This window comes from Sphingomonas naasensis (assembly GCF_004792695.1).
GTDB lineage: Bacteria > Pseudomonadota > Alphaproteobacteria > Sphingomonadales > Sphingomonadaceae > Sphingomonas > Sphingomonas naasensis.
This window is the reverse complement of sequence record NZ_SRXU01000006.1, coordinates 224,159-280,235: the sequence shown is the minus strand read 5'-3', so window position 1 is coordinate 280,235 and position 56,077 is coordinate 224,159. Positions and strand designations below refer to the sequence as shown.

The window sequence follows — 56,077 nt, the reverse complement described above, 5'->3', positions numbered from 1 at the left end:
TCTTGTAAGGAAGACGGTTCGGCAGCGGGAAACCAAAGCAGGATCAACCACTTACACGGCTCTTTCGAGCGCAGGTGCCTTCGGGAAACCGCACTGGAACGAGACGGGGATGCGAAAGCATCGGTGGTTGTGGGATCAAGGCGATGCGCAAGCGTCGCGGCGATTTCGAGAGACGCCGAAGCCGGGCGGAACCCGATACCGAAACCGGCGCGCAAGCGCAGGTCGAGGCGAAGGATCCACCTGATGGACGAGACCGAAGCCGATGGGCCCGCGCAAGCGGCAGATCAGCCGAAGGATCGCCCCGAAGAGAGAAGCCCAGGATTCGGGGCGTCGCGCAAGCGAAAGCCGGAATCGATGGATCGCTCGGGAAATCGCAACCAGCAAGGCTTTATGGCTCCGCCTTCGGGCGAGGTCATGGAGCGGGCCACCGAAGGCCGGAAACGACGCCGCTTCTTCGGAAGCGTGCAGATCAGCCGGCCCCGGTGACCGACGCGAAGCTCGCATGCCCTTGCCGGCGCGAGTGGAGCATGCCGCCGAAACCAGGTCATGCATCCTTCGGGATCAGTGGCTGAAGTCCGGTGACACGGGGACTGGCAGCAATGCCGGTCCCCTTTTGCGTTTCGGCGCTTGGACTGCCTTGCATCAGTGACCCCGCCCCGATCTCCCGCTAGACAGGGTCAAAAGCGAGAGGATCGGCATGGGTAGTGTGTTCGAGCGCTTCGCGCAGGCAGTGGCCGGATGGGCCGGCAGGCCCGCGGCTTTCGCGATCGCGTTCCTCGTCGTTGTCGGCTGGGGACTGAGCGGGCCGATCTTCAAATGGTCGGATACGTGGCAGCTGGTGATCAATACCGGCACGACGATCGTGACCTTCCTGATGGTCTTCCTGATCCAGAACGCGCAGAATCGTGACGCCGCCGCGATCCAGGCCAAGCTCGACGAGCTGATCCGCGCGATCGATAACGGGCGCAACGAGTTCATCGGGATCGAGCATCTCGGCGAGAAGGAACTGGTCGCGATCCGCGACAGGCTCGAGCGCGAATGCGGACGCGAGATGCCCGAGCGGCATCAGGGTATCGGCCGGCTGCTCGGGCGGCGCTGACGCGATTGCCATAGCCGCAGGGCATTGGCGACGGCGCGCACGCTTCTTGTCTCCCCGGGGCCGCAGGGGCCAGGATCACGGGGTCCGGACGTGGAGGAAAATGGTGGGATTCGAACAGCCTGGGCTGCGTGATGGCGCCGAGGAGGCCGATTACGGCGCCAAGTTCCGCCGCGACGGCTATGCCGTGCTGCGCGGTTTCTTCAACGCAGACGAAGTCGCCGCGATCGGCGCGGCGATCGACCAGATCCATGCCGAGGGCGTCGCGCATGGACGCAGCTTCCGCCACGGCAATCTCTTCTACAACGTCGCGCCGCGCGCAGGCGCCGAGCCGCTGGTGCGGATGGTGCAATGGCCCTCCTATCACCAGCCGGTGCTCGATCGCGTGCGGCGCGATCCGCGGTTCGCGGCGATGCTCGCCCCGCTGATCGGCGGCGACGTCAAGCAGATCATCAACCAGCTCCACTGGAAGGCACCGGGCGGGATGGGCGATTTCGCGTGGCACCAGGATTCGCGCTTCCGCAAGCCTGACGCCTGCTATCGCAATCTCGGCACCGCCTATGTCCAGACCGGCCTCGCGATCGATCCGCACAATCCGCAATCGGGGGGCATGCGCTTCATCCCGCGCAGCCATCTCGCGGGCGATCTCGATCTCGACACCGATACCGAAGTGCTCGGCAACGCGATGGCCGACGACGTGCTGGAGAAGGTCGGGCTCTCGGTTGACGATGTGATCGACCTCGATCTAGCGCCGGGCGATCTCGCGCTGTGGAATCCGTATCTGGTCCATGGTTCGGGGACCAACCGCGCGGATCATCAGCGCCGGCTCTATATCAACGGCTATGTTCGCGCCGAGGATTGCGACCGCGGCGAATGGGCGTTCCGCGACGGCAAGCCGGTACCGCTCGGCCCTGAGCCGGCGCTGGTCCATTACGAGGATCTCCATGTGCGCGGCGAGCCGCACTATCTCTGATCGCGATGCGCGTCGCGGCTGTCGGCGGGTGCCTGATCGCGGTCGTTGAGCCCGTAATCGCGCAGCACCGCGGCGACGCGAAGCCGATAGTCCGAGAACACTCCGCCCCGCCCGCGCGCCTGGGTGGCGCGGTGCGCGGGCAGGTTGCGCCAGCGCGCCACCGCTTCCTCGTCGCGGAAGAAGGAGAGCGACAGCAGCTTGCCCGGTTCGGTGAGGCTCTCGAAACGCTCGATCGAGACGAAGCCGTCGACCGCGTCGAGCTGATCACGCAGCGCCGCCGCGAGATCGAGATAGTCCTGCGTGCGTCCCGAAGCGGGCCAGGCCTCGAACAGCACCGCGATCATGGCCGCACCAGCGGCGCATGCGGGGTCGAGGCGAGGCGCAGGAAGGTCCGGTCTTCGCGGCGGATGAAGCGCTCGCGCCGCGCGAACTCGTAATTGGCGCGGCCGGCGGGATCGTCGCGCAGCCGGGCGCGATACGCCTCATAGGCGGCGAGGCTGGCGATATTGTAGAGGCCATAGGCGGTCGTCGCCGAGCCCTCGTGCGGCGCAAAATAGCCGATCAGATCGGCGCCGCAGCGCGGGATCGCCTGCCCCCAGTTGCGGGCATATTCCGCGAACGCGGCGTGCCCGAACGGATCGATCTCGTAGCGGATGAAGCATGTCAGCATCGTGCGCCTCCTGTCTTGCGGTCGCCGGGCTAGCGCCGGGCGCGGCGCGATGTTTCGGCCGGGGACGAAGCGTCGGCGCCGGATTCGTGGCAGGATGCGCCGCGCGGCGCTCGTGCCGCCGGAGACTGCCATGCTGACCACCGCCAATGTCGCCGAGATCGCCGGACTTGTCGGCGAGCCCGCGCGCGCGGCGATGCTCCTCGCGCTGATGGAGGGGCGGGCGCTGTCGGCGGGCGAGCTGGCGCGGGCAGCGGGCGTGGCGGCGCCCACCGCGAGCGGGCATCTCGGCCGGATGGACGCGGCGGGGCTGCTCGCGATCGAGCGGCAGGGGCGGCATCGCTATCATCGCCTCGCCTCGCCCGCGGTGGCGGCGATGCTCGAGAGCATCATGGCGGTCGCCGGGCAGGCGGTGCGGCGCCCGGTGGTCCGCACCGGCCCGCGCGACGCGGCGCTGCGCCGCGCGCGAACCTGCTATGATCATCTCGCCGGGCGGATCGCAGTGGCGGTTGCCGATCGGATGATCGCACGCGGCGGGCTCGAGCTGTCGGCCGATGGCGGCGTGCTGACCGGGCGGGGCGAGGCGCTGCTGCGCGCGATCGGTGCCGATCCCGATGCGATTCGTGCGGCATCGCGCGGGCGCCGCACCTGGTGCCGGCCGTGCATGGACTGGAGCGAGCGCCGGCCGCATCTCGGCGGCGCGGTCGGGGCGGCGCTGCTCGACGCCTATCTCGGCAATGGCTGGATGCGGCGGGTGCAGGGCTCGCGCGCAGTGACGGTGACGCCCGCCGGGCGGCTCGCGCTCGATCGGGCGTTCGGCTTCGATCCAGTGGTGTGGGACGACTGACCGGCCTATTTGCCGGTGGTCACCTTGCTCGCCAGCGTCCGCGTCGTGAGGAAATGCGCGGTCTCGAGCGGGGCCGCGAAGGATGTGCCGGTGCCGGTGACCGGGCGGCCGTCGATCGCGGCGGTGGGCACCTTCACGCCGAGCTGCCACGTGTAATTATAACCTTCGGGAGTCGCATCGGGGCGGTTGGTGCCGCTCCACGGCTGGCCCGTCGAATCGATCGCGCCGACCAGCACCGCATTGGGATAGGCGGCGCGGGCGGGGTCGAGATTGCCGGGATGGTCATAGCCGTTGTTGCCCGCGGCCATCACCACGCGGATGCCCTTGGCGGCGGCCTCGGCGATCGCCGCGGTGATCATCGGATCCCTGTCGAGCGCCAGCGAGATGTTGATCGCGTCGACGCCGAGCTCGGTGGCGCGGCGGATCGCCTGCGCGACCGGCGCCGCCGAAGGCTGGCACGGCGGATTGGCGCCAGCGGGGCAGCCGGCGGGATCGTCGATCCGCAGCGAGATGATGTCGACCTGGCGATTCGCGGCGCGCGCGAGGATCGTCGCGACCATCGTGCCGTGATCGTAGCGCGGCTGGAATTCGGGCCGGCCCGGCGCCGAAGCCATGTCATATTCGGCGGAAACGAGCGGGGCGAGCTCGGCGGTCTTGGCCACGCCGCTGTCGATGATCGCGACGCGCGGGCGATCGGCCGAGAGCGCGGGCGGCGCCACCGGGATCGGCGGCACGACGACGGGCGTGGCGGTCTCGGCCAGCGCAAGCAACGACAGCAGAAGCGTTTTCACGAAACCCCGACCCCCCGGCCAAAGCGATTCACTTCGCGATTGCTATCCTACCGCGCATTGCGGCGGGATTGCGGTGATGTGCGGGGTATATGCTTAATAATTTGTGGAGAATTCAGCGCGGCGGCGCGGCAAGGGCTTCCTCGACCGGGGTGAAGGCCGAGCGCGTGCCGGTCGTATCGGGCACGTCGGTGGCGAAAAAGGCGACGCCGGTGCCGGCGGCGCGATCGAGCCACAGGCCCGAGCGCAGGCCATAGGCCTCGCCGCCATGGCCGAGGCGCGGACGCGAATCGCCGAACAGATTGTCGCTGCAGCCCGGGCGGGCAGTGGGGAGGAAGGTCACCGCGAGGCCGTAGCTGCAGTAGAAGCCGTCGCCGGTGTCGCCGTTGCTGCCGTCGAAGGTCCAGAGCGGGGTCTCGAGCAGCGTCACCGATTGCGCGCTGAGCAGGCGGACGCCGTCGACCCGGCCGCGGTTGAGCAGCAGCCGGCCGATCCTCGCGAGCCCGCGCGCCGAAATGCGCAGTCCGCCCTGCGGCGAGAAGATCGCGCCATTGGCGCCGTCGCGCCAGCGGCCGAGATCGCAGCTGCCGTCGCGCGCCGGGGTGACCGCGCAGGCAGGCGGGGCGCCCTTGTGGTCGTCCTTGGTCGGCTGTCTCGCCCGGTAGATCGCCACCGCGCGCGCCGCGGTCGCGGGGGCGCAGCTCGCCCAATTATAGCAGGCGTCGAGCTTGAGAGGGCGGAGCACCAGCCGGTCCATCAGCCGGTCGAAGCGCTCGCCGGTGGCGCGCTCCATCACCGCGGCGATCACCGGGAAGTTGAAATTGGTGTAGCGGAAGAAGCTGCCCGGGGCGTGCTCGGCATCCCAGGCCCTGGGATCGCGCAGCACCTCGGCCATGTCGGCGTCGAGCGGCAGGACATAGTCGACATTGTCGGTCAGGCTCGAACGGTGCGAGAGCAGCAGCCGGAGCGTGATCGGCGTATCGGGAAAGCCGGGGTTGCGAAGCGGCCAGCCCAGCGCCTTCGAGACATCGGCGTCGAGATCGAGCGTGCCCTGCTCGACCAGCCGCAGCACGCCGATCGCCACGACGAGCTTCGAGATCGAGGCGACCCGGACCGGATCGTCGGGGGTGACCGGGCGCTGCGCCGCGAGATCGGCATAGCCCGTAGCAGACACCGCGGTCTCGCGCTTGCGATCGAAGGCGATGCGCACCGTCGCGACGGGCTCGGGGGCAGTCTGCGGCAGGGCCGCGAGGAGCAGGGCCGGGAGCAACATCGCCCGAGCATGACCAGCGCTTTTACTTTTCGCAAATCGCTATAGTCTTCCGACCCATGAACTTGCGGCATATCGAGATCTTCCACGCCGTCTATGTGAACGGCTCGGTCAGCGGCGCGGCGCGCGCGCTCAACGTGTCGCAGCCTTCGGTCTCGAAGATGCTGCGCCACGCCGAGAGCCTGCTCGGCTTCCAGCTCTTCCAGCGCACCAATGGCCGGCTCGTCCCCACCGACGACGCGCACACCCTGTTCACCGAAGTCTCGGAGATCCAGGACCGCGTCTATGCGCTGCGCGAGGCGGGAAAGAATCTGCGCCGCGGCGCCGGCGGCATGCTGCGCGTCTCGGCGCTGCCCAGCCTCGCGCTGCAGGCGCTGCCCACCGCGGTCGCGCAATTCCTCAAGACCCGCGAGAATGTGAAGTTCGATCTGCAGACCGTCCATCACGACGATCTGCTGCGCAAATTGTTCGAGCGCGAGACCGATATAGCCATAGCCTATGAGGTGCCGCCCGCGGCGCCGGTCGACTGCAAGCCGCTCGGCGAGGGCGAGCTGGTGGTGCTCTATCGCGAGGAGGACATGCCCGACGCGCCGCCGCGTTGCGACCTCAGCTGCCTCGAGGGGCATCGCTTCATCAGCCTCGCGACGAGCGGGCCGATGGGGCAGCTGTTCACCCAGGAGGTCCAGCGCCAGGGCGTGGTGCTCGACGACGTGATCCTCGCCCGCACCTTCTACATCGCCGCGGCGCTGGTTCGGCAGGGCGTGGGGATGACCGTGGTCGACAGTTTCACCGCGCAGGCCTCGCTCGCGCCCGGGCTGGCGATGCGGCCGTTGAAACCGCCGATCACCTTCGGCGTTCATGCCATGTATCTGCACAATCGGCCGTTGACCGCGCTCGCGACCGATTTTCTCAAGACGTTGCGTAGCGTGATCGACGTCGCCTGACCGGCCATAACAAGGGGCTATGCCGCGCGCCCCAGACATTATGCGCAGACTATTGGGCGCGCGGATTACGGATGACTCGTGATGATCCCCGCTCCCTATTTGCTCTATCTCGGCCACAGCACCGATTCGGTCGGTATCAAGACCTCCAGAGGGCTGGCGACCTTCCGCCCCGAGGATTGCGTCGGCGAATTCCGCCACGATGATTGCCCGCTCACGCTCGGCTTGCCGCGCCTGACGATCGCCGAGGGCGCGGCCGCGGGCGCACGGACGCTGGTGCTCGGCATCGCCAATTCGGGCGGGATGCTCGGCCGCGATCTGGTCGATGACGCCGCGGCGGCGCTCGAGGCCGGGATGAACGTCGCCTCGGGGCTCCACCAGCGGCTGCGCGACGAGCCGCGGCTCGCCGCGCTGGCGCAGGAAAAGGGCTTGCAGCTGTTCGACGTGCGCGATCCGCCGGCCGATCTCAAGGTCGGCAACGGCTATGCGCGCGCCGGACATCGGCTGCTGACGGTCGGCACCGACTGCTCGGTGGGCAAGATGTACACCACGCTCGCGCTGGCGAGGGGCATGCAGGCGCGCGGGCTCAAGGCCGATTTCCGCGCCACCGGCCAGACCGGCATCCTGATCGCGGGCGGCGGGGTGCCGATCGATGCGGTGGTCGCCGATTTCATCTCGGGCGGGATCGAGCAGCTCGCGCCGGCGCGCGACGATGACGGCTGGGACCTGATCGAGGGCCAGGGCTCGCTGTTCCACCCGAGCTTCGCCGGCGTCTCGACCGGATTGCTCCACGGCGCGCAGGCCGAGGCGATCGTGATGTGCCACGATCCCAACCGGCTCCACATGCGCGGGATTCCCGGGCGCGCGCTGCCCGATCTCGGCGAGTGCATCGAGATGAACCTGCTCGTCGCGCGGCTGACCAGCCCCGACGTCCGCGCAGTGGGCATCTGCCTCAATACCTCGGCGATGGATGCGGCGGCGGCGCGGGCGGCCTGTGCCCGCACCGAGGACCGCTACGGCCTGCCGTGCACCGATCCGATCGCCTTTGGAGTCGAGGCGATCCTCGACGAACTGCTATGTTCCGAACCCTCCGCGCGCAGCACGATAGCTTCCCACTGAGCCAGCCCTTCCGGATCTCCCGCGGCGTCAAGACGCAGGCGGAGGTGGTCACGGTGGCGCTGGAGCAGGGGGGGATGATCGGGCGCGGCGAGGGCGTGCCCTATGCCCGCTATGGCGAGAGCATCGAGAGCGCGCTTGCCGGAATCGAGGAAGTGCGCGTCGCCGTCGAAGGCGGCGCGGACCGCGCGCAGCTGCTCGGGCTGCTCCCGCCCGGCGCTGCGCGCAACGCCCTCGACTGTGCTTTATGGGATCTCGAGGCGCGGCTCGGCGGCCGCAGCGTCGCCGACAAGATCGGCGCGCCCGAACCCGAGCGGCTGGTCAGCGCGCTCACCATCGGCATCGACACGCCGATGGCGATGGCTGTCGCCGCGAGCAAGATCGCCGATGCGCCGCTGATCAAGGTCAAGGTCGATGCGAGCATCCCCGACGCGCAGATCCGCGCGGTGCGCAATGCCGCGCCCGAGGCGAAGCTGATCGTCGATCCCAACGAGAGCTGGGACGAGCGGCTGGTCCGCGCGATGCAGCAGGTGCTGGTGGCGCTCCGCGTCGATCTGCTCGAGCAGCCCGTCCCCGCCGATGCCGATCAATGGCTCGAGAATTTCGCGCCCGACGTGCCGATCTGCGCCGATGAATCGGTGCATGTCGCCGCTGATCTCGACACGGTCGCGCGGCGCTATCAGGTGGTCAACGTCAAGCTCGACAAGTCGGGCGGGCTCACCGAGGCGCTGGCGCTCGCCGAGGCGGCGCGCGCGCGCGGGCTGGGGCTGATGACCGGCTGCATGATCAGCTCGTCGCTGTCGATCGCGCCGGCGCTCCACGTCGCGCGGATGAGCGACTTCGTCGACCTTGACGGTCCCATCTGGCTCAGGGAGGATCGTCCCGGCGGGGTGCGCGACGAGGCCGGCTATCTGTGGCCGCCGCAAAAGGGTTTCTGGGGAACGCTATGAAGGTCGCGCTGCTGCTCGGGATCGCGACCTTGTCGCTGGGGGCGGCATCGCCCGCGCCGCAGAAGGTCGATCTGCTGATCCGCGGGGGCACGATCTACACGGGCTCGGCAGAACCGTTCGTCGGCGACGTCGCGATCACCGGCGACCGGATCGTCGCGGTGCGCCGTCATGCCGATGTGGACGCCGCGCGGGTGATCGACGCCAGCGGCATGATCGTCGCGCCGGGCTTCATCGATCCGCATACCCATATGGGCGGCGATCTCGCTTCGGACGACGCGCAGAAGCGGCTGGTGCCGGCGTTCCTGATGCAGGGCGTGACGACGGCGTTCATCGGCAATGACGGCGGCGGCAGTCCCGATGTCGCGCATGTGTTGGGCAGCGCGGCGAGCAGGCCGGTGGGTATCAACTACGCCGCCTATGTCGGCTTCGGCGCGGTGCGCGAGAAAGTGGTGGGCGAGGCCGATCGCGCGCCGTCCGGCGCCGAGCTGGCGCAGATGAAGACGCTGGTCGCGAGCGCAATGTGCGAGGGCGCGCTCGGGCTCTCGACTGGCCTGTTCTACGCGCCGCAGAGCTTCGCGAAGACCGACGAAGTGGTGGCGCTCGCGCGCGAGGCGGGGAAGCGCGGCGGCGTGTACGACAGCCATATCCGCGACGAATCCTCCTACACCGTCGGGCTCGCCGCGGCGATCGACGAAGCGATCGCGATCGGCAGGCAGGGCGGCCTGCCGGCGCATATCAGCCATATCAAGGCGCTCGGCGTCGACGTGCAGGGTCAGGCCCCGGCGATCATCGCCAAGATCGAGGCCGCGCGGCGGGCAGGGCAGAACGTGACCGCCGATCAATATCCCTGGTCGGCTTCGGGGACGAGCCTCGTCGCCTCGCTGATGCCGCTCTGGGCGCAGGATGGCGGCCGCCCGGCGCTGCTCGGGCGCTTCGACGATCCGGCGCTCGCCGCGAAGCTCCGCGCCGGGATCACCGAGAATCTGCGCAAGCGCGGCGGCGCGGACAAGCTGCTGATCGTCGAGGGCAAATACGCCAATCGCACGCTTGCCGACGTCGCGAAGGAGCTGGGGCAGGATCCGGTGACCGCGGCGATCAGCGTGATCCGCATCGGCGATCCGGGCGTGGTGTCGTTCAATCAGAGCGAGGCCGATATCGCCAAATTCATGCGGCAGCCCTGGGTGATGACCAGCTCGGACGCCTCGGGCGGCCACCCCCGCGTCTATGGCAGCTTCGCGCGCAAGTACGACAAATACACCAGGATCGATCGCGTGATCACGCTGCGCCAGTTCATCGAACGCAGCTCGGCGCTGACCGCCGACACCTTCGGGCTCGCGGGGCGCGGGCATTTGCAGCGGGGGGCGTTCGCCGACGTCGTGGTGTTCGATCCCGCAAGCTATGCGGCGCGGGCCACGTACGAGCAGCCGACCCTGCTCGCGCAGGGTGTGCGGACGGTGGTGGTCAACGGCGTCGTCGCGCTCGATCACGGCGCGCTGACCGGCAAGGCCGCCGGGCGCGCGCTGGCGCACATGCCCACCGCGGGGACGTGCCGGTGATGGCTATCTGGCTCACGCGGAGACGCGGAGGTGCGGAGTTTTTTCGTTCGCGCAGAGACGCAGAGAGCGCAGAGACTGGGCCCTGCGGCGAAAGCAGCCTTCAATCGCTCAGAAGGAAAGCAAGACGCCTCGCGTCGGGCGAAACCCCTCCGCGTCCTCTGCGCCTCTGCGCGAACAATTCTTTTTTTCTCCGCGTCTCCGCGTCTCCGCGTGAACAAAAAATCCGGATCGCCGAATGCTGAAAGCCTGGTTCGCCATCGCGCTGTGGAAGCGCGTGCTCGGCGCGCTGGCGCTGGGCCTCGTCTTCGCGCTCGTCTGGCCGCAAGGCACGCCGTACGTCCAGTTCATGGGCGATCTCTTCGTCCGCGCGATCCGGATGCTGGTCGCGCCGATCGTGCTGGTGACGATCGCGGCGGGGATCACCGCGCTCGCCGATCCGAAGCGCCTCGGCGGGCTCGGCGGGCGGACGATCGGGCTGTTCGCGCTGACCACCGCGGTCGCCGTGTCGGTCGGGATGCTGGTCGCAGCGCTGGTCCAGCCCGGCATCGGCGCGCCGCTCGGCACCGCGACCGCGCATGCGCTAGGCGATCCGGTGACGCCCTATCAGCAGCTGATCGGGATCATCCCGCTCAACATCTTCGAAGCGCTCGCCAAGGGCGACATGCTCGCCCTGATCTTCGTCGCGATCCTCGTCGGGGTCGGCACGGTGGTGGCGGGCGAGCCCGGCAAGCCCTTCGCGGCGCTACTGCAATCGACGTCGGCGGTGCTGCTCAAGGTGGTCGGGATCGTGATGGAGGCGACGCCGTTTGGCGTGTTCGCGCTGATCGCCAACGCGGTGGCGGCGAACGGCGCGGCGGTGTTCGTCAATGTCGGCTGGCTGGCGCTGGCGGTGGTGCTCGGCTCGCTGATCCAGATCGTCGTGGTGCACAGCCTGATCCTCAGGCTGCTCGCCAAATTGCCGTTGCTGCCCTTCTTCCGCGGCATCGTCGACGCGCTGGTCGTCGCCTTCTCGACCGCTTCGAGCTCGGCGACGCTGCCGGTGGCGATGCGCGTGGCGGAAAAGAATCTCGGCATCGCGCGGCCGGTCTTCTCGACGGTGCTGCCGCTCGGCGCGAGCATCGGAAAGGACGGCACCGCGATGTATGTCGGGTTGCTCTCGATGTTCGCGCTGCAGGCGTTCGGCACGCCGCTGACGCCGCAAGTCTATGGCGTGGTGCTGCTGACCGGCGCGCTCGCCGCGTTCGGCACGGCGCCGGTGCCCTCGGCGTCGCTGTTCATGCTCGCCGCGGTGCTCTCGGCGGTCGGCGTCCCGCCCGAGCAGACGGCGCTGGTGGTCGGCTTCGTGCTGCCCTTCGACCGACTGCTCGACATGACCCGCACCGTGCCGAGCGCGAGCGCCAACCTGACCGTCGCCACCACGGTGGCGCGCTGGGAGGGCGAGCTCGACGAGGAAGTCTATCGCGCCAGCGACTACGCCTAGCTGATCCTCCCCCGCTTCGCGAGGGAGGATTTTTCAGAGCTTCTGGCACCACAAGGCGATCATTCCGGCGAACAGGAAGGGGTGTTCCGCCTCCAGCGCGGCCCAAAGCGCGAGATCGCGCACATCGGCCGCGGCGCCGTGCATCGCACCGAAGCGCGTTATCGCCTCGGGCGAAGCGTCGAGCCCGATCAGCCGCAGCCCCGCCCCCGCGATCAGCGCGGCGATCTCGGGCCAGCGATAGTGCCGCTCGTGCGCGTGGAAGACGAGGTCGCGGCAGCCGCTGAGGCTGTAGAAATCGTCGCTCTCGCGCAGCACCGCGAGCGGATCGTCGGCGGGTAGCGACAGGATGTGCGCGCGGAAGGCGCGGATGCCATCCGCGTCCGCCTGCCAGCCGCGTTCGGCGATCCGGGCATGCGCGGCGCGGACCGGGGCGCGGGCGCGGTGGCTGTAGAGCGCGAGGCGGACGACGCCGCCGCGCCGGAGCACGCCGACGATGCTGGCGAGGCCGGCATCGGGATCGGCCATGTGGTGGAGCACGCCGGTGCTGGTCGCGACGTCGAACGTCTCGCCGAGGCGATCGAGCGCGAGGATGTCGCCCTGCACGAAGCGGATATTGGCGATGCCCAGCGCATCGGCCTTGCGCTGCGCGAAGGCGAGGCTGGCACGGCTGAGATCGACTGCGGTGACCGAAAGGCTGGCGTCGATCCGCGCCATGTCGATCGCCTCGAAGCCGGTGCCGCAACCGGCGACGAGCAGCCGCAGCGGCGCGGGCGGCAGCGCGGCGCGATCGATCCCGGGCAAGGCGGCGAGATGCGCGGCGAAATCGGTGCGGCGCGATGCGGGCGGCGCCTGCCAGCGCGGATAGGGATGCGCCTCATATTGCCGACGAACCTTGATCGAGACGTCCGCGGCCGGGTCCGAGAAGCTCGGGATCGCGGCGGCGAGCCCAAGCTCGATCACGCTATCCTCCAAATGCCGGGCGAGCGGCTGCCAGGCGGGATCGTCGGGCAGTTCGGATGGCGGCGCGACGAGCGCGCGCAGCAGCCCGTCCGGCGCCGCTTCGGGCGCGGGCCAGACATATTGATTGGCATGGGCCTGGCACGCCAGCGCCGGCACCAGCGGATCATGGGCGTCGCCTGCGCCGATCCGCGCATCGCGCAGCACGACGAGCCGCGCCTCGATCGCGGGATCGGTGTTGATGCAGCGCGTCAGGAAGATCGGCCAGAGCGGGTCGGCGGCATCGGCATGACGCAACAGCGCCGCGGTGACTCCCGCGAGCGGCTGGGGGTCGAGCTGCTCGTCGGCGAGGCAGGCGCGCAGATCGGCGGCGAGGCGGGCATCCCATGCCGTTGGCCGCAGCGATGCGAGCAACCCGGCGAGCGGCCGCCGGATCGCGTGGCGCGCGGCGGCATTGCCCTCGGCGCGGGCGAGCGCGGCGCGCAACACCGCGATCGCGGCGGCGGCATCGCCCAGATGCGCGGCGAGTCCGCTCAGCGCGAGATAGCCGGGAAGGAAATCGGGATGCGCGTCGAGGCTGCGCGCATAGGCCGCGCGCGCCTCGTCAAGGCGGCCCGTGCGGGCGAGGTTTTGGGCGTGGAGGAAAAGCTCGGGGGCGGCGCGCATCGGGAACACCCTAGGGTCAGCGTCACCCGGGCGAAAGCCGCGATCTCGGCCCCGGCGCCGGCGCACGGCGCGGATGCGATACCCGCCGGTTATGCCCCGCCCCGCGCTGGGCGTTTGCGCGGCGGCGGTTTGGCTCTAGGCTTTCGGACATGCAACGATCGCTCCTGCTCCCGCTTCTCCTCGCCGCCGCCAGCCCCGCCGCCGCGCAGAGCCTGCAGCAAAAGGTCGAGACCACCCTCGCCGAGGCCGCGACCGGCACCCGCTTCGGGCTGGTCGTGACCGACGGGGAAGGCCGCGAGATCGTCGCGGTCAATCCCGACGGGCGCTTCATTCCGGCGTCGAACACCAAGATGTTCACCACCGCCGCGGCCTATGCCTCGCTGCCCGGGCTCGACCAGCCCGATGCCGCGGGCGGCGCGGCGGTGCGCCTCGAGGGGCAGGACCTGGTCCTCGAGGGCAATGGCGATGCGCGGCTGTCGAGCGCCGACGATTGCAAGGTCGATTGCCTCGCGATGCTCGCCGACGCCGTGGCGGCGAAGACGCGGCAGGTGCGCAACATTATCGGCGACGATACGCGCTTTCCCGATCAGCGCTGGAGCCCGGGGATGAGCTGGAACAACATTCCGAGCAGCTCCGGCACCGGCATCTCGGCGCTCACGCTCGACGACAACGAGCTGGTGGTCGAAGTCACCCCCGGCGCGGTCGGCGCGCCGGCGAAGGTGGCATTGCCGCTGCCCTATTTCACCGTCGACAATCGCACCGTCACCGTGCCCGGCGCCGAGCGCAAGATCGGCTATGACCGCGCGCCGAACAGCACATTGCTGCGGCTGACCGGCACGATCGGCGTCGACGCGAAGCCCGATCCGGAGAGCGTCGGGATCGACGACCCGGCGCATTATGCCGCGTGGCGGCTCAAGGGCCTGCTCGCGGCGCGGGGCGTCAAGGTGACCGGCGCGGTGTCGGCGCGGCACCGGCCGCTGATGCCGGAGGACGATCCGCGCAACCGCGCAGGCGCGCCCGCCGCGCGGCCCCCGGTGCAGCCGGCGCTCGCGAAGCTAACCCCGTCGCCGCTCGCCGAGGACGTGGTGATCATCAACAAGGTCAGCCAGAATCTCCACGCCGAGCTGCTGCTGCGCCGTACCGGGCTGCGCCGGGGCACGGGCTCGATCGCCGACGGCGTCGCCGAGGTCCGTACGATGCTCGAGACGGCGGGGGTGCCGCGCACCGCGTGGGACCTGTCCGACGGATCGGGCATGTCGAGCTACAACCGCGTCGCCCCGCGCGGCGCGGTCAAGATGCTGCGCTGGATCGCCGCCCAGCCTTGGGGCGCGGCATGGCGCGCCTCGCTGCCGGTGGCGGGAGTCGACGGCACGCTGAGGCGGCGCTTCAAGGGCACCGCGCTCGAGGGCAGGCTCTTCGCCAAGACCGGCACGCTCAACGCGACCAACGCGCTGTCGGGCTATCTGATCGCGAAAAGCGGCAAGACGCTGACCTTCTCGGCCTTCGCCAACGACGTGCCGGCGGACGCGGGTGCGACGAAGTTCATGGACGCGGCGCTGGTGCTGATCGCGGAGGCGAACTAGCATAGCTGCCATGTTCGTGCCGCTTCCCGTCCTGATCGCAGCCGCGCTGCTGATCCTCGTGCTCGCCGCGATGGCGCTGCGTTCGGGCCGCAAACGCGATCCGCTCATGGGCGGTGCGCCGGGCAGCTATCGCGCCAACCGTCCGATGCCGGCCGCGCGCTTCCCGCCCGCGACGCTGCCGGCCGGCACCTTGCCCGAAGACGTCGAGCAACAGGTCCGCGCGCTGCTGGCGGCGGGCCGCAAGATCGACGCGATCAAGCTGGCGCGCGACGCGACCCATCTCGGGCTCAAGGAAACCAAGGATCTGGTCGACGCGATCGAGCGTCAGGCGCCCTGATCCCACGCCGCGATCACGGCATCGCCCGTCTCCGGTCGCAGCTGGAAGATGCCGCTGTCGCGATGCCGGGTCGGATGGACGCGGTTGGTGAGCAAGGTCCAGGCGAGCCCGCGGTCGAAATCGATCCACAGCCCGGTGCCGGTGAAGCCGGTATGGCCGATCGTCGCGTCCGAGCAGGCCTGCCCGCCCGACCAGCCTGCGAACTTACGCTCCCAGCCGCAGGTGCGGTGGTCATATTGCGGGGTGCGGATCGCCTCCAGCATCGCCGGGCTCGCCCCGCTGCCGTCGAGCAGCCCCTGCGCGAAACCGAGCACGCCGGCGGCGGTGCCGAACAGCCCGGCATGGCCGGTTTGCCCGCCCATCGCGAAGCAATTCTCGTCGTGCACCTCGCCCTTGAGCACCCGCCCGCGCCAGCTGCACGCCTCGGTGGCGACCGCGGGGCCGGGGGGCGGGCCGAAGCTCAGGCCCTCGTCCAGGCTCCATGCGCCCAGCGGCTGCCCGGTGATCCGCTCGATCGCGATGCCGAGCAGCAGGAAGTTGATGTCCGAATAGGCCGGCGGACCGTGGCGCCATTCGCGCTGGAGCACGAAGGCGCGCAGCCGCGCCGGATCGTCGCCATAGGTGTAGATCGGCTCGACCGCGGGGAAGAAGGTCCGATGGGCAAGGCAGTCGCGGAACGTCAGCTTCCTCTCGGCGGCGTTGGCGACGTCGTATTGGCGCAGATCGGGGATCGCGCTGGTCAGCGGCGCGTCGAGATCGAGCTTTCCCAAATCGGCGAGCCGCAGGATCATCGTCGTGGTGGCGATCACCTTCGAGACCGAGGCGAGATCGAACCAATGGTCCTCGGTCAGATCCTCCGGCTCGGGCACGAGCGCGGCCTTGCCGGCATGATGCACCCAGCGGCGGCCGTCGGCGGCGACGATGCCGAGCGTCGCGCCGGGGATGCGCCCGTCGGCGACCGCGGCTGCGGCGGGCGCGAACGCCGCGATCATGCCCGGTCGTCCGCGCGCGGCTGCGCCCGTGCGAGCAGCGGCAGGAACAGCAGCGCCGCGAGGCTCACCACGCCCGAGCCGAGGAAGAACAGGTCGAAGCCGTTATAGCCGGCGGCATCGAGCCGCTCGACGAGCTGCCCGCCGGCCCCGGCGAGCAGCCGCGACAGCATGAACGCGAAGCCCGACAGGAACGCATATTGCGCGCCCGGGTAGCGCGGGTTGCACAGCATCGACAGGTAGACGACGAACACCGCCCCCGCCATGCCGTTGCCGAACTGGTCGGCCGCGGTGGCAAGATACAGCGTGTTCTGGTTCACCGGCTGGTGCGCCAGCCAGACGAAGCCGAAATTGCCGATCGCCGCGAAGATCGCGCCCGCGGTCAGCGTCACGCCCCAGCGCCACCGCGTCACCATCCAGCCGCCCAGCCCGACGCCGACGATGCTCGCGATCAGCGCCACCGCGCCGTCGGCCCAGCCGATCTGCGTCTTGGTATAGCCGAGGCTCAGGATCATCGGCTTGGACAGCACCAGCGCGAGGACGTCGCCCATCCGATAGACCGAGACGAAGGCGAGCACGGCGATCGCCATGAAACCGTAGCGCCAGAAGAAATCGATATAGGGCCCGATCGCCGCCGAGCTGCGCGGACCCGAATCGGGCGCGAGCTTGCGGATCCACGGCGTCAGCAGCGCCATGATCACGAAAGGGGCCATCGCGATCACCAGCACCGGGGTGGTCACATCGGTCTTCGAGTTGATCCCGCTGGCGGCCGCGGCGCTCAGCAGCAGCCAGCCGATCGCCGCGGTCGCCGCGGCGAAGGCGAGCAGGATCGCTGCGCTCGCGGCGAGCCCGGTGGCCAGCGCCACCGCGCGTTCGCCGCCGCAGCCGGGCTGGCGCGGCAGCAGCGCGAGGATCGGCAGCGGCACCGCGGCGCCGGCGGCGATCAGCAGGTACGAAGCCTGCCAGCCCGGCGCGATGCCGATGCTGCGCAGCATCGGCGCGACGCTGCCCGCGGCATCGGCGAAGAGCAGCGCGCCGCTGCCCGCCGCGACCATCGCGGTGCGATAGCCCCACAGGTTCGACGCCGCGATCGGCCCCTGCTCGCCGGGGGTCGGGGCGAGCTCGATGCGCCACGCATCGGCGGCGACCTCGAGCGTGGTGGTCCAGAAGGCGAGCAGCACCGCGAGCAGCGCGGTGAGCGGCAGGCTGGCGTCGCTATGGAACAGCGCCATCGCCAGCATCGAGGTGAAGATGCCGAGCTGCGACAGCAGGATCCAGCCACGCCGCTTGCCGAAGAAGCGCGCGAAGCCGGGCACGTCGTAGCGATCGAGCAACGGCGCCCAAAGGAATTTGAAGGTGGGCAGCAATTGCACCCAGGCGAAGAAGCCGATGATCGCGAGCGCGACGCCGTGATCGGCGAGCCGCACGCTGAGCACGGTCGAGAACATGTAGAAAGGCAGCCCGGCCGAGAAGCCGAGCAGCACGTACAGCGCCATGCGGGGGAAGCCGCCGGGAATGCCGCTCGCGCCGGCAGCCGTCGTCTCAGTCAAGCGCGGATGCCGACCGATGGTGCCGCCGATGCTGCGTCATGATGCGTTTCCCGCCGAACCGTGATCCAGCCGGCAGGCTCGCCCGGCGGCCCGCACCAGTCAATGCCGAAGGTGTTGCAACAACGACACAATTCTTCGGTGAAACATGCCGTTGGGCTATGACTTTCTGAACAGAAACTATGACGGGGCGAAACATTCCTGTTACTTAATGGTCAGGCTCGGCCGTGGGCAGGCGGGGCAACGGGGGCACATCACATGGCTGGATTCACGGCGTTCAGGACTTTGCTGGTCTCGGGGACGGCATTTGCCGCGCTGGCGGTGACGCCGGCTGCTGCGCAGACCTCCGACCAGTCGACCGCCGAGGCGGCGACGCCCACCGGCGCAGCGGTGCCGGTGTCCGATGCCGATCAGGAAGACGGCCGGGATCGCGGCGGGCGCGAGCAGGAAGTCCTCATCACCGGCTCGCGCATTCGCCAGAATCCGAACAATTCGGCGCTGCCGCTGCAGATCATCACCAACCAGGAAATCTCGCGCAACGGGATCAGCAGCCCCGAGCAGCTGATCATGTTCCTGAGCACGAACGGCACCGGCGCGGACAATCTCGCCTCGAACGCCGACGTCACCTCGGGCGCGCAGCGCGGCACCAACGGCCTCTCTGCGGCGAACCTGCGCGGCCAGGGCAGCGCCGCGACGCTGGTGCTGCTCAACGGCCGCCGCGTCGCCGCGCACGGCCTCACCGGCGGTGCGGTCGACGTCAACCAGATCCCGTTCGCGGCGATCGAGCGCGTCGAAGTGCTCAAGGACGGCGCCTCGGCGATTTACGGCACCGACGCGGTCGGCGGCGTGATCAACTTCATCACCCGCAAGGACTATCAGGGCCTCGGCCTGCAGGGCTTCACCGACGTCACCGAAGCCGGCGGCGGCAACATCTACCGGCTCTCGGGCATCGCCGGCTATGGCGATCTCGACAAGGACGGCTTCAACGTGATGGGCGCGGTCGCCTATAGCTGGAACCGGGCGCTGCGCGGCGAGGATCGCCCCTTCGTCAACGGCTATCAGCCCGAACGCGGCCTCACGATCGACACCCGCGGCACGCCGATTGCGACGGCGTTCAACATCGGCGCCAACACGCGGCCGAACAGCATCACGCAGAACGGGACGTTGCTCACCGGGCTGACGTTGACCGCGCCCAACAATGCCAACGCCGCGGCGGGCGGGATCAACATTCTCGATCTGCCCGGCGGCGCCGGCTGCGAATCGATGGACGGCGGGCTGCCGTATGACGAGGTCCTGTGGAACGCGCCGACGGCTTATTATGCCTGCGCGTGGGACACCGGCCGCGCCGCTGTGCTCCAGCAGCCGATCAACACGCTGACCTATTATGGCCGCGGCGTGGTCAATCTCGGCGAGGGGCATCAGATGTCGCTCGAGGTCACCGGATCGGACGCGACCTCGGCCAAGCGCTTCTCGAACGCGCAGCTCACTGCCAACACCACCAACCTCGCGATCGCCTATCCGCTCAACAGCATGACCGCGACGACGTACAACAGCGTGTTCAATGCGATCCGCGCGGCATTCCCGGCGCAGGCGGCCGCGCTCGACGGGCGCTATGGCCGGCCGATCGCCTATCGCTGGCGCTGCATCGCCTGCGGCACGCGCGAATATGTGACCGAGACCAAGACCTTCCGTGCCGCCTTCGGCGTCGAGGGCCCGATGTTCGGCGTGGGCGACTGGGATTATCGCGCTGGCGCATCCTATGCGAAGAGCGAGTCCGCATCGGTGCTCGGCACCGGCTATTATTATCGCGGCACGCTGGGCAATGGCGATTTCGATCCCAATGCCCCGGCGGTCGCCGGCGCGGCGCTGATCAACGGCCAGGTCCCGCGCGGTCTGGTCGGCTTGATGAACAGCGGCCTGATCAATCCGTTCAGCACCACCCAGACTGCCGAGGGCCTCGCCGCGCTCGAATCGGTCTCGGCCTATGGCGCCACGCTGTATGGGGGCCAGTATGAAGTGAAGCAGTTCGACGTCTCGATCTCGGGCTCGCTCTTCCCGGTCTGGGGCGGCGACGTCCAGATGGCGGCGGGCCTCGACGTGCGCAAGGAGACCTATTCGTTCAACGGATCCGACGCCGCGGCGGCGACTGCGCCGGTGATCTTCCTCGCGGCGTTCGACAACGTCAACGCGCTGACCCCAAAGAACCGCACGGTGAAGGCTGCCTATGCCGAAGTGCTGGTGCCGCTGTTCCCCGGCTTCGAGATCACCGGCGCGGTGCGTATCGACGATTATACGCTGTTTGGATCGACGACCAATCCGAAGGTGTCGGTCAAATATCGGCCGATCGAGCAGATAATGTTCCGCGGATCGTACAATACCGGCTTCCGCGTGCCCTCGTTCAACCAGATCTTCAACGGCGTGACGCTGTCGCCCTATTCGGGTAGCGATCTCGCCGATCCGGTCGCCTGTCCCGGCGGTGTGCCCAATCTGACCAATCCGGCCTGCGCGTTCATCCGCCCGGAAATCGCCACCGGCGGCAATCGCGAACTCGGGCCCGAGACCGCGAAGCAGTTCAGCGTCGGCGTCGTGATCCAGCCGGCGCGACTGTTCAGCGCCTCGGTCGATTTCTGGTCGATCGCGGTGGACAACACGATCCAGACGCTCACGCTGCGCCAGCTGATCGAGAATGCCGCGCTGTTCCCCGAGCGCTTCTTTCGGCCGGGCGGCGCGGGCACGCCAATCGAGATCATCGACCAGCGCTGGATAAACGCCGGCTCGCGCCGCACCCAGGGGCTTGAGGTTTCACTGCGCGGCGGCGTCGAATTCAGCGAGAACAGCCGGATCATGGCGGGCCTCGACGGCACGCTGCTGCTCAAGAAGCGCGAGAAGCTGACGCCGACCGCGCAATATGGCCCGAGCCTGATCGGCGTGTTCAGCTTTGCCGGCGATCTCGGCGTGCGCTGGAAGCACAACGCCTTCATCAGCTACTCGAACGACGATATCAGCCTGTCGCTGAGCCAGCTCTTCCGCAAGGGCTACAGGAACGGCGCGCTGCCCGGCATCGCCTCGGGCGCGATCACTCGCCCCGAATATAACGCGTTCGTGAAGGACTATATCATCTACAACCTGTCGGCGAGCTACACGGGCCTGTCGCCCAACTACAAGCTGACCATGGGCGTGCGGAACCTGTTCGATACCGATCCGCCCTTCGCGATCACCTATGACGGCAACACCGGCGCCGGTGGCTCGTGGGAGCCGCGTGTGGCGGATCCGCGCGGCCGCAGCTTCACGGTGGGCGTCGAAGTCAAATTCTGATCCGCTCCGGGGGGAGGCGAAGGGCCGCGGCGGAAATCCCGCCGCGGCCCTTTTTCGTTTTCGCCCCGCCCGGCAGGGAACTTGCCGAAACGGGCAGGGGTTGCTGAAATGCGCGCCGGTGCGTCGCGCGCCGGGGAGGTCCAGACCATTGGTGCAGACGCCGTGAACGAGATCGTCGCCGCCGGAGCGCTGGGCAGCCTGTGCGCGGGCATGGCCACCGGGCTGGGTGCCTTGCCCGCGCTGTTCCTGCGCCGACCGAGCGACGAGCAGCAGAATCTGCTGCTCGGCTTCGCCGCGGGGGTGATGCTCGCGGCGAGCTTCTTCTCGCTGATCCTGCCCGCGATCGACGTCGCCAAGCAGCAGGGCGCGAGCGCGGCCGGCGCGTCGATCACCGTCGTCGCCGCGGTGCTGCTCGGCGCCTTCATCATCGCACGGCTCAACGATTGGGTGCCGCCGCTCGACAAGCTCGGGCTCGGGCCGCCGGGGATCGCCGCGGCGAGCGTGTCGGTGCGGCGGATCTGGCTGTTCGTCGCGGCGATCACGCTGCACAATTTCCCCGAGGGCATGGCGGTGGGGGTGAGCTTCGGCGGCGGCGATTTCGATGCCGGCCGGGTCACCGCGCTGGGCATCGGGCTGCAGAACATCCCCGAAGGGCTCGCGGTCGCGGTCGCGCTGATCTCGATCGGCTATGCGCGCGGCCCGGCGGTGCTGATCGCCACCGCCTCTGGGCTGGTCGAACCGGTGGCGGGGCTGATCGGGGTGAGCATCGTCACGCTGGCGCAGGCGTTCCTGCCGTGGGGGCTGGGGCTCGCCGCGGGCGCGATGATCTATGTCGTCGCGTCGGACATCATCCCCGACGCGCATGCGCGGATCAACGGCGGGGGCAAGGTGAGCACCGGGCTGATGATCGGACTCGCCGCGATGATGTTCCTCGACACCACGTTCGGCTAGGCCGCGCAAACGCGGTTACCCAATCATTTGCCTCGATTGTTTCGTGGGCGTCGCGCCAAGTGTTTGATTTCATGGGCAACGCATCTTGCGCGCTCGTCGTGATTACCTCGTGACACGTCGGTTCTATCCTATCTTTGTCTTTTCGGCTGTGTGACATTCTCTCGCGACTCGCGGTTCGCCAGGGGCGGCGGCTGCGCGCGTAAGGGGGAGAGGCATGCGACAAACCACTTTGTCCGTGGCGCTCGAGGTAAAGCCGGAGAGCTACGATCACCTGTCGTCGCTGCTCGACCGGCTGCGCAACCGGCGCAGCACCGATCCGTCGGGAGGCGAGGGGCCGTTCGCCGACTTCCTGACCCGCGTGCCGGCGCTGCACTTCATGTCGCTGAGCGTGTTCCCGGGGTTCGACTATGATCCGCTGTTCGTGATCGAGGCGAATTTCGACGGCGCCCGCGGGCCGTTCTGGGCGCAGCTCGAATCGGCGATCGGGCCCGATCTGCGGCTGATGCTGCGCTGCTGCAAGCGACCGCTCGACAATGACGGGCCGCTGTTCGATTCGATCGTCGCGGCGAACGCGCGCGCGCCGATCGCGCCCTATCTCGAGCGGCGCGCGCTGACGCCGACCGTCTATCATCACGGCAATCGCGGGATGACGCGCGATCGCATCCTCGCCGAGCATGCATTGTTCGAGGCGACCCGCGTCGAGCTGCGCTGCGCCAATGTCGACGGGCCCAATCCGTATCGCGTGCTCAGCCCGAGCCAAATCCACGCCAAGCTGCGCGCCGCGCTGCTGCCCGGCTTCGGCTGGCTCGACCACTCCGCGCCGAAGCGTATCCCGCTGGCCGACAACATCGCCGATTGGGCGCGGCTGATCGGCTTCGTCATCGCGGCGGTGTTCGCGCTGTCGATCCCCGGGCTGATCCTCAGCCTGATCATGCCGACCGATCGCTATTTCATCCTGCTCGCCGTGGCCTTTCTCGGTTTCGCGGCGATGCTCGGCAAGATCGGCGTGGCGTTGCCCGGAACCGGGGTGGCGACGCGGTTCAGCTTCCTCAAATTGTTCTTCCAGCAATTGCTGCCGCTGGTGCTGTTCGTGCTCGGCTATCTGGTGATCGCGGTGGCGATCGGCACGCCGATCTCGATGCTGTTCACGGCGCGCAGCTTCGACGCGGCGTGGCACGGCATGATCACCTGGCTGCTCTGGGGGCTCGCCTGCGTGCCGGTGACGGTCGCCGGCATCGTGTTCTGGCTGCGCGTGCTCGAGCGCGGCGACGCCTCGCAGGATGCGCCGCCGGTCGATCCGAAGATGCTGCGCGAGATGGCGCGGCGCGAGGACTGGATCCCGCAGAACCACATGGGCTCGATCGTGCTGATCAAGCCGGGCATCCTGCGCATGATCCTGATCCGCGCGGGCCATCTCGGGCTCGGCCTGGTGCTGCGGATCGTCGCGCGTCAGGGCTATCTCGGCTCGATGCGCACGATCCATTTCGCCCATTGGGCGATGGTCAACAACAAGAGCCGGCTGATGTTCTTCTCGAACTTCGACCAGACCTGGGAGAGCTATCTCGATGATTTCATCGAGAAGGCGCATGCCGGGCTCACGCTGGCGTGGTGCTGCGGCGTCGGCTTCCCGCCCACCCGCTTCCTCGTCAAGGACGGCGCCAGCCATGGCCGCCAGTTCAAGGAATGGGCCCGGCATTCGATGTCGGTCAGCCGCTTCTGGTACTCGGCCTACAAGAATCTCACCGCCGAGCAGATCGAGCGGAATTTCCGCATCGCGATCGGGCTCCGCAAGCGAACCCTCTCGGACAAGGACGCCGCCTTGTGGATCAACGACCTGTGAGCGCCGCACCGCAAAAGGGCCCGCCGAGCTGGAAGCTTGCGCCGCCGCACGACACGCTGACCCAGGGCATGGTGGTGAGCGGCTTTGCGACGCTGCCCACCGGCCGCTCGCTGTTCCTGCAATTCTGCTGGGACAAGGCCCCCAAAAAGGGTGGCGGCGCGTGGCTCGCGGCGCTGCAGGCGATCGCGCCGATCAGCGATGCCGATGGCAGGGAGGCGCGGGCCGCGGGGCTCGGCTTCACCTGGGAGGGGCTGCGCAAAATGGGGCTCAACGCCAACACGCTCGCCTCGTTCGATCGCCCGTTCAAGGAAGGCATGTTCCAGGAGGACCGGCTGCGCCGGCTCGGCGATCGGCGCGAGGGCAAATGGCTCGGCACGGTGATCGAGGGCGGACCCAAATGGAGCGGCAACACCCCGCTCGACAATGCTGCGGTCGACAGCGAGGCGCGCGCCTTCGACGATGAGGAGAAGGTGGTCGAGGAGCATATCGTCACGCCGATCACCGTCCACGCGCTGCTGCTGCTCTACGAGAAGGACGAGGAATCGGCCGAGGCGTGGTGCCGCGCGGTGGGCGACGCGCTCGCGCCGCACAATGTGAAGATCGTCCATGATCTCCCGCTCGATCTGCGTCCCGACGAACGCGGCATCGCGCGCGAGCATTTCGGCTTTGCCGATGGCGTGTCGCAGCCGGCGCCGTTCGAGCCGGGCGTGGTCACCGTCAAGGGCGGCGCGGACTATCCGCAGGATCCGTGGAACGGGGTGCCGCTCGGCGAGGTGCTGATGGGGCATGTCAACGGCCATCACGAAGTCGCGCTCGGCCCGGTGGTGATCGACACGCCCGAGGGGCGCGCGGCGGGCCTTCCCGCGCATGCGCGCGGCGAGGGCTTTCTCGATCTCGGGCTCGACGGCAGCTACATGGTCGTGCGCGAATTGAAGCAGAACGTCGCCGCCTTCTGGAAATCGATGGGCGAGGCCGCCGAACGGATCAACAAGCGCGATCCCGAGCATTCGGGGCATATCGACGCGCACTGGCTCGCCACCCGGGTGATCGGGCGCGATCTCGACGGCAACCTGCTCTGCCCGGTCAACCCCACCGGGGTGCTGCCGGTCGACAAGTACAACCAGCCCGACAACGATTTCCTGTTCTATGATCGCGATCGGCTCGGGCTCGGCTGTCCGCTGGGAAGCCATGTCCGCCGCGGCAATCCGCGCGACGGGCTCGCGCCCAAGCCGAGCGACAAGCAGACGCTGCTCGATGCGGCGAACAACCACCGCATCCTGCGCCGCGGGCGCAAATATGGGCCGACGATCGCGGACCCGCAGACCGACGACGGCAAGGACCGCGGGCTGCTGTTCATCTGCCTCAACACCGACATCACGCGTCAGTTCGAGTTTGTCCAGCAGACGTGGATGCTCAACCCCAACTTCGCCTTCCTCTATGACGAGACCGATCCGTTGCTCGGGCCGCGGGGGATGCTGACCATCCCCGAGAAGCCGCTGCGCCGGATCATCGAGGTCGACACCTTCGTCCAGATGGCGGGCGGCGAATATTTCTTCCTCCCGAGCATGCCGGCGATCCGGTATCTGGCGTCGCTATGAGCGCGCTCACCTCCCGCGACGTGCTCCGCCCCGGCCCCACGGGATTCAAGGCCTGGGCGCAGCGCATGGTGTTCGCGCTGATGCCGTATTTCTTCGCCTTTCTCCGGCGCTGGAAGCCGGTGATGAAGATGGGCAAGACCAACTATCTCACCTCGCGCTACGACGATGTGCGCGAGGTGTTCGCCACCGATCCGGTGTTCGGGGTGGTCTACAAGCCGCATCTCGATGTGATCATGGGCGATCAGCCCTTCTTCCTCGGCATGGGCGACACCCCGGAATATCGCCACGACACCGATGCGATGCGCAAGGTGGTCCGCGCCGACGATCTGCCGCTGCTCGCCGCGCGGACCGAGGCGCAGGCCGAGAAGATCGTCGCCGAGGCCGGCGGCCGGATCGACGTGGTCGACACGTTGGTGCGACGCGTCACCTTCACCATGCTCGGCGATTATCTCGGCGTGCCCGATCCGCCCGGCGGCGATTTGCGCGTCTGGGGCACCCGGTTGTTCGAGTTCCAGTTCGTCGATCAGGGCAATGATCCGGCGCTGCGCAAGGAAGTCGACGAGATCGCGCCGGCGCTGCGCATGCACATCCAGAACGAGATCGCCCGTCGCCGCATTGATACCGGCAACGACGATGTGCTCGCGCGCTGCCTCGCGCTGCAAAAGGCCGGCGACGCCGCCTATAGCGACGATTTCATCCGCACCTCGCTGATGGGGTTCATCGTCGGCGGGCCGCCGCAGCCGCCGATGGTGGTGCCGCAGGCGATGGAGCAATTGCTCCGCCGGCCGCAGGTGCTCGCCGAGGCGCAGGCAGCGGCGCGCGCCGACGACGATGCCCGGCTGCGCGGCTATGTGTTCGAGGCGATGCGCTTCGATCCGCTCGCGCCGGGGCTACCGCGCGTCGCGCTGGCCGACTGGACGATCGGGCGCGGCACGTCGCATGCGACGGTGATTCCCGCCGGCGCGCAGGTGCTCGCCGCCTTCGCCTCGGCGATGATGGACCCGCGCCGCGTCGCCGATCCCAAGCGCTTCGATCCCGATCGCCCGGCGAGCGATTACATGCATTTCGGCTTCGGGCTGCACGAATGCTTCGGGCGGCACATCAACCACGCCACGCTCCACCTGATGCTCAAGCCGCTGCTCCGGCAACCCAATCTGCGCCGCGCCGCCGGCAAGGAAGGCAAGCTGCGCAAGAGCGGCCCGTTCGCCGAGCGGCTGGTGGTGACCTACGGCTAGGCCCGGGCTCCCGCTTGCGCAGGGCCACGGGCTGGCCGTGACTAGCGCCGCGGCGAAGGCGCGCCGCGATACCCGCCCTGCCGCTCGAGCATCCAGCCCGGATATTCCGCCGGCAGCTTGCTCGCATCGTCGAGCCGCGCCAGCTCGTCGGCGGTGAACGATACCGCGACCGCGCCGAGATTGTCGGCGAGCTGGTCGGGCCGCGTCGCGCCGACGATCACGCTCGACACCGCCGGCTGGTGGAGCAGCCAGCCCAGCGCGAGCTGCGCAACCGATTGGCCCCTCGCCGCGCCCAATTCGCGCAGCACGTCGATCACGCCATAGCCGCGGTCCTTGTCGACCGGCGGGAAGTCGAAATTGGCGCGCCGGCCCTCGCCTTCGCCCTCGCGGCTATATTTGCCCGACAGGAAGCCGCCGGCGAGCGGGCTCCACACCATCAGCCCAACGCCTTCGGAGCGGAGCATCGGGATCACCTCGCGCTCGAGATCGCGGCCGGCGAGCGTGTAATAGGCCTGGAGCGAGGCGATCGGGGCATAACGCCGCGCCTCGGCGATGCCTATCGCCTTCATCACTTGCCACGCCGCCCAGTTGGACAGCCCGATATAGCGGACCACCCCGCGCCGCACGAGGCTGTCGAGCGCGTAAAGCGTCTCCTCGATCGGCGTCGCCGGGTCGAAGCCGTGGATCTGATAGAGGTCGATATGATCGGTCTGCAGCCGCGCGAGGCTCGCCTCGACCTGATCGAGGATATGGCCGCGCGAGGCGCCGGCGCCGTTGGGGCCGGGATGCATCCGCCCGAGCACCTTGGTCGCGATCACCACTTCCTCGCGCTTGATGCCGAGCTTCCGCAGCGACTCGCCGAGAATCCGCTCCGAGCGGCCTTCGGCATAGACATTGGCGGTGTCGAGGAAGTTGATCCCGCCGTCGACCGCGGCTTTGACCAGCGCCGCCGCATCGTCGAGCTCGAGTTGGCCGATCGCGCCCCACATGCCGTCGCGCCCGCCAAAGGTCATCGTCCCGAGGCAGAGTTCGGAGACGATCAGGCCGGTGCGGCCGAGCTGGTTGTAGCGCATTGAGGACCTCCGCGAGATGGGGTTGCGCCGCAGATGTGGTCGCCGGCATGTTTCGGCAATGGCACGATGCGTTTTCGCCTGCGGAAACCTCCTGCTTTCCCCGCCTGCCCGACTCGGCTAGCGAGGCACGCATGGGCACAAGGGGATCGTTGATCGCCGGGATCGAACTCGGTGGCACCAAATGTATCGCGTTGCTGGGCAGCGGGCCCGAGGACGTGCGCGCGCAACAGACCGTCCCGACCATCGATCCCGACGCGACCCTCGCGGCGATCGAGGCGACGCTCGACGGCTGGGATTTCGATGCGATCGGCGTGGCCAGCTTCGGACCGCTCCAGCTCGACGCCGCCGCGCCCGATTATGGCGCGATCACCGCGACGACCAAGCCGGGCTGGACCGGCACCGATCTCGTCCGCCGGCTCGCGCGGCGCTACGGCAAGCCGATCGGCTTCCAGACCGACGTCAACGGCGCGGCGCTCGCCGAGGGGCGCTGGGGCGCGGCGCGGGGGCTGGCGACGCACGCCTATCTCACCATCGGCACCGGCGTCGGTGTGGGGCTGGTTGCCAATGGCCGCCCGGTGCAGGGCGTTGCGCATGGCGAGGCGGGGCATATGCGCGTCCCGCGCGCGGCCGGCGACACCTATCCCGGCTGGTGCCGCTTCCACGGCGATTGCGTCGAGGGGCTGATCTCGGGCCCCGCGCTCGCCGAGCGTTTCGGCTGCCCGGGCAAGGAATTGCCGCAGGACGGGCGCGAATGGGATTTGTTCGTCCATGATCTCTGCGGGCTGCTCCACAATCTGGTGGTTGCCGCAGCGCCCGAGCGGATCGCGATCGGCGGCGGCGTGATCGCGGCGCGCGCGCATCTCTTCCAGAAGCTGCGCGCGCGGCTGGCCGAGAGCCTCGGCGGCTATGGCTCGCTGATCGGCTATGCCGGCGAGCTCGACGACCGGCTCGGGCCGCCGGGGCTCGGCGCGATGGCCGGGCCGCTCGGCGCGCTGGCGGTGGGGCTGGAAGCGATCGACAGCTGAGAAGGGCGTGCCCATCCTCCGCGGAGAGGGCGAGGGCGGCGACTATTCGCCTTTATCGGCGGCTGCGATCGTCGGGCGCGGCGCCCGCGTCAGGCGAATCGCGCCCCAAATCGCGCCTATCGCCACAATCCAAAGCAATGCGAACAGCTGCCACGCACCTTCTTTCAGATAGGCGACAGCGGACATTGGAAGCGTGGTCCGGCCGGACGGATGGGCGTAGCACTCGGTCCACTCGCCGCGCCAGAAAGACAGGACAAATCGATCGGATGCCTCCGTCTGAAAGCGCGACCCGCAGTCCGATGCGGCCTGCGGCGCAGCCATCGAAAGGGGGGAGATCGACCTTCCCTCGAGGACGCCGAGCTGCGCTGGTCCCGGCAGATGCCCCGTTCGCTCCACATGGGCGGCCGCTTGTTCGAACTGCGCATAGTAGAAGCGATCGGTCTTTGCCTGCGATGCCAGATCGAGCGGCAGAAAAACGCCGATCACCATGCACGCGATCGCGATCGCGATGAGAAATGGCGCGAACAATGTGCGCGCGACCCAATAGCGCGGTCGGCGACGGGCGGGCTCCGTCATGGCAGGGCGCGGATCAGTCGGCGGCATTGCCGCTACGGCGCGCGGCGACGTGCCAGAGCACGCCGCTCGGATCGATCACATAGGCGATCCGCAGGCCCCAGGGCTGCATCGCCGGCGCGCGCGGGGCAGGGACGCCGAAGCGGCCCGGCAGATCGAGCGCCGTGATGTGCCGCCACCACGCGTCGAGATCGTCGACCATCAGCTGCATCATGAAATTATTGGCCCATTCCTCCTGATAGTAATTCTGGAGAAGGAAGCTGCTCGCGCCGATCCCGAATATCGCGACTTCGCCGTCGAGCAGCGTTTCGAAGCCGAGCGCTTCGTAAAAGGCCTTGCTCCGCGCGAAGTCCTTCGCCGGAACGAACGGGCGGGCCAGCTCGGTGCCTGTCGGGATGCTCATCGCACGCTCCTCTTCGGTCAGATCACTTCCATGTCGATCTTGTAGTGATGCCAGGCGAAGATCGCCGCGGCGCCGCGATGCGGGCGCCACGCGGCGGACCATTGCCGCAGCAGCTTCTCCGAAGGGCGCTCGGCATGGCCGAGGATCCGGCCGATCTCGATCTGCACCGCAAGGTCGCCCGCCGGCCAGATGTCGGGGCGGCCCTCGGCGAACAGCAGATAGATTTCGGCCGACCATCGGCCGATGCCCTTGATCCCGGTGAGCGCGGCGATCGCCTCCTCGTCATCCGCGGGCAGCGCGGCGAGGTCGAGCCGCCCGCTGGTCACTTCCTCGGCGAGGCTGCGCGCATAGCTCACCTTCTGGCGTGACAGGCCCGCGGCGCGCAGCGTCTCGTCCGATGCGCGCGCCACCGTGCCCGGGTCGGTGAGATCGCCCAGCGCCGCGGCGAGCTTGTTCCAGATCGACTGCGCCGCCGCGACGCTGACCTGCTGGCCGATGATCGTGCGCAGCAACGTCTCATAGCCGCGGTCGCGGATTCGCGGCGCCGGATAGCCGGCGCGCTGCAGCGCGGTGGCGAAGGCCGGCTCGAGCGCGACCAGCGCGTCGAGCGACTCTTTGAGCTGGGTTTCGCTCAGGCCCATGGCCGGCATCCTTGAATCGAGGGGCCTTCGGCGGCATGGGAAAGGCCGACCAAGGAGAATTGCATGCCCAAGCTTATCGTCGTCACCAGGGAAGGGGAAGAACGCGAAGTCATGGGCGAAGCGGGCCTCAGCGTGATGGAAGTGATCCGCGACAATGGCTTCGACGAGCTCCTCGCGATTTGCGGCGGCTGCTGCAGTTGCGCGACCTGCCACGTCCATGTCGATCCGGAATTTGCGGCCAAACTGCCGCCGATGAGCGAGGACGAGAACGACCTGCTCGACAGCTCGATGGATCGCGACTCGCGCTCGCGCCTGTCGTGCCAGATCCCGTTCACCGAGGCGCTCGACGGCCTCAAGGTGACGATCGCCGCCGAAGACTGAGGTCAGTAGGTCGGGACCAGCGGCTGCGTCATGTTGGGCGCGCCGAAGCTGCCGCGTCCCATATCGTCGTCATCCTCCTCGTGCTTGCGGTTGGGATCGGGCTGGTGGAAATCCGCATGCTCGCTCTTCGATGGCGTGAACTTGTACTTCTTGCGCTTGGCTGCGGCGCCGGTGCTCGCATCCTTGGTCGTCTGGCGGTGCGCATAGCCGTATTTCTCCAGATCGTCGTCGGGGCCGGTGTCGCTCTGGGTCATGCCCGTGTTCTTCACCGCGCCGCCATTTTCGAGGCTGTAGAAGGTGTTGTGCGTGGCGGGCTTGGCATAGCTCGACGGATCGGGCGCGGTGATGCTCACGGTGACGTCGTTGCGCTGCATCATCGACGGCAGGGTCAGCGTGTCGTGGATCAGCCGGGGCGTCGAATAGCCCTGGGTTCCCTGCGGCACCCGCGGCATCTGGAAATGGAGATTAGCGTTGGGGCCCACGCCGGAAAGGCGGTTGGCGGTGTCCTGCGTCCGGGCGATGTTCATGTTGTTGAGGATCGGCACGCCCTGCACCTCGAGATCGCGGCGGTTCTGCTGGTAGCTGGCGTAATCGGGTGTCTGCTCGAAGGTCGAGACCACCATCCGGTCGACGAGGCTGCGATCCTGGCGCTGGCGCGCCATCGCGCCGGATAGATCGGCTTCGGAGAGCAGCACCTCGGTCCGGCCCTGGACATTCTCCTCGGGCGGGCGGATCTGTCCCGGTGGATGCATGCCGCCCACCGTCGGCCGATAGCCGATGATCCGGTCCTCGGTGACGGTGATCGATCGCCCGCGCGAGGTGGTGAAGCGATAATTCTGGTTGTCGAGCGTGCCGTTGTACACCGCGATGATCGGCCCCGAATCGGGTCCGGGATAATAGACCTGGAAGTCGCGGCCGACATCCTGCGCGTGCGGGCGTATCAATTGCACCACGCCGTTCGCCTGCGGCATGCGCTGGACCGGCGCCCGCGCGGACAGCCGCCGGGCCATAAGCTGCAACGGGAGGGTGCGCCGGTTGAGCCGCTGCTGGAGTGGCGCGGGCGGCGGCGGATCGCCGCGCACCGGCGCTGCCGCGGCATGCGTCGCCGTCGCCCGTTCGCTTCTCCCCTCGCGCATCAACGAGTCGGCCATCGCGCATCCTCCGCGCGCCGAGGCTAGGCGCCGCGGAGGCGGCAAGGCCAGCGGGGACTGGACCATTTCGGAGCCCGGGAACCGGGCCCTGCGCGGTTCAGCCCCGCGCGGCGATCGCGTAGAGCGCCACCGCGGCGGCGTTCGACACGTTGAGGCTCTCGACCTTGGGCGAGATCGGCAGCCGCGCCAGCTGGTCGCAATGCGCCTCGGTGTTCTGGCGCATGCCCTCGCCCTCGGCGCCGAGCACCAGCGCGATCCGGGCATCGCCCATCACCTCGCCCAGCGTGCCGCTGGCATGGCCGGTCAGCCCGACCCGCCAGAAGCCGGCCTCGGCGATCTCCTCGAGCGCGCGCGCCAGATTGACCACGCGCACCCACGGCACCGTCTCGAGCGTGCCCGAGGCGGCGCGCGCGAGCGCCCCCGATTCGGGCGGCGCGTGGCGGTCCTGGGTGACGATGCCGAGCGCGTCGAACGCCGCTGCCGAGCGCAGCACCGCGCCGACATTGTGCGGATCGGTGACCTGATCGAGTACGACCAGCGGCCGCCGGTCGCCCGCGCCCTGCTGGAGCAGATCGCCCAGCCAGATCTCCTCGAGCGGATCGACTTCGGCGACCAGCCCCTGATGCGGCGCGTCGCCCGGCACCAGCCGGCCGAGATCGGCGACATCGGCATAGGTGATCGGGATCGCCGGCGGGATGTCGAGCGCGGCCAGCGCCTCGCGCGTGCCCCACAGCTTGCGCACGGTGCGCTCGGGATTGGCGAGCGCGGCCAGCACCGCGTGCCGCCCATAGAAGCGCGGCCGCGATGCCGATGCCTGGCTCGGGCGATGTCCCTTGCGTGCCATCAGTCGAGATCGTTCGGATCGGGCCAGGCGAACGGATCGGTCACGCCGGGCTCGGTGGGGAAGGGCAGGCGCGGCAGCGGCTTGTCGGCATTCGCCGCGTTGAGCAGGAAGCTCGCGAGGATCACCGCGCCCTGTCGCATGTCGGCGGCCTTGATGTGATCGAAGGTGTCGATGCTGGTATGGTGCAGCCGGCTGCCATAGTCGAGCGGGTCCTGGATGAACTGGAACGCCGGGATGCCCACCGCCGAGAAGAAGACATGGTCGGTGCCGCCGGTCTTGCGGATCGCCACGCTGCCCGCGCCCATCGCGTTGAACGGCGCGAACCAGTCGCGGAAGATCGGCACCACCGCGGCGTTGTTCTCGGCATAGATGCCGCGCAGCTTGCCCGAGCCGTTGTCGATGTTGAAATAGGCGGAAAGCTTGCCGTAATCGGCCTGGCGGGTGATCGGCCAGCGATTGGCCCAGCCATAGAAGCGCGCCAGCCCCGTCTCGGGGGTGCCCGGCTTGCGCGCGCGCGCCGCGATGTGCTTCTCGACATAGTCCATCGAGCCGAGCAGGCCCTGCTCCTCGCCCGCCCACAGCACGAAGCGGATCGTGCGCTTGGGCTTGACCCCCATCGTCTGGAGGATGCGCGCGGCTTCCATCACCATCGCGACGCCCGCGCCATTGTCGACCGCGCCGTCGCCGGCCGCCCAGCTGTCGAGATGCCCGCCGGCCATCACATAGGCGCCCGAGGGATCGCTGCCGGGGATGTCGGCGATGATGTTGTACGCCCTGGTGTCGGTGTCGACGAAATGGACGACATTCTCGAGCTCGACCACCGGTGCCGGGCCCTGCTTGGCGAGCCGCGCGAGGCGGCGATAATCCTCGGCGGCGATCTCGACGCCGGGCACCTGCTGGGTCTCGCCGGTGCCGAACAGATAGCCGGCGCCATGGACGAGCTTGCCGTCGCGCGGCGACATCGTCGCATAGGCGACCGCGCCCTCGGCCTTGAGGAACGCGTCGAGCTTGGCCGAATATTCGAGCCGCTTCATCCGGCGATCGCTCGCCTCGGGATCATATTTGGGCTGCTCATAGACGTCGAGCTTTGACAGATCGTCGCCGCTCAGCCGCTTGAACGCGGGGTCGGTCGGCTCGGAGCCGTCATTGGGCAGCGTGACCAGCACGATCTTGCCGGCGAGCTGTCCGTGATAGCGCGCGAAATGGCGCTCCTCGCTCATCGGCGCGACCACCACCGGCGCGCTGATCCGGCCCGCGGTCGCGGGCGTCCATGCGATCGGGATGGCAGTCAGCGTGATCGGGCGCGGGTTGATCATGCGCGCGCTCGAGCGCTCGATCCACCAGCCGCGGCCGAAATCGAAGCCTTCCTTGTGGACGTTCTTGAGGCCCCAGTCGCGGAACTTCGATGCGGTCCAATCCTCGGCGGCGCGCATCCCCGGCGAATTGGTCAGGCGCGGGCCGATATGGTCGGCGAGATGCTGGACGGTGAGCATCACTTCGGAACGGTTGACGCCTTCGTCGACGATGCGTCCCACCTCGGTACGGTCGACCGATTGGGCGGTGAGGGGCGAGGCGACGAGTGCGATGGCGGCGAGCGCGGAAGCTTTGCGCATTGGGACTCCCGTGACTGGAGGAATGCGCGCGACGCTATGCGGCACGAAGCCTGCGCGCAAGGCGTTGACAGCGCGGGGCCGCTTCGGCATTGGGCCACCCTCGCTTCGTTAGCGGCTCCATGGACAGGTGGCCGAGTGGTTAAAGGCAGCAGACTGTAAATCTGCCCGTGCAAGCGTACGCTGGTTCGAATCCAGCCCTGTCCACCATCCGCCCGGGGCGGATATTTCCCGAAAGTCTCTGGAATGGTCCTCTGCTTTGCCGGAGGCGCGCAATCTCCCTAGATTGTTGCCATGCTCCTTCGTGAATTTTCCCGGTCGCTGACGCTCTTGCTCGCGCTGATGCTGGCCCAGCCCGCCGCGGCGCAGGCCGTGCAGACGCGCGAGGATGCATTGATGCAGGATGCCGGCGAATATGCCCGTCTCTACGGCGTGCCGCAGGACGAGGCGCTGCGCCGCCTGCGCGCCCAGCACGACAGCGTCGCGACGACCGATGCGATCGCCAGCCGCTACCGCGATCGGCTCGCCGGCATCTCGGTGCAGCACAGGCCCGATTATCGCTACGTCGTCTATCTGACCGGCGACGATCCGGTGCCCGCGATGCGCATTCGCGCGGGCGGCATGGAGGTTCCGGTGACGTTCCGCACCGGCGCCAAGGCCAGCCGCGACCGGGTGGTCTGGGCGATCACATATCATCAGGCGGCGATCCGCGCAGCCTTGCCCAGCCCGCCGTCGATGGGACTCGATCCGCGGACCGGCGAGCTCGTCGTCATTATCGGCAATGCGATCGCCGCCGCCGATGGCGGTGCGGCGGCGATCGACGCCGAGCTCGAGAAGCTGGCCGGCGTGCCGGTGCAGGTCCGCGTGCTCGAGCGTACCGACGTCAACCTGAGCCTGCACGGCGGAGGCCGGCTCAGCGGAGTCAACGCGGCCGACGGCAAGCGCTATCTGTGCACCACCGGCTTCGCGGTGACCGACGGCACTCGCAGCGGAATCACCACCGCCGCCCACTGCCTCGACGACATGACCTATTACGACCCCGAGCGCCGGCCGACGCCGCTCAGCTTCGTCGGGCAATGGGGCTGGGGCTATCACGACATCCAGATCCATACCGGCGCCGCGCCCGAGCGGCCGCTGCTCTATTCGGACACCGCGCGCACGATCGAGCGGCCGGTAGAGGCGCAGCGCAGCAAGGCGAGCACGCGCGCGGGCGACTTCGTCTGCCATCGCGGCGAGAGCAGCGGCTATAGCTGCGCCGAGGTCGAGCTGCTCGATTTCGCACCCGCCGCCGATCTGTGCGGTGGGCCGTGCCTGCCGACCTGGGTCACCGTCGCAGGGCCGAGCTGCAAGGGCGGCGACAGCGGCGGGCCGGTGTTCAGCGGCACCACGGCCTTCGGAGTGGTGAAGGGCGCGAGCTATCGCAAGGACGGCTCCTGCGCCTTCTATTTCTACATGTCGCTCGACTATCTGCCCGCGCCCTGGTCCTTGCTCGTCGACACCGCGCCGCGCAGCGATCCCGGCCTGCCATCGGCAGCCGCGGTCGGGGAATAGAGCCTTCGGCGCGGCTCCAGAGATCAGGGGATCGGCTCGCGCGGTCCGGAAACATCCCCGCATCATAAGCCAAGATTATTCCATTATATGGAATGAGCTGCCACATGTCGTGAATTTGCTTCCATTCCGGACCCACGCTGCTATGCGACTCGACACAGCCGACAAATCGGCGCGCGGCCTTTGGTCGCTCCTTGGGTCGTGAGTGGAGAGAGTATGCGTAAGGGTTGCCGCGTCGTTCGTAACAGTGTCTCGCTTGCCGCGATCGCGGCCGCCGCCATGGTTTCGCCGGCGGCGTTCGCACAGGAGACGCCCGCGGCCGAGCCGGCGGAGCAGAGCGCCGATGCCGCGCCGGCTGAGGAAGCCACCAGCGACGACACCGTCATCATCACCGGCACGCGCGCCAGCCTGCAGTCGGCGATCGGCCGCAAGAAGAATTCGGGCACCGTCGTCGATTCGATCGTCGCCGACGACATCGCCAGCTTCCCCGACAAGAATGTCGGCGAGGCGCTGAGCCGCATCACCGGCGTCCAGCTCAGCCGTGATTTCGGCGAGGGCACCGCGGTCTCGATCCGCGGGGTCGAGCCCGATCTCAACCGCGTCCAGATCAACGGCGTCAGCCAGCAGAGCGCGCTCGGTGGCCGTTCGGGCGATTTCCGCGAGCTCGCGGTCGAGCTGGTCAAGTCGATCGACGTCTACAAGGGCTATATGGTCGATTTGCCCGAGGGCGGCATCGGCGGCACCGTCTCGGTCGAGACGCGGCGCCCGCTCGACCTCAAGGACCCGATCTTCAGCGTCAAGGCCGAGGGCCAGCATCTCGATCTCACCCAGAGCTGGCAGCCGCGGCTCAATTTCCTCGCCGGCCGTGGCGATCTGCTCGACGGGCGTTTCGGCTTCCTCGTCAACGTGACGCACAGCGCGGTCGACACGCGCTCGGACTTTGCCTCGAACACCAATTGGGACCGCATCGCCGATTTCGATCGCTCGACCGAGAAGACGATCGCCAATCCCGACTATGCCAATTTCGCCACCTATGAGAGCTGCGCGGGCACGACCGGCGCCACTGCGGCGACCGCGACCGCCAACCGTCTCGCCTGCGAGAACCAGTTCTTCGACTGGGCACCCAAAATCTATCGCTATCGCTTCCTCGAGCGGCGCGATTATCGCACCTCGGTCGATCTGCAGGTGCAGGCGCGCTTCGCCGACAATTTCAATGTCTGGGCGCAGGGGCAGATCAACAAGCGCCGCCAGCAGCTCAAGGACGTCAACTACTCGATCGATTCCGGCACCTATGACCGGTATAATTTCGATGCCGCGCTGGCGGCCAACGCCGCCGGCGGCACCTCGCGGCCGCGCATCACCGATGGCACCGCGACGGTCGAGGATCATATCGTCACCAGCGCGCTGATGCAGCAGAACGCCGTCGGCGCGGGCGGCGCGAACGGCATCGTCGGCGTCCAGCGCCGCAATTTCGATTATGACCAGTACACGCAATATTATCAGACCGGGTTCGACTGGGATCTCGATCGGCTCAAGGTGCGCGGGCTCGGCGCCTGGTCGAAGGCGAGCCTGATCAACAACACCAACCTCGTCTCGATCAGCACCAGCATCGGCGGCGTGAGCGTCGACCGGCGCAACGAACTCGGCCTTCCGGTCTTCACTTTCCCGACCAGCTTCGATCCCGCCGATCCCAATTCCTATGTCGCCTTCGGGCGCACCGGCGCCAATGGCGTGGCACTTACCCAGGCCGGCCCGACGGTGCAGTTCCGTCCGCAAGACGCGGGCTCGGACGAGAAGATGCTCCAGCTCGATCTCGACTATGATCTCCACTGGGGGCCGTTCACCACGATCGAATGGGGCGGCCAGTATCGCGATCAGGGCTTCGTCAACTATACCGGTGGCGGCGCGCGCTTGCTCGTCCCCGCGGTCACCGCGGTTCCCGCCGCGGGCATCGCCGGCAGCCCCGCGGTGTTCCAGACCAGCGCCAATGTCAGCTACAACACGGTGATTGGCGCGCCGCCCGCATCGGGCCCGGCCGCGAACACCTATTATTTCACGCAGCAGCAATATCGCGACTTCATCGCGGCGACGGGGGCGATCAGCGGCGGCGCGCCGCTGTTCAGCGGACTGCAGGGCGCTCCGGACGGTGCTCCCGGCCGGCTGGCCTTCCCCGAATTCAGCCCCGATATCGCGCGCTATTACGATCTGAGCTATTTCAACCAGTCGCGCGTCCGCACTGCCGACGGGCTGCCGCAGATCCCCGCTTATGTGATCAACGAGCAGATCGCCTCGGCCTATCTCAAGGCCAATTTCGAGCAGCAGCTGTTCGGGATGAAGCTGACCGGCAATTTCGGCGTCCGCTACACCCGGACCCGCGATACCTCGACCAGCACCAACATCATCAACGAACGGCGCATCGTCCCTGGCACCGGCGTCAACGGGATTCCTCCGGTCACCGAAACCGTCCGGGTTTCGGCGCAGGAATTCAACATCTCCAACGATTACGCCGATTGGCTGCCGGCGGTGAACCTCAACCTCGAGGCGCTTCCCAATCTCTTCATCCGTGGCACCTTCGCCAAGAACCTCGCGCGGCCCAAGCCGACGGATCTGGCGGCGACGATCACCTGCACGGTGGACACGCTGGACACGGTGGGTCTCGACGACAGCTGCACCGCGGGCAATCCCGATCTCCAGCCCTACCGCGCCGACCAGTTCGATCTCAACGCGTCCTGGTATCCGAACCGCGATACGCTGATCAGCCTCGGCTATTACTACAAGGACATCAAGAGCTTCATCGTCCCCAACGTCACCCGCGCCGGGGTCGATCTCTATCATGACGGCACCCTGTACACCGTCCGCCAGCCGGTGAACGGCTTCGGCGCGAAGCTCGATGGTATCGAAGCGAGCGCGCAGACCGTGTTCACCTTCCTGCCGGGGCCGTTCGACGGCTTCGGCGCCAGCGCCAACTTCACTTATGCCCGGGTGCTCGATTCGGGCCTGACCAACCAGGCGACCGGCGAGGCGCTCGACGGCTATCCGGGGCAGTCCAAGTACACCTACAACGCCAGCCTGTTCTACGATAAGGGCTTCCTCAACGCCCGCGTCTCGTACAACCGGCGCAGCGACTGGCTGCAGTCGGCCGCGGACGGCAACAATGCCAACAATCCGATCTTCCGCCGCGGCGAGACCTTCATCGACGCCAAGGTGATGATCCGCGCCAACGATCATGTGCAATTCTGGGTCGAGGGGCTCAATCTCGGCAAGGAATTCAACAAGACCTATATCGATGCGGCCCGCCCGCTCGAATATAGCTATCCGGGCCAGCGCATCTTCGTTGGCGTGCAGTGGAAACTGTGATGCATCACCGCTCGGCGCATGATGAAGCCGGCCGGGCATAACGGCGCCGGGGCGCTGCGCCGCGCGGCGCTCGCCCTCGGGCTGCTCGCCGCCGGCTGCGCGCCCGCGCCGCGGCCGACGGCGCCCCGACCCGCCGCCGCCGATTGGCGGATCGAGGCCGAGCAGGCGGCGCGGGTCAGCTTCGGCGACACGATCGACATCGAGACGCCGGCGGGGCTGTCGCTCTGGTACACGCGCGAACTGCGCGGGCCGGTGGCGATCGAATTCGACGCGCTCGCGGTGTCCGAAGGCGGCGCCAATGATCAGGTCAGCGATCTCAATGCCTTCTGGATGGCGCGCGATCCGCAGGCGCGCGGCGGATCGGTGTTCGCCAGGAAGCGCTCGGGCGCCTTCGCGGACTATGACGATCTCACCACCTATTATGTCGGCATCGGCGGCAACCGGAACACCACCACGCGCTTCCGCCGCTATGTCGGCCAGCCGGGCAACCGGCCGCTGCTTCCCGAGCATGATCTGGCGGACGCGGCGAACCTGCTCGTGCCCAATCGCTGGACGCATGTCCGGCTGATCGCCGACGCGCGGCACATCGCGGTCGAGCGCGACGGGCGTCAGATCTTCGCGCTCGACGACGCCCAACCCTATCGGAAAGGCTGGTTCGCGCTGCGCACCACCAAGAGCCATTTGCGCATCCGCAATCTGCGCATCGGAAAACCATAAGCGGGGAGAGAGACATGCGCCTGACGCGACGGACGATGATGCAATCCACGTTTCTGTCTGCGGCGGTCGCAGGCGCCGCGCCCGCGCTGGCGCAGCCGCGGCGCGGCGAGGCAGTCGAGGCCCCGGTCCGCTGGATCGACGGCGCCGCGCCCGAGCGCCACACCGGCCAGACCTTCGGCGTCGCCTGGCCCAAAGGCGCGTTGCCCAAGGGGCAGACGCTCACCGTGCGCGGCCCGGACGGCGCGGTGCCGTCGCAGAGCTGGCCGACGGCCTATTGGCCCGACGGCTCGATCAAATGGACCGCGCATGCCGTCCCCGCCGATACGCGTGGCGACCGGCTGACCGTATCGGCCGGTCGCCCGGTGCTGCCCGCCGCGCCGGTATCGGTGCGCGAGATCGCCGACGCGATCCTGATCCGCTCGGGCGCGCTCGAATGGGAGATCGCCACGAGCGGCCCCGCCGCGATCCGCTCGGCGAAAAACGGCGCGCGGACCTTGCTCGCCAACACCCGGTTGCTCGGCGAGATCCGCGCCGGCTCCCCCGAGGGCGAGCGCGTCGCGCTCACCGGCACGATCGAACGCGCCGTGATCGAGCAGAAAGGGCCGGTTCGCGCCGTCGTGCGGCTCGAGGGGCATCATCTCGGCGGCGGGCGTTCCGTCCTGCCCTTCGTGGTGCGGCTCTATGCCTATGCCGGCGCGGACGCGCTGCGCATCGTGCACAGCTTCATCCTCGATATCGAGCCGACCGATCACATCTCCGCGCTCGGCATCGCCACCGACGTGCCGATGCGGGGGGCGCTCCACGATCGCCACATCCGCCTCGCCACCGCCGACGACGCGATGTTCGTCGAGGCGGTCCGCCCGCTCACCGGCCTTCGCCGCGATCCCGGCAAGGCAGTGCGCGAGGCGCAGATCGCCGGGCGCGCGGTGCCCGCAGAGATGCGCGATCCGGTCGGCAAGCTGCTCGAGCGGATTCCGGCGTGGAACGATTTCAGCCTCGCCCAGCTCAATGCCAACGGCTTCACGCTGACCAAGCGCACCGGCGAAGGCCATGCGTGGATCGATGCCGACGAAGGCCGCCGCGCCCCCGGCTTCGGCTATGTCGGCACGCCGCAGGGCGGGGCGGCGATCGCCGCGCGCTATTTCTGGCAGCGCCACCCGACCCAGCTCGATATCCGGAGCGCCGCGTCGGACACCGCCAGCCTCACCGCCTGGCTGTGGTCGCCCGACGCCAAACCGATGGATCTCCGCCCGTATCACGGCACGATGGGCATGGAGGGGTTCGACGCGCAGAACGAAGGCCTCGATATCACCTATGAGGATTACGAGCCAGGTTGGGACGATCCAAAAGGGATCGCCCGCACCAGCGAGCTGATGCTCTGGGCGTTCGACGCGACGCCCGACACGCCGAAGCTGCAGGCGCTCGCCCGCGCCGCGGCGACGCCGCCCCAGCTGATGGCCGAGCCCGCGCATCTCCACGCCGCGGGGGTGTTCGGCGACTGGAACCTGCCCGATCGCTCGACTCCGCAGCGTGCGCTGATCGAGGACCAGCTCGCCAATCTGATCGATTTCTACGCCGGCGAGGTCGATCGCCGCAGCTGGTACGGCTTCTGGGATCATGGCGACGTGATGCACAGCTACGACAGCGACCGGCATCAATGGAAATACGATATCGGCGGCTTCGCATGGGACAATAGCGAGCTCTCGACCGATCTCTGGCTATGGTATGCGGCGCTGCGCTCGGGCGACGCGAGGACGTGGCGGCTCGCCGAGGCGATGACCCGCCACACCGGCGAAGTCGACGTCTATCATATCGGCCGCTTCGCCGGGCTCGGCACGCGCCACGGCGTGCAGCACTGGAGCGACAGCTCGAAGCAGCCGCGCGTCAGCAACGCCGCCTATCGCCGGATCTTCTATTATCTCACCGCCGACGAGCGCGTCGGCGATCTGATGCGCGCGCTGTCCGATTCGGAGCAGACGCTCGCCCATGTCGAGATCGGCCGGAAGACCGGCGCGCCGAAGGAGGATCTGCCCGAAGGCGTGATCCAGATGTCGTTCGGCACCACCTGGGCGGTGTGCGCGGGCGCGTGGCTCACCGAATGGGAGCGCACCGGCGACAGGAAGTGGCGCGATCGCCTCGTCGCGGGGATGGACAGCATCGGCCGCATGCCCAATGGCTGGCTGACCGGCGGCGCGCCCTATGACCTCGAGACCGGGCGCTTCCTGATCCGCGACAATATCGGCGTCTCGCACCTCAATGCGGTTTTCGGCGCGGTCGAGATCCAGGCCGAGCTGATCCAGCTGATCGACGTGCCGCGCTTCCGCGATGCGTGGTTCGACTATTGCCGCTGGTACAATGCCCCGCGCGAGGCCTGGGCGGCGAAGTTCGACAAGCCCTATGGCGGGCGCAACCTGAAGCAGGGGCATTCGCGGCTCACTGCCTATGTGGCGAAACAGACCGGCGATGCGGCGCTCGCCCGGCGCGCGGCGGAGGAATTCTATTCGGGCGAGGCGGGCATGCGCATGGTCAAGGGCGATCCGCGGGTGAAGCTGCCCGGCGGGGTGATCGAATGGCCGGGCGTGTCGACCAACGGATCGGCGCAATGGGGGCTCGCGGCGATCCAGACGCTGGCGCTGGTGCCCGAAGCGCTCGACACGGTGCCGATCCCCACGCGCGCGCCGCGGACGGACCAGGCGAATCCGGAAGCGGGGCCGAGCTACCGGCCGTGAGGCATAACCGTCACCCCGGCCTTGTGCCGGGGTCCACGGTGCCGCAATCGAAGGGGTAGAGGCTCAAGCTTTGCACCCATCCGCGTGGTGGACCCCGGCACAAGGCCGGGGTGACGGTGTGGGCGTTTAGAAAACTGCCGCCACCAACTGCCGGAAGGCATCCGCGCGGTGGCTCATCGCGTGCTTCTCCGCCGGATCCATCTCGCCATAGGTGACGTCGTGGCCGTTGGGCACGAACACCGGATCATAGCCGAAGCCGTGCTCCCCACGCGGCGGCCAGGTCAGCACGCCGTCGGCGCGGCCCTCGAACCATTCGACATGGCCGTCGGGCCAGGCCAATGCGAGCGCGCAGACGAAATGCGCGTCGCGGCCGGTCTCGGGCGGCAGCGCGGCGAGCTTGTCCTCGACGCGCCGCATCGCGACGCCGAAATCCTTGGTCTCGCCTGCCCAGCGCGCCGAGAATATCCCGGGATCACCGCCCAGCGCCTCGACGCACAACCCGCTGTCGTCGGCCAGCGCCGGCAGGCCGGACAGGTCCGCCGCCTGCAGCGCCTTCAGCTCGGCATTGGCGACGAAGGTCGTCCCCGTCTCGTCGGGCTCGGGCAGGTCGAGCTCGGCCGCCGACACCGGCTCGATGCCGTAAGGCCCGAGCAGCGCCCTGATCTCGCGTACCTTGCCCGGATTGTGGCTGGCGATCACCAGCCTGCCGGGCTGCAGCTTGCGGATCGCCTGTGGGGTGTCGCCCCCGATTCCTTCGTCAGGATCGCTCATAGCGCCTTCAACTGCGCGGCGAAGATCTGGTTGCACCCGATCCGCGCGAGGCGGAGCAGACGGAGCAGCCCTTCCTCGTCGTAACAGGCGCCTTCGGCGGTCGCCTGCGCCTCGGCGATCTTGCCGTCGGCAAGCAGCACGAAATTGGCATCGGCGTCCGCCGCGCTGTCCTCGTCATAGTCGAGATCGAGCACCGGATTGCCCTGATAGATGCCGCACGAGACCGCCGCGACCTGCGTCAGGATCGGGTCCTTCTCGAGCAGCCCTGCGGCGAGCAGCTTGTTGGTCGCGATGCGCAGCGCCACCCACGCGCCCGAGATTGCCGCGGTCCGCGTGCCGCCATCGGCCTGGAGCACGTCGCAGTCGAGCGTGATCTGGCGCTCGCCGAGCAGCTTGAGATCGGTGACCGCGCGGAGCGAACGGCCGATCAGCCGCTGGATTTCCTGCGTGCGGCCCGATTGCTTGCCCTTGGCCGCCTCGCGCTGGCCGCGGGTATGCGTCGCGCGGGGGAGCATGCCGTATTCAGCAGTGACCCAGCCCTCGCCCTTGCCGCGCAGCCAGGGCGGGATCCGCTCCTCGATGCTCGCGGTCACCAGCACGCGCGTGTCGCCGAAGCCGATCAGCACCGATCCTTCCGCGTGGCGCGTGAAATTGGGCTCGATGGTGATCGTGCGCATCTCGTCGGGCGCGCGGCCGGATGGACGCATGGTTCATTCTCCTGAAAAGTCGGTCGGGCCAAGTAGACGGTGAATGGCGAACGCGCCAGTGTCGGCGCAGGATCGGTGGAGGGCGTGATGCAACGGATATTGGGGGTAGCGATCGCGGGGCTGGCGCTGGCGGGGTGCATCCCGCACGGGCGCGCGCCCGCCGGGCCGATGCCGATCGAAGGCGATTCGATTAGCTACGAGACCGGGCCCTGCTTCGGCGCCTGCCCGGTCTATGCCGTCACCGTGCGCCCCGACGGCACCGGTGTTTTCGAGGGCAAGCGCTTCACAGCGGTGACCGGCACGCGTGATTTCACGCTGACGCGCGCCCAATATGACGCCTTCGCCGCGCGACTCGCGCCGTACCGGCCGGCGAGCGGCGAGGTGCGCTACTCGCACGGCACCCCCAATTGCCCCAACGCGCCGACCGACATGCCGAGCATCGACGTCCGCTGGACCCGCGCGATCGGCGATAGCCAGGGGCTGTATTTCTATCTCGGCTGCGGCCGCGACAACCGCGCGCTCGCCGAAGCGCTCGGCGGCGCGGTCGAGCTGCTGCCGCTGCACGATCTGATCGGCGATCGGCCCTAGTCTAAAATCCTCCCTCGCGCAGCGGGGGAGGTGGCACGCGCAGCGTGACGGAGGGGGCTTGGCCGCGGGCGACGCGTTTATGGAGGGGACCCCTCCGTCACGCTGCGCGTGCCACCTCCCCCGCTGCGCGAGGGAGGATTAGGGAAGCGCGGTTGAGCCCGCCGCCGCCTTCGCTACATAGGACCGCATGACCACGCCCCCGATCCTCGAGCTCACCGATCGCGCCCGCGACGTGTTCCGGATCGTCGTCGAATCCTATCTCGACAGCGGCGCGCCGGTGGGCTCGCGCACGATCTCGAAGATCTCGGCGCTCAATCTCTCGCCCGCCTCGATCCGCAACGTCATGCAGGATCTCGAGGAGGCGGGGCTGCTCGCCGCGCCGCACACCAGCGCCGGGCGCATGCCGACCGAGACCGGGCTGCGCCTGTTCGTCGACGGAATGATGCAGGCAAGCGCGCCCTCGGCCGAGGAGCGCGCCGCGATCGAGGCGCGCGCCGGCCAGTCGGGCCCGATCGAGGATGCGCTCGCCAACACCACCGCGGCGCTGTCCGGCCTCTCGTCCTGCGCCGGGCTGGTGCTCGTGCCCAAGGCCGAGCCGGTGCTGCGCCAGTTCGGCTTCGTGCCGCTGAGCCATGATCGCGCGCTCGCGGTGCTGGTCGGCGAGGACGGCTCGGTCGAGAACCGCGTCGTCGAGCTGCCCGGCGGCGTCGATCCGATCGCGCTCCAGCAGGCGGCCAATTACATGAGCGCGACGCTCGCCGGGCTGACGCTCGCCGAAGCGCGCGCGCGGATCGAGCGCGATCTGCGCCAGCAGCGTGCCGCGCTCGACAGCGCCGCCGCCGCCCTCGTCGAGCGCGGGCTCGCGGTGTGGAGCGAGGATGGCGGCCGCCGCCCGGTGCTGATCGTGCGCGGCCAGGCGCGGCTGATCGATACCGCCGCCACCGAGGACCTCGATCGCGTCAGCCAGCTGCTCGACGAGCTCGAGGGCAAGGAAGAGATTGCCCGGTTGCTCGACAGCGCGCGCGAAGGCGAGGCGACGCGCATTTTCATCGGATCGGAGAACAAGCTCTTCGCGTTGTCGGGGTCGTCGGTGATCGCCAAGCCGGTGCGCGCGCTCGACGGCCGCGTGGTCGGCGTGGTGGGAGTCATCGGCCCCACGCGGTTGAACTATGCGCGTGTCGTGCCCATGGTGGATTTCACGGCGGCCACATTGGCCCGGTTACTAGCCTGACGAACAGGAAATCATGTCGAACGAGAATGAGAAGATGAGCGCAGAGCTCGACGATACCGAAACCAGCCTTCGCGAGGAAACCGCCGCGGGCGCGCCCGAGGTGGCCGAGCATGATCGCGTCGCCGAGCTGGCGGCGCAGCTTGCCGAGGCGCAGGCCGCGGTGATGTACGCGCAGGCCGAGACGCAGAATGTCCGCCGCCGCGCCGAGAAGGAAGCGCAGGACGCGCGCGCCTATGCGGCGACCAATTTCGCGCGCGACATCCTGTCGGTCGCCGACAATCTCAGCCGCGCGCTCGCCGCGATCCCTGCCGAGCTGCGCGACGACGAGAAGCTCAAGGGCCTCGTCACCGGGCTCGAGGCGACCGGGCGCGAGCTCGAATCGGTGTTCGGCCGTCACGGCATCTCGAAGATCAGCGCGATCGGCGAGGCGCTCGATCCCAATCGCCACCAGGCGATGATGGAGATGCCCTCGGCCGAGGCCGAGCCCGGCACCGTGCTGCAGGAGATCCAGACCGGCTATATGATCAAGGATCGGCTGCTCCGGCCGGCGCTGGTCGGCGTGGCGAAGAAGCCGGATTGAGTAAACTCCTTCTCCCCTTGTGGGAGAAGGAAGGGGCCCGCGCCGAAGGCGTGGGAAGGATGAGGGGGACGTCAGTCAAGACACACTCCCCCTCACCCTTCCGCCGATTTCATCGGCTCCCTCCCTCTCCCACAAGGGGAGAGGGCAACAGCACATACGCTATTGCAAATCATTCGCAGTAAACGCTAGAGGTGGAATCGGTTTCGGGCCGGCCTCAGCGGGGGTGATGTGTATCAGTATCTCGATCGATCGGTGTCGGACCTCGCGCCGGGCGACGCGCTGCTCGTCTGGGCGATGCGGCAATGGGTGGCGGCGATGCGTGGCGGGCGCTGTCCCTGCGCGGCATTGGGGCCGGCGCTCGCGGCGCGGCGGCTCGGCACCATGCTGCCCGATTTCAACATCGCGATGATGCTGCTCGATCGCGAGGGCGTCGGCGAGCTCCAGTTCCGCGCGGTGGGATGTCTCAGCTTGGGCGATGACGAGGCATTGTTGCTGGCGCTTCACGCCGCGGCCGCTAAAGGGCAGGAAATCGTGGTTCAGAATATCGTCGAAGCGCTGGTGAAGCCCGAGGCACAGCGCACGCTCCGGTTCGCCGCCACGCGCATCGCCCAGGCCCTTGCGGCCTGAGCGACGCATCCATGTCACGACTTAGGAACTGTCTCTCTTCATGAATATGCACGCCCGTCCGCCGCAGCTGCTTCCCGAGCATGCCGCCTTCCAGACCTGCGAGGTGCGCTGGGTGCGGCATTGGAACGAGCATCTGTTCAGCTTCGCGATCGAGCGCCCCGCCAGCTTCCGCTTCCGCTCGGGCGAGTTCGTGATGCTCGGGCTCGAGGGCGAGGGCGGCAAGCCGCTGATGCGTGCCTATTCGATCGCCAGCCCGACCTGGTCGGACGAGCTCGAATTCCTCTCGATCAAGGTCCCCGATGGTCCGCTGACCTCGCGGCTCCAGTCGATCCGCCAAGGCGACCAGCTCTATCTCAGCAAGAAGCCGACCGGCACGCTCGTCTCGGACGCGCTGCTGCCCGGCAAGCGGCTGTTCATGCTGTCGACCGGCACCGGGCTCGCGCCGTTCCTCAGCATCGCGCGCGATCCCGACATCTACGACGCGTTCAGCCAGGTGGTGATCGTCCATTCGACTCGCCGGGTGAGCGATCTCGCTTATCATGACGAGCTCACCGCGCAGCTCGCCGGCGATCCGCTCGTCGCCGATCAGGCGCTGCTCCAGTTCCACTATATCCCCACGGTCACCCGCGAGCCGTTCCGCACCAGCGGCCGGATCGGCGAGCTGATCGAGAATGGCTGGCTGTTCCAGCCGCCGGTCTCGGGCGAGCGCGCGCTCAATCCGGAGACCGACCGGGTGATGCTGTGCGGCAGCAACGAGATGATCCGCGATTTCGCCGCGATGCTCGAACGCCACGGCTTCGACGAGGGCTCGAACGCCAAGCCCGGCACCTTCGTGCTCGAGCGCGCTTTCGTCGGCTGAGCGCGCGGTCGCATTATGCGACCGGCATGGACCAGCACGCGACCGGCGCGGGTGCCCTGCGCGACCGGGACGGCCCATAAGGCGGGCCTGTCTGCGGAGAAGTCGTCGTGAAATTTGCTGTGCCTGCCCTCGTCGCCGCGCTCGTCCTGTCGGCATGCGGATCGTCGGAGCAAAAGCCCGATCAGCCGGACCAGCCCGCCGCCGGCGCCGATGCCGATCCGGCCGGCGAAGTGATCCCCGTGCCCGCGGGCGGCTATTTCAAGCTCGCCGCCGGGTTGTGGGAGCGCAAGGTGACGCCGATGTCGGACCTGCCGCCCATCGTCGAGCGCATCTGCGTCGGCGATGCGACGCGCGCGCAGTTCATCCCGATCAACGAAGGCCGCGGCCTCGTCGGCGACTGCAAGCTGACCATGCAGAACGAGCTGAGCATGTTCGGCGTGAGCTTCGAGATGCAGTGCAGCAAGCCGAGGCCGACCAAGGTCGGCGGCAACATGTCGTTCAAGGACAATGTGCTCAACGGGATCCTCAACATCGAGGGGGGCAGCACCGGTGCCGGCGACAAGCTGCCGCCCTATGCCGGCGTCAAGACGGTGCGCGTCGGCGATTGCCCCTCGAACATGAAGCCGGGCGACATCGCCGATCCCTCGGGCAAGATCGTCGGCAGGCTTGGCGGGTAAGTCGGCCGCCCGCTGCGAGAATCGCGGCCTGGGCGGGTGACGAAGGCGGGATTCCGCCCTATCTCCCCACCATGTCCTCGCGCTTCGATTCCGTCCCGCACCGTCGCGCCCTGATCGATCGGCGCGCCGTCGCCGAGCGGCTGGCGGCGCTGGAGGCGGCCGATCCCGCCGCGCTGCGCCGCGCCGCCACGGTCGAGCTCAAGGCCGCGCTCGACGCCGGCCAGGCCGAGATCGCGCGGCGGCTGAACGAGCATCCCTCGCGCGGGCACGAAATGGCGGCGGCGGGCGCCTTCCTCACCGATCAGCTGCTCCGGCTGCTGTGGGACTTCACCACCCAGCGGCTCCATCCCAACCACAATCCCAGCGCCGCCGAGCGGCTGACCCTGATCGCGGTCGGCGGCTATGGCCGCGGCGAGATGGCGCCGCATTCGGATATCGACATCGCCTTTCTCACCCCGTGGAAGGTCGCGGGCTGGTGCGAGCAGGTCATCGAATCGATGCTCTATTCGCTGTGGGACATGCAGCTGAAGGTCGGGCATTCGTCGCGCTCGCTCGACGAGATGATCCGCCAGTCGCGTGCCGACGTCACCGTGCGCACCGCCTTGCTCGAATCGCGCTATGTCTGGGGCGATACCGGGCTCTATGACGAGGCCGCGCGCCGCTTCAAGGCCGAGGTCCAGGCCGATACCGCGCGCGCCTTCATCACCGAGAAGCTCGCCGAGCGCGAGGCGCGGCACAAGCGCATGGGCGACAGCCGCTATGTCGTCGAGCCCAACGTCAAGGAAGGCAAGGGGGGCTTGCGCGATCTCCACACGCTCTTCTGGATCGGCAAATATGCCTACAATGTCCGCGAGCCCGCCGAGCTGGTCGAGGTCGGGCTGCTCACCGCGCAGGAATATCGCCAGTTCCGCCGCGCCGAGAATTTCCTCTGGGCGGTGCGCTGCCAGCTCCATCTGCTCACCGGCCGCGCCGAGGACCGGCTGACCTTCGACGTCCAGACCGAGATCGCCAGCCGGATGCGCTATGCCGATCGGCCGGGCAAATCGAAGGTCGAGCGCTTCATGCACTTCTACTTCCTTCAGGCGAAGGTGGTGGGCGACCTTACCGGCGTGTTCCTCGCGCATCTCGACGAGAAGTTCGCCGCGCGCGGCACGCGCTTCGGGCTGCCGCGGATGTTCAAGACGCCGCGCAAGCTTCACGGCTTCATGCTCGAGCGCGGCCGGCTCGCGCTGCCGCGCGATAATTTCTTCCAGGAGGATCCGGTCCGCCTGCTCGAGATCTTCCAGCTCGCCGATCTGCACGGGCTCGAGATTCACCCCAGCGCGATGCGCGCCGCCGCCCGCGACGCGCGGCTGGTCGACGACGTCCGCGAGGATCCGCGCGCCAATGCGCTGTTCCTCGACGTGCTCACTTCGCCCCGCACCCCCGAGATGGTGCTGCGCTGGATGAACGAGGCGGGGGTGTTCGGCCGCTTCGTTCCCGATTTCGGCCGCGTCGTTGCGCAGATGCAGTTCGACATGTACCATCATTACACGGTCGACGAGCATTCGATCCGCGCGATCGGGCTGCTCAACGCGATCGAGAAGGGCGAGCTGCAGGAGGATCATCCGCTCGCCACCGGCATCTTCGAGCAGGTCGCGCAGCGCCGCGCGCTGTTCGTCGCGGTGCTGCTCCACGACATCGCCAAGGGCCGCGGCGGCGATCATTCGATCCTCGGCGCCGAAGTCGCCGAGCGGCTCTGCCCGCGCCTCGGCCTCTCGCCGGCCGAGACCGAGACCGTCGCGTGGCTGGTGCGCTGGCATCTGCTGATGGCGGCGACGGCCTTCAAGCGCGACCTCAGCGATTTCAAGACGATCCTCGATTTCGCCGAGCAGGTGCAGAGCCCCGAGCGGCTGCGCATGCTGCTGATCCTGACGATCGTCGACATCCGCGCGGTCGGCCCCGGCGTGTGGAACAGCTGGAAGCGCCAGCTGCTCACCAATTTGTTCGATTCGGCCGAGGAGGTGCTGCGGCTCGGCCACAAGCAAAAGGGCCGGAGCGAGCGGGTCGCGGCCAAGCAGGCGGCGCTGGCCGAGATCCTCGGCTGGACCGACGAGCGGATGGCCGCGCTCAAGCGCAAGCTCACCGAACCCTATTGGATCGCCGAGCCGATCGACGTGCTCGAGCGCAATGCCCGCCAGATCGATGCGGCGGGCGGCGCGCAGCTGTCGATCGCGGCGCAGGTCTATCCCGATCGCGGCGCGACGCTGGTGACGGTCTATGCCGCCGACCATCCCGGGCTGTTCTATCGCATCGCCGGGGCGATCCACGTCGCCGGCGGCAACATCATCGACGCGCGCATCCACACCACGCGCGACGGCATGGCGCTCGATAATTTCCTCGTCCAGGATCCGCTCGGCCGGCCGTTCGACGAGGAGGCGCGGCTCAACCGGATCAAGGCGAGCATCGCCGATGCGCTCGCCAATCGCTCGAAGCTGCAGGAGCGGCTCAAGACCCGCCCGCTGCCGCGGCTGCGCGCCGACGCCTTCCCGATCGAGCCCAATGTGCTGATCGACAACAAGGCGTCGAACCGCTTCACCGTGATCGAGATCAACGCGCGCGACCGGCCGGCCCTGCTCTGCCATCTCGCCTTCGCGCTGTTCCAGTCGAAGGTGACGATCCATTCGGCGCATGTCGCCACCTATGGCGAGCGCGCGGTCGACACTTTCTATCTGACCGATCTGATCGGGGACAAGATCGAGAGCGCGGCGCGATTGAAGACGATCGAGCGCCGCCTGCTCGAGGCGGCGGCGGGGCAGGACATCGCCCAGGCGGCCTAGGCGGCCTAGGCTGTGACGGCGCCCGCCGGCGGGCAGATCCACACGCTGAGATACCAGGGCGTGGGCTTGCCGGTGCTCAGCCCGCGCGAGAAGCGCGGGCTGTCGCTCGCCGGATCGTTGATCAGGTTGAGCACGGCCTCCGCCGCCTGTTCCTCGCCGGCGCCGTTGTCGCGCACGACATAGCGCCCCCGGGCGATGCCGATGGTTTGCCACATCCGGGCGTCCGCCCGCTGGACCTGCACGCGGCCCAGCGACACGCCCGGCGCCAGCGGGCGGCCGGCATTGGCGAACGAAGCGAACGCCGTGCCGAGCGTGTGCGCGGTGGTGTAGCTGGTCTGCCCGCCGTCCTCGCACCAGAACACGTCGATCGCCCAGCCCTTGGGCGTGTCGCGCGACAGCGTCTCGATCGCGGGCAGGGCGGCCAGTGCCGTGCCGGTCGGCGATGCCGCGGCGGCCGGCGGCGGGGCCGCCTTGGCGGCGAGCGACTGTTCGGCGGCGAAGGTGCGCCGGCGCAGCGCGTCGGCGGTCGCCGGGTCGCTGGTGCGGTTGTCGCTCAGCGCATTGAGCAGCGCGGTGCGGGTGAGCGACACGCGCCGGATCGCGGCCTCGCGTTCGCGGTCATCGATGTCGAACTCGCGGAAGCTGGCGATGTCGCGCGCCGCGATCGCCTGCAGCGCGAACAGCTTCTTCTGGCGGAGCGTCTCGTTCTCGAGCTGCTCCTTCTCGAAGGTCTTCAGATACTCGTCGTACAGATCCTTCCATGATTTCTCTTCGCTCGAAACTGCGGTGCGAAATGCCGTGTAGCGATCGCTCGAATCCTTCGCGCGGGAAATCAGGAAATTGTTTCCGGAAATGGTGACGCCGATAATCGCGCTGACCAGCGCGACGAATTTTCCCATCTTCTCGATGTTGTTCGGCGGATCGACAATCTGTCTATATTCCTTGGCTTCCGGTGACGCGCCTTGTGCTTCCGACGTCATGGTAACGACTCCCCCAAGTCGCTGATCGATTTATGCTGCGCGCGGGCCGCCGCGCTGTCCAGAAAGAATTGCGGCATTGCCTCCGATATCGATATATCCTCGAGGAAATTGCTGGAGTCTGGCATGCCCGTGATCGGAATCGGCGGCTTTTTCTTTCGTGCGCAGGACCCCGAAGGGCTGGCGACATGGTATCGCGACACGCTCGGCGTCGGCGGCGGCTGCGGCAAGGACGAGAATGGCCAGTCGAGCGACTGGTTCTGGTATCCCGAGCCGGGGCCGGTGGTGTTCGCGCCGTTCAAGGCGACCACCGACTATTTCGCGGCGGACAAGAGCTTCATGCTCAATCTGCGCGTCCGCGATCTCGACGGGCTGCTCGAGCAATTGAACGCGCTCGGCATCGCGATCACCACCAAGGACGAATGGGACACGCCCGAGACCGGGCGGTTCGCCCGCATCCACGATCCGGAGGGCAACCCGATCGAATTGTGGGAACCGCCGGCGGGGTGAAGGGGCGGGCGGCGGCATACCCTCCGATGGCCCGATGGCGGCTTTCGCCCCATTAGCTGCCGATCTGTAAGGCCTTCAGATGCGCCTAGACGCGTCACTCTCGAAGGCTGAGACAGCTTGCTCAGCTCTCTCGCGTGCCGCGCTGAAGCCGCCCCAGCACTGCGCGAAAAAGGCTTCCGAGCGAAACGTGTGAATGCGGCGGTCTAGTTCTTGCAGTCGTGGTCCATGACCGTTTCGAAGGGCAAGCTCCTTCGCGTTAGTCCAGCGCTGCGTAAGCCTCGCGTACGCCAAGTCTGCTTTAGCTTCCGGGCAGCTTGCGACATTCGAAATAGCTAGCTCTGCTACTGCGTAGGGATCTTTCATTTGATCGGCTGACATCAGCGATAATCCACTTATCAAGATCAGCCTCGTGAACACGCGGGTAGGCTAGCATGAGCCCCGCTGGATAGCAACGGCAGCTTCCCACCCGATTGCCGCCATTCAGCCGTCATACCCGCGTATTGCTCGGGGCCCGGTCGCCGGCATTGAGCTCCGCGGCGTCGGGGTGTGGTGTCGACGGTCTTGCAATGTAGGCTTTCGCCTGCTGGCCTGCGCGCCGGTCCGGCGCTGCCGGGCGGCGCTCTTTGACACCGTCGAGATTTCCAACAGCCGCGCGCAACAACATTTCCTACCCGCGCAACGCGAGAGTCGTTCTATCGCGACTCTTGCGACTCTAGCTCGGCGAATCCCTACAAACCGGGCGCGCGACTTTCCTACGCCCGCGGCGCGCTAGCGCTTCTGCCAGATCCGGACGTAGTCGACTTCCATGCTCGCCGGGAAGGCCGCCGGGTCGATGCCCTTCTGGCCGCCCCAGCCGCCCACCGCGACGTTGAGGATCAGATATTGCGGGCTGGCGAAGGGCCAGGTCGCGGGATCGCCCTTATGGTCGTTGTCGAAGCGCATGAAGGCATCGCCGTCGATGCCGATCAGGATGCGGTCCTCGTTCCAGTCGAGCTGATAGTCGTGGAACGCGGTGCAGGCGTCGGGGACCATGACATTGGCGCCCTTCTGGGTCTTGGCGACATGGTTGTACGCCTTGCTGTGGACGGTGCCGTGCACCCGGCCCTGGTCCCAGCCGACATGCTCCATGATGTCGATCTCGCCCATCGCCGGCCAGCCGCTCTTGCCGTCCGAGGCGAGCATCCAGATCGCCGGCCAGATCCCGCGCCCGCAGGCGAGCTTCGCGCGGACCTCGACATAGCCATAGGTCCAGTCGGCGAGGCCGCGGGTGACGAGCTTGCCCGAGGCATAGTCCTGCCCGCCGAAATCGGGCCTGTCCGAAAGCCGCTCCTTGCGCGCCGTCAGGATCAGCCGGCCATTCTCGATCCGGGCGTTCTCGGGCCGGTCGGCGGCGTAATATTGCTTCTCGTCATTGTACCAGCCTTCCTTGTTGCGGCCGGTGTCATATGCCCATTTCTTCGGGTCGGGCAGGCCGGGGCGGTCGAACTCGTCGGCCCAGACCTGCACATAGCCGGCCGGGCGGACGAGCTTCTCGTCGGTGCCGGCGGTGATGGGCGGGGAGTGGACGGTCTGCGCGGCGGCGACCGTCGGAAGGGCCGCGAGGGCCGCGCACAGCAGCCCTCGCATCGGCCTCATTTGGGCGAGATCACCATCAGCATCTGGCGACCTTCCATGCGCGGATAGCTTTCGATCTTGGCGATTTCCGCCGTATCTTCCTGCACCCGCTTGAGCAGGTTCATGCCGAGCTGGCCGTGCGAGAGCTCGCGTCCGCGGAAGCGCAGGGTGATCTTCACCTTGTCGCCCTCGCCGATGAACTTGTGGATCGCCTTCATCTTCGTATCATAATCATGATCGTCGATGTTCGGACGCATCTTGATCTCCTTGATCTCCTGCGTCTTCTGGGTCTTCCGGGCCTGGTTGGCCTTTTTCTGCGCCTCGTACTTGAACTTGCCGACGTCGAGGAACTTGGCGACGGGCGGATCGGCGTTGGGCGACACCTCGACAAGGTCGAGCCCGACCTCGCGCGCCTGCTCCATCGCCTCGCGCGTGTACATCACGCCGAGATTCTCGCCATCCTGATCGATCACCCGAACCTTGGGCGATTGAATGAATTCATTGAAGCGCGGGCCGTTCATCGGCGGAGGTGCCAGAGGGCGCCGTGACATGGGAGGACGTATAAGGACTGCTCCTGTTGTTGCGTACATTCGTGGCGGCGTAGATAACGCAGGAACGCGCGATACGGTAGCCCGCCCCGCGCACTCCTGCCGAAAATACCGCGCACTGTGGCGCGGACGTAACGCCGATATCGGGTGCGCGCGGCATTTGCGCAAGCGCTAACCCCGATCGGGACGGCCTGCATGGCGCAAATGGACGATCGGATAGGGCCGTCCCTGCGGGTCGTTGGGCGAGCGGCCGGTGCGCACGAAGCCGCGGGCCTCGTAGAAGGGCAGGGCGTTGGTCGCCTGCTCGCTCGCGTCGACAACGGCGTTGGGGGCGAGCGACAGCGCATGGTTCAGCAGCGCCGTGCCGATGCCGCGGCCGTGCACCGCGGGATCGACGAACAACGCGTCGATCATCTCGCCATCCATGACGAGGAAGCCCTGCGCCCGATCGTCTCCGTCGACCGCGAGCCAGAGCGCGACGTGCGGCAGGAAGTCCTGCGCCACCATGTCGTCGATCTCGGCGCGATCCGCGGGCGTCAGGAAGCCGTGCGTGGCGTCGACTGCGGCGCGCCAGATCGCGAGCGCGCGGGGCACGTCATCGGGTCGTCCCTCGCGGATGGTCATGGCGATCCCTCCTGGTGCACCGCAGCAACACTTCCTTACACACGCGCCGCGTTTCTTCCGATACCTCGGATGGCGCTGGAGCCGGAGCCTGTCCGCAACGAGGCCGGCCCGCGCCAGTCCGCAGGGGACCACCACCCAAAACAAGAGGGGGAGTCCCAATGAAAACACGTCTCGCGCTTGCCATGCTGCTC

51 protein-coding genes and 1 tRNA gene (1 of these 52 only partly in view) are annotated in these 56,077 nt (G+C 68.2%); 32 read left to right on the top strand and 20 right to left on the bottom strand.

Going from position 1 to position 56,077, the window contains the following annotated elements; all coding sequences use genetic code 11:
* The first annotated feature begins 243 nt into the window (after positions 1-243).
* The 3 genes from E5A74_RS14940 (at position 244) to E5A74_RS14930 (ending at position 2,069) form a co-directional block, all read left to right on the top strand.
* Positions 244-486: a hypothetical protein gene (locus tag E5A74_RS14940; protein ID WP_135986348.1), complete on the top strand. Its 243-nt coding sequence runs from the start codon at positions 244-246 to the stop codon at positions 484-486.
* Between the two features lie 211 nt (positions 487-697).
* Entirely contained in the window at positions 698-1,099 is a 402-nt protein-coding gene (locus E5A74_RS14935; protein WP_135986346.1) for a low affinity iron permease family protein, read from the top strand.
* Between the two features lie 100 nt (positions 1,100-1,199).
* The gene (locus E5A74_RS14930) at positions 1,200-2,069 is read left to right on the top strand and encodes a phytanoyl-CoA dioxygenase family protein (protein WP_135986344.1); all 870 of its coding nucleotides are present in this window, start codon (positions 1,200-1,202) and stop codon (positions 2,067-2,069) included.
* On the opposite strand, the gene E5A74_RS14925 is transcribed toward E5A74_RS14930, so the two are convergent.
* Entirely contained in the window at positions 2,060-2,413 is a 354-nt protein-coding gene (locus E5A74_RS14925) for an antibiotic biosynthesis monooxygenase family protein (RefSeq protein ID WP_135986342.1), read from the bottom strand. The genes E5A74_RS14930 and E5A74_RS14925 overlap by 10 nt on opposite strands.
* Positions 2,410-2,739 (bottom strand): NIPSNAP family protein, encoded by a 330-nt coding sequence (locus E5A74_RS14920; RefSeq protein WP_135986340.1) that lies wholly within the window; start codon positions 2,737-2,739, stop codon positions 2,410-2,412. The genes E5A74_RS14925 and E5A74_RS14920 overlap by 4 nt, the downstream gene beginning before the upstream one ends.
* A 130-nt stretch (positions 2,740-2,869) precedes the next feature.
* Here E5A74_RS14920 and E5A74_RS14915 point away from each other — a divergent pair, with 130 nt between their 5' ends.
* Positions 2,870-3,583, top strand: a complete 714-nt coding sequence (locus E5A74_RS14915; RefSeq protein ID WP_135986338.1) for an ArsR/SmtB family transcription factor — start codon at positions 2,870-2,872, stop codon at positions 3,581-3,583.
* A 5-nt stretch (positions 3,584-3,588) separates the two neighbouring features.
* Here E5A74_RS14915 and E5A74_RS14910 read toward each other — a convergent pair whose 3' ends face one another.
* Complete coding sequence (locus E5A74_RS14910) at positions 3,589-4,374, bottom strand: S8 family peptidase (protein ID WP_135986336.1); 786 nt, start codon at positions 4,372-4,374, stop codon at positions 3,589-3,591.
* Positions 4,375-4,486: 112 nt separating this feature from the next.
* Positions 4,487-5,644: a serine hydrolase domain-containing protein gene (locus E5A74_RS14905; protein ID WP_135986334.1), complete on the bottom strand. Its 1,158-nt coding sequence runs from the start codon at positions 5,642-5,644 to the stop codon at positions 4,487-4,489.
* A gap of 56 nt (positions 5,645-5,700) precedes the next feature.
* Between E5A74_RS14905 and E5A74_RS14900 the strand changes: the two genes are divergently transcribed.
* From E5A74_RS14900 to E5A74_RS14880, 5 genes are all read left to right on the top strand, one after another.
* Positions 5,701-6,585 carry a LysR family transcriptional regulator gene (locus E5A74_RS14900; protein WP_135986332.1) on the top strand — a complete coding sequence of 295 codons (885 nt, stop codon included), beginning with the start codon at positions 5,701-5,703 and terminating at the stop codon, positions 6,583-6,585.
* 81 nt (positions 6,586-6,666) lie between these two features.
* Positions 6,667-7,701 carry an N-acetyltransferase DgcN gene (gene dgcN, locus E5A74_RS14895; RefSeq protein ID WP_206365885.1) on the top strand — a complete coding sequence of 345 codons (1,035 nt, stop codon included), beginning with the start codon at positions 6,667-6,669 and terminating at the stop codon, positions 7,699-7,701.
* Positions 7,659-8,648 (top strand): N-acetyl-D-Glu racemase DgcA, encoded by a 990-nt coding sequence (gene dgcA / locus E5A74_RS14890; protein ID WP_135986328.1) that lies wholly within the window; start codon positions 7,659-7,661, stop codon positions 8,646-8,648. Before dgcN ends, dgcA begins: the two co-directional genes overlap by 43 nt.
* Positions 8,645-10,204, top strand: coding sequence for an N-acyl-D-amino-acid deacylase family protein (locus E5A74_RS14885; protein WP_135986326.1), 1,560 nt, complete (start codon positions 8,645-8,647; stop codon positions 10,202-10,204). Before dgcA ends, E5A74_RS14885 begins: the two co-directional genes overlap by 4 nt.
* Positions 10,205-10,439: 235 nt before the next feature.
* The gene (locus E5A74_RS14880) at positions 10,440-11,684 is read left to right on the top strand and encodes a dicarboxylate/amino acid:cation symporter (RefSeq protein ID WP_135986324.1); all 1,245 of its coding nucleotides are present in this window, start codon (positions 10,440-10,442) and stop codon (positions 11,682-11,684) included.
* A gap of 33 nt (positions 11,685-11,717) precedes the next feature.
* Here E5A74_RS14880 and E5A74_RS14875 read toward each other — a convergent pair whose 3' ends face one another.
* Positions 11,718-13,307, bottom strand: a complete 1,590-nt coding sequence (locus E5A74_RS14875) for a class I SAM-dependent methyltransferase (protein WP_135986323.1) — start codon at positions 13,305-13,307, stop codon at positions 11,718-11,720.
* A gap of 149 nt (positions 13,308-13,456) precedes the next feature.
* On the opposite strand from E5A74_RS14875, the gene dacB reads away from it, so the two are divergent.
* Positions 13,457-14,890, top strand: a complete 1,434-nt coding sequence (dacB, locus tag E5A74_RS14870) for a D-alanyl-D-alanine carboxypeptidase/D-alanyl-D-alanine endopeptidase (protein WP_135986320.1) — start codon at positions 13,457-13,459, stop codon at positions 14,888-14,890.
* A gap of 16 nt (positions 14,891-14,906) precedes the next feature.
* Entirely contained in the window at positions 14,907-15,227 is a 321-nt protein-coding gene (locus tag E5A74_RS21135) for a ribosomal protein L7/L12 (RefSeq protein ID WP_206365884.1), read from the top strand.
* Here E5A74_RS21135 and E5A74_RS14860 read toward each other — a convergent pair.
* Both E5A74_RS14860 and E5A74_RS14855 read right to left on the bottom strand, forming a co-directional pair.
* Entirely contained in the window at positions 15,215-16,219 is a 1,005-nt protein-coding gene (locus E5A74_RS14860) for a serine hydrolase domain-containing protein (protein ID WP_135986318.1), read from the bottom strand. The genes E5A74_RS21135 and E5A74_RS14860 overlap by 13 nt on opposite strands.
* A complete protein-coding gene (locus E5A74_RS14855) occupies positions 16,216-17,766 on the bottom strand; it encodes an MFS transporter (protein ID WP_240699827.1) in 1,551 nt (516 codons plus the stop codon). Before E5A74_RS14855 ends, E5A74_RS14860 begins: the two co-directional genes overlap by 4 nt.
* Positions 17,767-18,021: 255 nt before the next feature.
* Between E5A74_RS14855 and E5A74_RS14850 the strand changes: the two genes are divergently transcribed.
* The 5 genes from E5A74_RS14850 (at position 18,022) to E5A74_RS14830 (ending at position 26,702) form a co-directional block, all read left to right on the top strand.
* Entirely contained in the window at positions 18,022-21,078 is a 3,057-nt protein-coding gene (locus E5A74_RS14850) for a TonB-dependent receptor domain-containing protein (RefSeq protein ID WP_135986316.1), read from the top strand.
* A 162-nt stretch (positions 21,079-21,240) separates the two neighbouring features.
* Positions 21,241-22,029 carry a ZIP family metal transporter gene (locus E5A74_RS14845; protein ID WP_240699826.1) on the top strand — a complete coding sequence of 263 codons (789 nt, stop codon included), beginning with the start codon at positions 21,241-21,243 and terminating at the stop codon, positions 22,027-22,029.
* A 214-nt stretch (positions 22,030-22,243) separates the two neighbouring features.
* Positions 22,244-23,869 (top strand): hypothetical protein, encoded by a 1,626-nt coding sequence (locus E5A74_RS14840; protein ID WP_135986314.1) that lies wholly within the window; start codon positions 22,244-22,246, stop codon positions 23,867-23,869.
* Positions 23,851-25,467, top strand: coding sequence for a Dyp-type peroxidase (locus E5A74_RS14835; RefSeq protein WP_135986312.1), 1,617 nt, complete (start codon positions 23,851-23,853; stop codon positions 25,465-25,467). Before E5A74_RS14840 ends, E5A74_RS14835 begins: the two co-directional genes overlap by 19 nt.
* Positions 25,464-26,702 (top strand): cytochrome P450, encoded by a 1,239-nt coding sequence (locus tag E5A74_RS14830; protein WP_135986310.1) that lies wholly within the window; start codon positions 25,464-25,466, stop codon positions 26,700-26,702. The genes E5A74_RS14835 and E5A74_RS14830 overlap by 4 nt, the downstream gene beginning before the upstream one ends.
* Before the next feature lie 41 nt (positions 26,703-26,743).
* On the opposite strand, the gene E5A74_RS14825 is transcribed toward E5A74_RS14830, so the two are convergent.
* Positions 26,744-27,775, bottom strand: a complete 1,032-nt coding sequence (locus tag E5A74_RS14825) for an aldo/keto reductase (protein ID WP_135986308.1) — start codon at positions 27,773-27,775, stop codon at positions 26,744-26,746.
* A gap of 131 nt (positions 27,776-27,906) precedes the next feature.
* Here E5A74_RS14825 and E5A74_RS14820 point away from each other — a divergent pair, with 131 nt between their 5' ends.
* Positions 27,907-28,800: an ROK family protein gene (locus E5A74_RS14820; RefSeq protein ID WP_135986306.1), complete on the top strand. Its 894-nt coding sequence runs from the start codon at positions 27,907-27,909 to the stop codon at positions 28,798-28,800.
* Positions 28,801-28,842: 42 nt separating this feature from the next.
* Here the strand turns inward: E5A74_RS14820 and E5A74_RS14815 are convergent, their stop codons facing one another.
* The 3 genes from E5A74_RS14815 to E5A74_RS14805 all read right to left on the bottom strand — a co-directional run bounded on the left by E5A74_RS14815 (position 28,843) and on the right by E5A74_RS14805 (position 30,417).
* Entirely contained in the window at positions 28,843-29,328 is a 486-nt protein-coding gene (locus E5A74_RS14815; RefSeq protein ID WP_166745797.1) for a hypothetical protein, read from the bottom strand.
* Between the two features lie 61 nt (positions 29,329-29,389).
* Positions 29,390-29,776 carry a VOC family protein gene (locus E5A74_RS14810; RefSeq protein WP_135986302.1) on the bottom strand — a complete coding sequence of 129 codons (387 nt, stop codon included), beginning with the start codon at positions 29,774-29,776 and terminating at the stop codon, positions 29,390-29,392.
* Positions 29,777-29,793: 17 nt separating this feature from the next.
* The gene (locus tag E5A74_RS14805) at positions 29,794-30,417 is read right to left on the bottom strand and encodes a DNA-3-methyladenine glycosylase family protein (protein WP_135986300.1); all 624 of its coding nucleotides are present in this window, start codon (positions 30,415-30,417) and stop codon (positions 29,794-29,796) included.
* 63 nt (positions 30,418-30,480) lie between these two features.
* On the opposite strand from E5A74_RS14805, the gene E5A74_RS14800 reads away from it, so the two are divergent.
* On the top strand, positions 30,481-30,798 hold the full coding sequence (locus tag E5A74_RS14800) for a 2Fe-2S iron-sulfur cluster-binding protein (protein WP_135986298.1): 318 nt from the start codon (positions 30,481-30,483) through the stop codon (positions 30,796-30,798).
* A gap of 2 nt (positions 30,799-30,800) precedes the next feature.
* On the opposite strand, the gene E5A74_RS14795 is transcribed toward E5A74_RS14800, so the two are convergent.
* From E5A74_RS14795 to E5A74_RS14785, 3 genes are all read right to left on the bottom strand, one after another.
* Positions 30,801-31,949 carry a hypothetical protein gene (locus E5A74_RS14795; protein ID WP_135986296.1) on the bottom strand — a complete coding sequence of 383 codons (1,149 nt, stop codon included), beginning with the start codon at positions 31,947-31,949 and terminating at the stop codon, positions 30,801-30,803.
* A gap of 97 nt (positions 31,950-32,046) precedes the next feature.
* Entirely contained in the window at positions 32,047-32,793 is a 747-nt protein-coding gene (gene rlmB / locus E5A74_RS14790; protein WP_135986294.1) for a 23S rRNA (guanosine(2251)-2'-O)-methyltransferase RlmB, read from the bottom strand.
* Positions 32,793-34,406 (bottom strand): M20/M25/M40 family metallo-hydrolase, encoded by a 1,614-nt coding sequence (locus tag E5A74_RS14785; RefSeq protein WP_135986292.1) that lies wholly within the window; start codon positions 34,404-34,406, stop codon positions 32,793-32,795. Before E5A74_RS14785 ends, rlmB begins: the two co-directional genes overlap by 1 nt.
* 121 nt (positions 34,407-34,527) lie before the next feature.
* Here E5A74_RS14785 and E5A74_RS14780 point away from each other — a divergent pair.
* From E5A74_RS14780 to E5A74_RS14760, 5 genes are all read left to right on the top strand, one after another.
* A tRNA-Tyr gene (locus E5A74_RS14780) sits at positions 34,528-34,613 on the top strand.
* An 84-nt stretch (positions 34,614-34,697) separates the two neighbouring features.
* Complete coding sequence (locus tag E5A74_RS14775) at positions 34,698-35,954, top strand: S1 family peptidase (protein ID WP_240699825.1); 1,257 nt, start codon at positions 34,698-34,700, stop codon at positions 35,952-35,954.
* Positions 35,955-36,167: 213 nt separating this feature from the next.
* Positions 36,168-39,308 carry a TonB-dependent receptor gene (locus tag E5A74_RS14770; protein ID WP_135986290.1) on the top strand — a complete coding sequence of 1,047 codons (3,141 nt, stop codon included), beginning with the start codon at positions 36,168-36,170 and terminating at the stop codon, positions 39,306-39,308.
* A gap of 18 nt (positions 39,309-39,326) precedes the next feature.
* Positions 39,327-40,025, top strand: coding sequence for a DUF6250 domain-containing protein (locus E5A74_RS14765; protein ID WP_206365882.1), 699 nt, complete (start codon positions 39,327-39,329; stop codon positions 40,023-40,025).
* 14 nt (positions 40,026-40,039) lie between these two features.
* Complete coding sequence (locus E5A74_RS14760; protein WP_135986287.1) at positions 40,040-42,754, top strand: exo-rhamnogalacturonan lyase family protein; 2,715 nt, start codon at positions 40,040-40,042, stop codon at positions 42,752-42,754.
* A gap of 126 nt (positions 42,755-42,880) precedes the next feature.
* On the opposite strand, the gene rdgB is transcribed toward E5A74_RS14760, so the two are convergent.
* Both rdgB and rph read right to left on the bottom strand, forming a co-directional pair.
* Positions 42,881-43,525: an RdgB/HAM1 family non-canonical purine NTP pyrophosphatase gene (gene rdgB / locus E5A74_RS14755; RefSeq protein ID WP_135986285.1), complete on the bottom strand. Its 645-nt coding sequence runs from the start codon at positions 43,523-43,525 to the stop codon at positions 42,881-42,883.
* Positions 43,522-44,232: a ribonuclease PH gene (rph, locus tag E5A74_RS14750; RefSeq protein ID WP_135986283.1), complete on the bottom strand. Its 711-nt coding sequence runs from the start codon at positions 44,230-44,232 to the stop codon at positions 43,522-43,524. Before rph ends, rdgB begins: the two co-directional genes overlap by 4 nt.
* An 87-nt stretch (positions 44,233-44,319) precedes the next feature.
* Between rph and E5A74_RS14745 the strand changes: the two genes are divergently transcribed.
* The 7 genes from E5A74_RS14745 (at position 44,320) to E5A74_RS14715 (ending at position 51,613) form a co-directional block, all read left to right on the top strand.
* Positions 44,320-44,820, top strand: a complete 501-nt coding sequence (locus tag E5A74_RS14745; RefSeq protein WP_135986281.1) for a DUF6438 domain-containing protein — start codon at positions 44,320-44,322, stop codon at positions 44,818-44,820.
* Between the two features lie 187 nt (positions 44,821-45,007).
* Positions 45,008-46,051 carry a heat-inducible transcriptional repressor HrcA gene (gene hrcA, locus E5A74_RS14740; protein ID WP_135986279.1) on the top strand — a complete coding sequence of 348 codons (1,044 nt, stop codon included), beginning with the start codon at positions 45,008-45,010 and terminating at the stop codon, positions 46,049-46,051.
* 13 nt (positions 46,052-46,064) lie between these two features.
* Positions 46,065-46,631, top strand: a complete 567-nt coding sequence (gene grpE / locus E5A74_RS14735) for a nucleotide exchange factor GrpE (protein ID WP_276469527.1) — start codon at positions 46,065-46,067, stop codon at positions 46,629-46,631.
* A gap of 228 nt (positions 46,632-46,859) precedes the next feature.
* Positions 46,860-47,258: a hypothetical protein gene (locus E5A74_RS14730; protein WP_135986277.1), complete on the top strand. Its 399-nt coding sequence runs from the start codon at positions 46,860-46,862 to the stop codon at positions 47,256-47,258.
* 46 nt (positions 47,259-47,304) lie between these two features.
* Positions 47,305-48,117, top strand: a complete 813-nt coding sequence (locus E5A74_RS14725; protein ID WP_420822503.1) for a ferredoxin--NADP reductase — start codon at positions 47,305-47,307, stop codon at positions 48,115-48,117.
* Positions 48,118-48,224: 107 nt separating this feature from the next.
* Positions 48,225-48,794, top strand: coding sequence for a hypothetical protein (locus E5A74_RS14720; protein ID WP_135986273.1), 570 nt, complete (start codon positions 48,225-48,227; stop codon positions 48,792-48,794).
* Between the two features lie 71 nt (positions 48,795-48,865).
* On the top strand, positions 48,866-51,613 hold the full coding sequence (locus E5A74_RS14715; protein WP_135986271.1) for a [protein-PII] uridylyltransferase: 2,748 nt from the start codon (positions 48,866-48,868) through the stop codon (positions 51,611-51,613).
* A 5-nt stretch (positions 51,614-51,618) separates the two neighbouring features.
* On the opposite strand, the gene E5A74_RS14710 is transcribed toward E5A74_RS14715, so the two are convergent.
* Positions 51,619-52,593, bottom strand: coding sequence for a hypothetical protein (locus E5A74_RS14710; protein WP_135986269.1), 975 nt, complete (start codon positions 52,591-52,593; stop codon positions 51,619-51,621).
* A 123-nt stretch (positions 52,594-52,716) separates the two neighbouring features.
* Between E5A74_RS14710 and E5A74_RS14705 the strand changes: the two genes are divergently transcribed.
* Positions 52,717-53,100, top strand: coding sequence for a VOC family protein (locus E5A74_RS14705; RefSeq protein ID WP_135986267.1), 384 nt, complete (start codon positions 52,717-52,719; stop codon positions 53,098-53,100).
* Positions 53,101-53,868: 768 nt separating this feature from the next.
* Here the strand turns inward: E5A74_RS14705 and E5A74_RS14700 are convergent.
* From E5A74_RS14700 to E5A74_RS14690, 3 genes are all read right to left on the bottom strand, one after another.
* Entirely contained in the window at positions 53,869-54,735 is an 867-nt protein-coding gene (locus E5A74_RS14700; protein ID WP_135986264.1) for a glycoside hydrolase family 16 protein, read from the bottom strand.
* Positions 54,732-55,265 carry a translation initiation factor IF-3 gene (gene infC, locus E5A74_RS14695; protein ID WP_135986262.1) on the bottom strand — a complete coding sequence of 178 codons (534 nt, stop codon included), beginning with the start codon at positions 55,263-55,265 and terminating at the stop codon, positions 54,732-54,734. The genes E5A74_RS14700 and infC overlap by 4 nt, the downstream gene beginning before the upstream one ends.
* A 168-nt stretch (positions 55,266-55,433) precedes the next feature.
* Positions 55,434-55,886 carry an acetyltransferase gene (locus E5A74_RS14690; RefSeq protein WP_135986260.1) on the bottom strand — a complete coding sequence of 151 codons (453 nt, stop codon included), beginning with the start codon at positions 55,884-55,886 and terminating at the stop codon, positions 55,434-55,436.
* A gap of 158 nt (positions 55,887-56,044) precedes the next feature.
* Here E5A74_RS14690 and E5A74_RS14685 point away from each other — a divergent pair, with 158 nt between their 5' ends.
* A protein-coding gene (locus E5A74_RS14685; RefSeq protein ID WP_135986257.1) for a TorF family putative porin crosses the window boundary here: on the top strand, positions 56,045-56,077 show its start. Its footprint extends 783 nt past the window's final position; only the first 33 of its 816 coding nucleotides appear in the window; its start codon is at positions 56,045-56,047; its stop codon lies beyond the right edge, outside the window.

Bases quoted from the DNA above. Each gene is read 5' to 3' on its own strand.
- E5A74_RS14935 (WP_135986346.1), top strand. From the start codon at position 698: ATGGGTAGTGTGTTCGAGCGCTTCGCGCAGGCAGTGGCCGGATGGGCC.
- E5A74_RS14725 (WP_420822503.1), top strand. From the start codon at position 47,305: ATGCACGCCCGTCCGCCGCAGCTGCTTCCCGAGCATGCCGCCTTCCAG.
- E5A74_RS14875 (WP_135986323.1), bottom strand. From the start codon at position 13,307: ATGCGCGCCGCCCCCGAGCTTTTCCTCCACGCCCAAAACCTCGCCCGC.
- E5A74_RS14700 (WP_135986264.1), bottom strand. From the start codon at position 54,735: ATGAGGCCGATGCGAGGGCTGCTGTGCGCGGCCCTCGCGGCCCTTCCG.
- dgcN (WP_206365885.1), top strand. From the start codon at position 6,667: ATGATCCCCGCTCCCTATTTGCTCTATCTCGGCCACAGCACCGATTCG.
- grpE (WP_276469527.1), top strand. From the start codon at position 46,065: ATGTCGAACGAGAATGAGAAGATGAGCGCAGAGCTCGACGATACCGAA.
- E5A74_RS14925 (WP_135986342.1), bottom strand. From the start codon at position 2,413: ATGATCGCGGTGCTGTTCGAGGCCTGGCCCGCTTCGGGACGCACGCAG.
- E5A74_RS14800 (WP_135986298.1), top strand. From the start codon at position 30,481: ATGCCCAAGCTTATCGTCGTCACCAGGGAAGGGGAAGAACGCGAAGTC.
- E5A74_RS14760 (WP_135986287.1), top strand. From the start codon at position 40,040: ATGCGCCTGACGCGACGGACGATGATGCAATCCACGTTTCTGTCTGCG.
- E5A74_RS14785 (WP_135986292.1), bottom strand. From the start codon at position 34,406: ATGCGCAAAGCTTCCGCGCTCGCCGCCATCGCACTCGTCGCCTCGCCC.
- E5A74_RS14770 (WP_135986290.1), top strand. From the start codon at position 36,168: ATGCGTAAGGGTTGCCGCGTCGTTCGTAACAGTGTCTCGCTTGCCGCG.
- E5A74_RS14850 (WP_135986316.1), top strand. From the start codon at position 18,022: ATGGCTGGATTCACGGCGTTCAGGACTTTGCTGGTCTCGGGGACGGCA.
- E5A74_RS14880 (WP_135986324.1), top strand. From the start codon at position 10,440: ATGCTGAAAGCCTGGTTCGCCATCGCGCTGTGGAAGCGCGTGCTCGGC.
- E5A74_RS14775 (WP_240699825.1), top strand. From the start codon at position 34,698: ATGCTCCTTCGTGAATTTTCCCGGTCGCTGACGCTCTTGCTCGCGCTG.
- rdgB (WP_135986285.1), bottom strand. From the start codon at position 43,525: ATGAGCGATCCTGACGAAGGAATCGGGGGCGACACCCCACAGGCGATC.
- E5A74_RS14820 (WP_135986306.1), top strand. From the start codon at position 27,907: ATGGGCACAAGGGGATCGTTGATCGCCGGGATCGAACTCGGTGGCACC.
- dgcA (WP_135986328.1), top strand. From the start codon at position 7,659: ATGTTCCGAACCCTCCGCGCGCAGCACGATAGCTTCCCACTGAGCCAG.
- E5A74_RS14690 (WP_135986260.1), bottom strand. From the start codon at position 55,886: ATGACCATCCGCGAGGGACGACCCGATGACGTGCCCCGCGCGCTCGCG.
- rph (WP_135986283.1), bottom strand. From the start codon at position 44,232: ATGCGTCCATCCGGCCGCGCGCCCGACGAGATGCGCACGATCACCATC.
- E5A74_RS14795 (WP_135986296.1), bottom strand. From the start codon at position 31,949: ATGGCCGACTCGTTGATGCGCGAGGGGAGAAGCGAACGGGCGACGGCG.
- E5A74_RS14805 (WP_135986300.1), bottom strand. From the start codon at position 30,417: ATGGGCCTGAGCGAAACCCAGCTCAAAGAGTCGCTCGACGCGCTGGTC.
- E5A74_RS14810 (WP_135986302.1), bottom strand. From the start codon at position 29,776: ATGAGCATCCCGACAGGCACCGAGCTGGCCCGCCCGTTCGTTCCGGCG.
- E5A74_RS14745 (WP_135986281.1), top strand. From the start codon at position 44,320: ATGCAACGGATATTGGGGGTAGCGATCGCGGGGCTGGCGCTGGCGGGG.
- E5A74_RS14920 (WP_135986340.1), bottom strand. From the start codon at position 2,739: ATGCTGACATGCTTCATCCGCTACGAGATCGATCCGTTCGGGCACGCC.
- E5A74_RS14930 (WP_135986344.1), top strand. From the start codon at position 1,200: ATGGTGGGATTCGAACAGCCTGGGCTGCGTGATGGCGCCGAGGAGGCC.
- E5A74_RS14915 (WP_135986338.1), top strand. From the start codon at position 2,870: ATGCTGACCACCGCCAATGTCGCCGAGATCGCCGGACTTGTCGGCGAG.
- E5A74_RS14885 (WP_135986326.1), top strand. From the start codon at position 8,645: ATGAAGGTCGCGCTGCTGCTCGGGATCGCGACCTTGTCGCTGGGGGCG.
- E5A74_RS14705 (WP_135986267.1), top strand. From the start codon at position 52,717: ATGCCCGTGATCGGAATCGGCGGCTTTTTCTTTCGTGCGCAGGACCCC.
- E5A74_RS14940 (WP_135986348.1), top strand. From the start codon at position 244: ATGGACGAGACCGAAGCCGATGGGCCCGCGCAAGCGGCAGATCAGCCG.
- infC (WP_135986262.1), bottom strand. From the start codon at position 55,265: ATGTCACGGCGCCCTCTGGCACCTCCGCCGATGAACGGCCCGCGCTTC.
- E5A74_RS14830 (WP_135986310.1), top strand. From the start codon at position 25,464: ATGAGCGCGCTCACCTCCCGCGACGTGCTCCGCCCCGGCCCCACGGGA.
- E5A74_RS14905 (WP_135986334.1), bottom strand. From the start codon at position 5,644: ATGTTGCTCCCGGCCCTGCTCCTCGCGGCCCTGCCGCAGACTGCCCCC.
- rlmB (WP_135986294.1), bottom strand. From the start codon at position 32,793: ATGGCACGCAAGGGACATCGCCCGAGCCAGGCATCGGCATCGCGGCCG.
- E5A74_RS14840 (WP_135986314.1), top strand. From the start codon at position 22,244: ATGCGACAAACCACTTTGTCCGTGGCGCTCGAGGTAAAGCCGGAGAGC.
- E5A74_RS14900 (WP_135986332.1), top strand. From the start codon at position 5,701: ATGAACTTGCGGCATATCGAGATCTTCCACGCCGTCTATGTGAACGGC.
- E5A74_RS14765 (WP_206365882.1), top strand. From the start codon at position 39,327: ATGATGAAGCCGGCCGGGCATAACGGCGCCGGGGCGCTGCGCCGCGCG.
- dacB (WP_135986320.1), top strand. From the start codon at position 13,457: ATGCAACGATCGCTCCTGCTCCCGCTTCTCCTCGCCGCCGCCAGCCCC.
- E5A74_RS14860 (WP_135986318.1), bottom strand. From the start codon at position 16,219: ATGATCGCGGCGTTCGCGCCCGCCGCAGCCGCGGTCGCCGACGGGCGC.
- E5A74_RS14715 (WP_135986271.1), top strand. From the start codon at position 48,866: ATGTCCTCGCGCTTCGATTCCGTCCCGCACCGTCGCGCCCTGATCGAT.
- E5A74_RS14825 (WP_135986308.1), bottom strand. From the start codon at position 27,775: ATGCGCTACAACCAGCTCGGCCGCACCGGCCTGATCGTCTCCGAACTC.
- E5A74_RS14710 (WP_135986269.1), bottom strand. From the start codon at position 52,593: ATGACGTCGGAAGCACAAGGCGCGTCACCGGAAGCCAAGGAATATAGA.
- hrcA (WP_135986279.1), top strand. From the start codon at position 45,008: ATGACCACGCCCCCGATCCTCGAGCTCACCGATCGCGCCCGCGACGTG.